Below are 46,803 nucleotides of genomic sequence, written 5' to 3' on the forward strand. Positions count from 1 at the left end.
CAGACATTATCTAGGATAACCGAGGCTTGGCCTTCATTTCGTGTCATTGTATGTTCCTTAATCTATTACTGCTCAGGAGCAGAAATTTGTACAGCTATTCATTAGCGTGGAGTCAATCAAATTCTAACCCTTTTGCAGCTAATAAACAGCCTTTTCGATGAAAACATTTTAAGCATTTCAGTTATTTGGTCATCTATTCACAAATTGTAGATATAAATGGCCTTTACAGGCCATTTAGGAGCAAAATTATTCACATTATTTTTTCTGGTCAGTCCAGAGAAGGCTACCAATCGCCGGTAATAACAACACTGCACCCAACATATTTACTAAAAACATGAAGGTTAGCAATATACCCATATCAACTTGGAATTTAAGATCTGAGAATATCCACGTACTCACACCAATAGCTAATGTAATCCCCGTAAACAATACAGCACTACCACGCTCAACAAGTGCATTACGATAAGCAATACTCAGTGGTACGTTTTGCTTAAGCTGCCCCATCATCGACGACAGTATATAAATGCCGTAATCGACCCCAATACCAACACCTAGCGCAATTACAGGTAGTGTAGACACCGTTAAGCCTATTTCTAGTTGAACCATAAGCGCTTGTGCAAGTGTTGATACAATATAAAGCGGCAATACTACGGCTATTGTTGCTTTTACGCTTCTAAAGCTCATTAGGCATAAAATAATAACGGCACCATAAACGTAAAGCATCATTGGTATTTGCGCCTCTGCAACTGACTCATTAGTCGCTGCCATTACACCAACAGGCCCAGACGCTAATTTAAATGCTAATTCATCAGTGCCCTCTTCTTTAGCAAATTGCTTAACACTTTTAATCACAGTATCGATAGTTTGTGCTTTGTGATCATCTAAAAATATTATCACAGGCATAACGGAGCAGTTACCGTTAAGTAAACCTGTACTTGTTTCAACTCGAGATGTTGATTGTACTAAGCTCGCTGAATTTCGTGGCAAACTCTGCCATTTCAGATTGCCTTCGTTGTACCCTGCGTTAACCGATTGAGCTACAGAGCTCAAACTAACAGCAGACTGCACACCGGTCACATTTTCTACTTTATATTGAAAACGGCTTATGCGCTCCATAACATCATGTTCAGTACATGCTGCAGGATATGCCTCTACTATTACTTTTAAGATATCTGACGAAATAGTGTACTTGTCTGATATTAAAAATGTATCTTGGTTATAACGCGCATCTTGATGCAGAGACGGTGCGCCTGCGTGTAAGTCGCCTATACGCATTTTATCTGCTTGCCAGTAACCTAGAGCAAATAAAACAAGGGTAAAACCAATAATCATTTTAGCTACTTTAGGGTCTGTTGCTTTTACAAGTAAGTCGCGGATTTTATCAAGCATGTTAGGCTTTGTAGCGTCACCAGATTGAATATGTACACTGTTTTCAAAATTCATGTACGAAGCCCAGACCGGCAATAATATTAAATTAGTAAATATAATGACGGCTACACCTAAACTCGCTGTAATAGCAAGTTCACGGATAATACCAATATCAATGGTAAGTAATGTTAAAAAGCCAACGGTGTCTGAAAGTAGTGCAATACCACCGGGTATTAATAGAGCCCTAAAACTTGACTGACAACAGATACGGGTACTTTTTCCTTCACCTACTTTTTTACCAATCGCATTGATCATCTGCACACCATGACTTACACCAATAGCAAATACTAAAAACGGCACCAAAATAGACATCGGATCAAGACCAAATCCTAAACTTGAAAGCAGGCCTAATTGCCAAATAACAGCAATAATAGAACAGGCAATAGGTAAAATGGTTAACTTCAAACTGCCACAAAATAGCCAAACCATAACGAAAGTAAAGGCGATAGCAATGGCAAAAAATACGACCACACCTTTTGCACCTTCAGCTATATCGCCTGCCATTTTTGCAAAACCAATAATATGAATACTTACTTTATCTGTACTCAAAGGTTCTCTTAAATCACTTTCTAGCTTTTGTGCAAAAGCTAATGTGTCTAACTTTTGTTGTGTTTGTGGATCTGTTTCTAAAAGCTGGGCCGTTACCATTGCACACGAGTAATCGCTGGCAATCATACGTCCTACCACTTTTGCTTTTTCGATGTTTTCTTTTACAACACCTAAACCACGCGTATCCGCTTTAAAGTTAGCAGGAATAATTGGACCGCCTGCAAAGCCATCCTCGACTACTTCAACAAAACGAGCACTTGGTGAAAATATAGAGTTAACTAATGGACGATTTACGCCAGGAATAAAATAAAGCTGATCGTGAACCGCTTTTAATTGAGTGAAAAACTCTGGATTAAATATATTGCCGCTGTCATCACACACTGAAATTAAAATACTATTTGCACCACCAAATTGTTTTTCGTGCTTGGTGTATACTTTCATATAGTCGTGATTTAACGGAATGTTTTTATTAAACGATGCATCTAATTGAATTTGAGTTGCTTTGAATACGAGTAAACAGGTTATAAGCGCAAAACTTATAAGCATAATTAAGCGATGTCTAAAAATCGCCTTTTCTATAAAATCGAGTAACTTATGCATTAAGGGGTTAACTCCTTCACTTTAATGCCATCTTCTGTCGCCATGATTAGTTTGTTATTTAAAATCACGCCATCCAAAATTGCTTTACCATCGGCTAACTGCTCATGGGTAAGTAATCCATCTTGAATGTGAAAAATAACACCACTATTGGCGAGCATGAGCCATTGCTTATCATTGTAATTAATGATGTTGTTAATTGTCGCTGTTTTAATATTTTCAAAATGTAGCCACTCTTGCTCATTATTTTTCTTTGCAAACACGTTACCGCGAAGCCCTGCTACAATTTCTTGCGTACTATCTGATGCAACTGCAAAGAATGAACCTGGGTAAATCTCCTCAATCCTTTGCCAAGTTTGACCATCATCAATGCTTCTGGCCATTAAACCCATCTCACCAACGAGCATTAATCCGTTATCTGTTTTTTCGATTCGATTAAAGTGCGGTAAAATTGAAGCTGTTTCTGCTTCGTACCCTTCGGGATCATTTTCTTTTAAATCGTTTAAGTAATCTCTGTCATCACTAAACAGTAACGAATCTAAAAAGCGCTTTTGCCAATGTTTACCACCGTCGGTGGTTTGATAAAACATGCCATAGGCCCCCACTGCAAAACCTTTTAAATCATCTTCAAATAGGATATCAAGGCAGGGTTTATCTAGTTCTGGTTTAACTTGTTGTAACTGCCAATTAATACCACCATCGGTAGTATTGATAATGGTGGCATCGTGTCCACATGCCCAGCCATTATTTTCATCGCTAAAGTCAACAGCTGTTAATAGCACTTGAGTTGGTACAAGTTCAGCTTGTTGCCATTTATTACCAGTGTCACTTTTAATAACGGTACCATGCTTGCCTACTGCAATTAGCCCGTTACCTGTGTTTGTTATATCAGTAAGTAGGGTTTTATCTGCTTTAATTGCACTGATTGCACTGATTGCACTGATTGCACTGATTGCATTTTCAGGGACATCCTGAGCAACACTCGCACCACTTATGATCAGGCTGGCATATACTAAATACTTCATAAATTTTAATCGCCTTGAACGAGAGAATTGTTTGTCTTTATATACTGAGGAAAGCGTTGCGCGATTTGGTATAAGACAAACGCGATGTGAAAGGAAAAGGCACTTAACATGCGTTAAGTGCCTAACTTCTAACTATCTACCTGCGCGACGTAATGCGCTTGACGTAAACTCGTTATCGTTAAACGATTGTGAAAAATCGTACATTTTTTCTTGGTTATCTAAACCAATTGCTAAATAACGACGAGAATTCAAATCATGGTAAACCTCAAGCGTACTCCATTGTGTAGGTACCTCGTAGTAGTTAAGGCCATAAGCCATTGCTACACGATAAAGCTGGTCGCGGTTATCATAAATATCCGTAACCTGTACTTGCCAGCTATCTTCGTCAATGTAAAACACACGTTTTTTATAGATATGGCGTGTATCATCTTTTAAGTTAGCTTCAACAACCCAAACACGGTGTTTTTCGTAACGTGTATGCTCTGGGTTTATGTGGCCAGGCATTAAAATGTCATCGTATTCTAACTTATCACTATGAAGCTTATAGCTGTTATAAGGAATGTATAACTCTTGCTTACCTTTCAACGTCCAGTTGTAACGATTAGGTGAGCCATTGAACATGTCAAAATCATCAGTAGTACGTAAGCTATCCGCTGCTGTTCCTGGTGCATCATATGCAACATTAGGTGCACGACGAACGCGGCGTTGTCCCGAATTGTAAGTCCATGCTTGGCGTGGCGTTAATATTTGGTCCATCGTTTCATGAACAAGCAGTGCTGTACCTGCTAAGCGTGCAGGCTCTGTAACACTTTGTTTAAACTTAAACAAAATGTTTGAGTCTTGCAGCTCTGCGGGTGTTGCACTCGGATCTGAATATTTAACCAATAACTGCTCATCAAAGCCAACATAGTTATAAGAACCCGATGCTGTTGGCGCTGCTTGACCGGCAAAACGCTCAATAGACTGTCCACGGTAACGTAACAAATGATTCCAAATAGCTTCTAAACCCGTTTTAGGAATAGGGAAAGGAATACCAATTGCCGTATTTTTGATCCCATTCCCGTCTTCAACTAGTTCAGCTGTTGGTGCAAACTTTTTAGTTGCGTCGTACACAAACTGTGGATAAGACGCAGAGCGACGTGTTTCATACACTGGCATTTTAAATGTATCTGGATATGCTTCAAATAAAGCAATTTGACCCGGACTTAAATTTGCTTTGTACTTTTCAATATTATTTTTATCAATAGTGAATAGCACTTTATCAGTTGAAAATGGGTCAAGGTGATGCATACCCGGTTCATAGCCTGCTGGAGCAGATATAATGCCATTATTCCATGCTGGAATAGAGCCATCAGCATTCGCCGCTTTTTCTGCGCCTAATGGCGTTAAGTTTTGACCTAATTGAGCTACCTCAACTGCGCTCATTTTTGCCAAAGCAGCACTGCTTGCAAATAAGCTACAAAAAGCAGTAGCAATGAGGGTAGGTTTTTTAATCATAGTAATGTTACCCCTAAATAGAATATTTTAAGTTAAAAGAAACGTAATCGCGATCTGAGAAAGTATTAATATCGCCGCCGCCCCAAAACGAGTTGTAGCTCACGTCAAGTGACCACGCATTTTGGTAGTTAAAGTTCATGGTCGCACCTAAAGATTTACGGTCTTCAATAAATAAGAACATAGGGTCTGGTGTATTACCATTTACGTCATGAGAAAATACAAAACGAGGAGAGAAATTAATACCATCGTAAAGGTCATAATAATCACCTTTAGCAATTAAGCGATATCCCCAAGAAGATGCAGTAGCAAATGATTTTTGCTCTGCACCATTTGAAAGACCAAGTTGCAATGTAGTGTAATCAGTTGTGCCAGGCCCAGTAATAACGCCACTTCGCCCAGTACCCGATACGTTTAAACGCATCTCGTCGTATTCAGGCATGTTATGAATTTTTACAGCACCCACTTCACCAACAACAGCCCAACTATCAGCCCCTAATGAAGGGCCAAATAAATGTGTTGCAGTAAACTGTAATTGTGATGTATTACGTTCAATATACCCTTGAGCAACTTGACCAGGTCCTACAACACTGATGTCGTCGCCTAAACTCATTTGTGAAATACCCGCAAAATCAGGGCGGATACCAGCAACCGCTAATTGCTCAGGCATCGCTGCATACAAAAGCTCAACATCATCAATTTGCAGAGGCTCGTCTTGACGAAAAGCAAATTCACCCGCAAAAGCTGTTTCACCAATAGTGGTGTTAAAGCTCAAACCGTATAGTTTAATATCTTCTGGGTAGTCGTTTTCAGCTTTAGAAAAGGCAGTTAAATCAGCAACATTATCAGAGGTAATTTCTGTCGTCATAATCATCGCTAAATCTTGCGCAATTGCTTCGTTTGAAAAGTTTGATACGCGACCAGAGATAAGCGGACGACGACTGTGGTAGTTCACATGGTATAACGCAATTTCAGTATCATTAAACTCAGGTAAAAACACCCCTAAACGAAGACCGTACTGACCGCCATCTTCAGGTTCTGTTTTACCATTATCCCCTTTGCCTTTTAATGCAACCTTAGTTGGGTAAGCAAGATACATTTGGGCTAGTAAAGCGCTTCCTTCAGCACTTAAAGGATCAATACCTTGAGCAGCTGCTGCTAATGCAAAATCAGATGTTAGGTTATTTAAACTATCCGTTAAAAAAGCAACATCAATATCAGGATTAGACGTAAAGCCTAACTGAACATTTTGTTGGTAACCATTTTCTGCAGCAAAGTCATTAGTAGAAAAATACGTGCCAGCTGCTGGTAGACGCGTTTCTTGCCATTGATATTGGTAGAAACCTTCAAGCGTAATATTTTCAGTAATACCAAGCGATGCCCAAAGCATACCTACAGGTATAAATGCTTCTTTAAGCTCAGCGCCTGGTGCTTTCAATCGGTCAATATCAACTGGGTTTACGTTAATACCATGAGATATAAGCGTACTTTCACCCCAGTTAACTACTTGCTGACCTAAGCGAATTGATAATGGGTTATTCCCGTCGTTTAAATCAAAATTAGCCCAAACGTATGCATCTAGTAAACGGATATCTGCACAGCTTTGCTCTTTTGTATCTTTATCGTCACACGGGTCAACACCTTCACCAGAAGTTGGGTTTGAATAAGCGCGATCGCCATCCATCAACGCAAAATCATAAAAGTACATAAAACGTGTAAACAAACCATAATTATCTTTATTTATTGAAAGGTCGTGTGTTCCCTTCAATAGTTTTGAGAATGAGTCACCACTGTCAAAATTTAAATTACCCGCATCACCATTGTTTGAGTAAGAGCCGGGTTGTGCCCATACATCTTGTGATGAGTAAATAGTGTTACTTAGTGCAGGGTTGTAACCTGTCCAGTCAAAAGCTGGATTATTACTTTTACCAATTAAGTTAAAGTCCCTGTCTTCTACACGGACGCTTTGCCCATATGAAAAGGTTGAGTCGAAGGTAATATCAAAACCCCCAGCTTCAAATGTTACAGCTTGAGTACTGGCTGCAGATAAACCTAAACTAGCGGCTGCTAAACCTATAGCGATTTTATTTTTAACAAAAAGCGATCTTCTTATCATTTTGGTTCCCCCCTGTCGCGGGTCATTTTGTGTGATCAAGTTATTGTTTTTAGTGTCATCGTAACGATAGAAGCGAATCAGTAAAATTACAAATAGTCGCATTCAATCTGTCATATATTTCTTATTCTGGTTGACGCTTACGTATTGGTAAGACGTCGTACCAGATAATTTATACACGTTATTTTACAATAGGACAAATTGAAATTAACAAAAAGACAATATTTTTATGCTTTTATAACATGAAAACAGGGAGCTAAGCCACGCGCTCAATACGAATGAATTTATTTTCGGGGGTTAATAATATTCTAAAACGCCCTCTTATACCTAGGCTGGTAATAAAAGGTCTTAAATGATTAGCAGAAAAACGTACCGTTTTCCCGCCATCTTCTACAACTTGTAAAGAGCTAAAACGGCCATGGTAGTAATCCATGCACTCGTTATAGCTCAATCTTAAGGTAAAATAATACTCAATCATTTATACGAGCGCTTTTTCAACCTTTTCATACAAATCAGCACTTAGCCCATCTAGATTAGCTAAGCGTTGTAATTGCAGTTTCATTGCTTGAGAGCGAACATCATCGTAACGTTTCCATGACATGAACGGTGTTAACATACGAGACGCATTTTGTGGATTAATTGCATTAAGTTTTATTAATAAGTCACCTAACAACGTATAACCTTGGGCGTCTGAACGATGAAATTGTGCTGTATTAAAGTGACTAAAGCTTCCTACAAGTGCACGTACACGATTCGGGTTTGAAAAATCAAAACACGGATGTTCGTAAAGTGCCTTAATATTGTCTATAGCATTATTGCCTGATTGCATAGCTTGCAGTGCAAACCACTTATCCATCACTAAAACATCATGGCGCCATTGACTATCAAAATGACTCAAAAGCTCTTCTTGTAAAGGGTGGGATGCTTTTACCACTGCGCTTAGTGCACCAAGTACATTGGTCATATTAGTAGAACTTGCGGCTTCTTTAATAAAGCTTACAGCCTCTGGCTTTTGAGTTTTAGCCAAATAATGCAAGCATATTTGTTTTAAAGCGCGCTTAGCAACGGAGCTTGCACTTATACTGCCATCATCTTCAAGAGATTCGTAACAACTAAGCAGTTCATCAGCAAGTTCGTCAGCAATTTGTTGCTCGAACTTTTCTGTTATTTCAATAATCTCATCAACAAGTATTACTTCAAATTCAGCGGCTAATGTATCAAAACTTGGCAGTTTAAACAGCTCTGCAATTAAGGCTAAATCGCCCTCTTTTGTGTTTATAAGTACACGTAGCGCATTTATAATTTCGCTGCTTAACTCGCTATTAGTCGTATCGGTAATCTGAGATTTAATCGCTTTAATAAATAGCTGCTGTTGTGCATCCCAACGTGAAAAATCACTGCGTGCAAAACGCATAATATGCAATAGTTCGGGCTCTGTTGTTTGCTGATTTAAAATACAAGGCGCAGAAAAATCTTCCAGTAAAACCGCAACGGGCTTCTCTAAAATATTATCAAAGCTAAATGTTTGAGTCGTACTTGTTACATCAAGTACATGATCTAGCTTTTTACCTTTATATTGCAGAGCTATACTTTCCCCATTCGCATCAAGTAATTCAATAGCAAATGGAATATGAAGCGGTTTATTATCTGGCTGATTATCCGGTGCTGCTTGTTCTATTGTTAATGTATACGTATTTGAACTGCTATCAAAATGTTGTATTGCATTTAAGCGCGGGGTACCCGATTGACTATACCACAGCTTAAATTGCTCTAAATTTACACCTGATGCATCGCTCATTGCACTGACAAAGTCATCACATGTTACTGCTTGCCCATCGTGGCGCTCAAAGTAAAGTGTCATCCCTTTTTGAAAATTAGTTTCACCTAGTAACGTGTGCATCATACGGATAACTTCAGCACCTTTATCGTATACTGTTACAGTATAAAAGTTATTCATTTCAATAACTTTTTCAGGACGAATTGGATGCGCCATAGGGCCTGCATCTTCGCTAAACTGATGCGTACGCATTACTTTAACAGCATCAATTCGGTTAAGTGCACGAGAACCTAAATCACTACTAAACTCTTGGTCTCTAAATACGGTTAACCCTTCTTTTAGCGATAACTGAAACCAATCTCGGCACGTTACACGATTGCCCGTCCAGTTATGAAAATATTCGTGCCCTACAATAGATTCAATCGTATGGTAGTCTTTATCTGTGGCTGTTTCTTGATTAGCTAATACGCATTTACTGTTAAAAACGTTTAGCCCTTTATTTTCCATCGCGCCCATGTTGAAAAAATCGACAGCTACAATCATATAAATATCAAGGTCATACTCTAAATTAAAGCGTTCTTCATCCCACTGCATTGCCTTTTTGAGTGAGGCAATAGCATGGGGTGTTTTAGATAAATTACCTTTATCAACAAACAATGCTAATTCTACATCTCTGCCGCTTTTAGTCGTGTACGTATCTTTTAAAACATCAAAATCGCCCGCTACAAGTGCAAATAAATAGCTCGGCTTTTTAAATGGGTCTTGCCATTTCACAAAATGACGACCATCTTGTGTTTCACCACTATCTACTTGATTACCATTAGAAAGAAGTTGTAGATACTTTTTATCGGCAATAATAGTTACATCAAACGTGGCAAGTACATCAGGGCGATCCATGTAATAGGTGATCTTTCTAAAACCCTGCGCTTCACACTGTGTACAATACGCACCGCCAGATAAATACAAACCCTCTAAAGAAGTATTCGTCTCAGGCGATATCTCGGTCACAATACTTAATTGGCAACTATCCGGTAGGTTATTAATTATTAGCTGCTCGCCAATAATTTCATAATCAGTTATATCAACCGTATCAATAGATAAAGACAGTAAGCTTAAATCAATACCATCAAGCACTAAAGGTGCTTTTTTATCACCAACACGAGTAAGCGTTAGCAAAGAGCTTACTTTGGTTGATAATGGCTGTAAGTCAAAGGTTAGCTCTGTGTGGTCAATTAAAAAATCAGGAGCTTTATAGTCTTTAAGATATTGTGCTTGAGGTTTACTTGATTCAGTCATAGATACTCCAAAACAGCTCCTTTTAAGTTAAAAGGAGCTGTTTAAAATTAGGCGGATTGTTTTGGCTTAATACGTAAAATTTTAATGCCCAAGTAGGCATAAACCACCGCTAAAACAGGGTTAATTAAGTTAAAGAAAGCGTAGAGTGCATAATCAAAAGGATTTATTAGTAAAACGCTTTGCATATATGCGCCACACGTGTTCCATGGAATTAGTGGGCTGGTAATTGTACCGCCATCTTCCAATGTACGAGATAAGTTAACAGGCTTCAAACCACGTTTTTCATATTCATTTTTAAACATACGACCAGGTACAACAATTGCAATATATTGATCGGCCGCTATCACGTTAGTACCAATACACGTTGCTATTGTTGCCGCAATTAACGATCCCGTACTTTTAGCTATTTTAAGTATGCTTTTAACAAAAATATCCAAAAGGCCTGTTTTTTCCATAATGGCACCAAACATCAGTGCAGTCATAATAAGCCATGTGGTTGTAAGCATTCCGGACATACCGCCACCACTGAGTAGGGAGTCCATTTTGTCATCGCCTGTACTTATGCTAAAACCATCAAAAAACGTCGTCCAAACAAGCTTAAAATAGCCAACTAGCTGCCCTTGAGAAACATCAATTTGGCTAGCAATTAAATCAGATTGAAACAACATGGCCCAAACAGCGCCCACAACAGCACCGATAGAGATAGCAGGAAAAGCAGGCATTTTTTTAATCGCTAAAACTAAAAGTACAATTAGCGGGATTAGCATTTCAAAACCAATATTAAAGTTTTGCTGTAAAATAGCCGTTATTTCATCAATACGCCCCGCTTCGCTTGAAGCAGTTGCGTTAAAGCCCATGAATATAAATATAATCAGTGCAATTACAAAACTTGGTACTGTCGTCCACAGCATATGTTGAATATGCTCAAATAAATCAGCGCCTACAACTGCTGGCGCTAGATTTGTTGTTTCTGACAGCGGGCTTAACTTATCACCAAAGTACGCGCCAGATATAACAGCGCCTGCTGTAACTGTTTGTTCAAGTCCAAGACCCGTTGCAACGCCTAATAAAGCAACACCTATCGTAGCGGCAGTAGTCCAAGAACTACCTATACTCATAGCTACAATGCCACAAATTAAACAACTCGCTGCATAAAACCAACTTGGGTTTATAACTTGCAAGCCATAATAAATTAAAGTTGGTACAGTTCCAGAAAGTAGCCAAGTGCCAATTAACGCACCTACCATAAGTAAAATTAGGATAGCGCCAAGTGAAAGCGTTATACCTTCGATCATAGCTTGTTCTAATTTTTTCCATGTATAACCGTTTTTAAGCCCAATTAAAGCTGCTGCAAAAGTAGCAAATAAAAGTGCAATTTGGTTAGGGCCTGATGAAGAGTTATCACCAAATAAGTAAACTGCAGCACCAAGTAAACAAATTAATACAGAGATAGGAATTAATGCATCAAAAAACGAGGCGGGCTTGATTGGTTTGTCATCCAATAGCTTCAAAGTAGAGACTCCTAGACACACTTACTGTGTGTTTAATTATTATTTTTAGCACGTAAAGCGCATTAATTGAGCATGATTGATCTAGCTCAACTTTATGTAATCAAGGATTATAACAATTTAGTAAATTTTAGGTAGTAAAAAAGGCGCCAATGCGCCTTTTTTACAGAGGTAAAACCAGTTATTACTTCTTAGCTATACGACCATAATTTATATAATCTTGAGTAATTAATGCAGCCTCTTCCAAAAATGGGTCAAGCTCTTCAATTACTTCTGGTATATCGTCTAAGTTTTCTACCGGATCTTTACCTAAACGCTTAAGACGTTCGTTAGTACGTACAAGTGCACGTGCTTCACCTTCATCTTTTTCTTTAATACGGTCTGCTTCAACTAAAGAGATAGTTTTACGGTCTTTCTCTTCGTTGTATAAGGTAATGTCATTAAATACATAACCAAATTCTGGCTCTGATTTAATTCGTACTTCGTGTTGTTTTTCAAGGTACGTAATAATAGGGGTTAAATTACCTAGTTTTTTATATTTCGCTTTAACAATGCTGTCCCAAGGAAGTGCATTATCTTGCTTACTTTCGCCCCACTGTGCAGGATCAATTGCTGATGGAAATGAAATATCAGGGATTACACCTTTATGTTGCGTGCTACCACCGTTAATACGATAAAACTTAGCAATAGTATACTGTACACTACCTAACGCATTATCGTATAGGTCATAAGCACGGCCTAAGCCTTTGTGCTGCTGTACAGTACCCTTACCAAATGTTTGCTCACCAATAATTACAGCGCGACCGTAATCTTGCATTGCTGCTGCGAATATTTCAGAAGCAGAAGCACTGTAACGATCAACTAACACAGTTAAAGGGCCGTCATAGTAAGTTATACCATCACGATCTTTTTGCTCTTCTATACGGTTATTTAAGGTATGAATTTGAACAACTGGGCCCTGGTCAAAAAATAAACCTGACAATTGTGTTGCTTCATATAATGAACCACCACCATTTTGGCGCAAGTCAATAATAATACCATCAACCTTTTCTTCTTTAAGCTTAGCAAGTTCTACTTTTACATCTTTCGAAAGATTATTGTAAAAGCCAGGAATTTCAATCACCCCAATTTTACTTGTTAAATCAGAATATTTTGCTTCAAATACTTCTGATTTAGCCGCTCTATCTTCAAGTCTGATTTTATCGCGAGTGATTTCTACAACTTTCGGAGCGCCGTGAGCATCAACACCTTTTAAATACTGTAAACGTACTTTAGTCCCTTTAGGACCTTTAATTAAATCAACTACGTCATCTAAACGCCAGCCAATTACATCTACAAACTCTTCGCCATCTTGAGCAACACCAATAATGCGATCATCAGCTTTAATTTGATCTGTTTTATCTGCAGGGCCTCCCGGCACTAAGCTGCGAATAACAGTGTAATCTTCATCAGGGCTTAATACGGCACCAATGCCCTCAAGCTCTAAGTCCATATCCATTTTGAATTGCTCTGCACGACGTGGCGATAAATAAGACGTATGCGCCTCAATACTGCGTGCTAGCGAATTCATAACAATTTGAAAAGCATCTTCTGAATTTGATTGTACTAAACGTTTTTCTGCATTTTTGTAGCGTTTGGTCAGCACCTCTTTAATGCCTTCCCAATCTTTACCCGTCATTTTTAAACGCAGTGCGTCGTACTTTACACGCTCACGCCAAATTTCATCAAGCTCAGCTTGTGACGCAGGCCATGCTGAATCTTCACGGTCAAAAAAGTATTCATCTTCTTTATCAAACGTCATCTCTTTTTCAAGCAGAGTAAGTGAATACTCGTAACGTTCAAAACGGCGTTTAAGACTTAAGTTAAAAATATCAAACGTAAAGTCTAATTTACCGGTAGTAATAGCGTTATCAAAGTCATCACGATATTGCTCAAATGAGGCGATATCGCTGGCTAAGAAAACGCTTTTATTAAAATCAAGGGATTCGATATAACGATCGTACACTTTACTAGAAAGCTCATCGTTAAATCGAACCGGTGTATAGTGTGAACGAGCAAATAAGCTAGCCACTCGTTTGCTAGCAGTACCATGTTGACTCTCTTGCTTGAGCTGGGGTAAATCGTTAATAGTAACGGCTTCTACAGCAGCAAATAATGAACCTGAAAACAGGGCAGCAACTAACGGAATGAGCGTAAACTTTTTACTCATACACAACTCCTTAATTTATTTACAACTTAAACAATGTATAAGCTGTCAGCTTTGGTTTTAACTTGCATACCTGTTACTAACTCAACATGAACATCATCTTTGTTCACTTCAGTTATTACTGCATTTACAAGTGCTTGGCCAAGTTTAACCTTAACCTTATTATTAACCTTGACCTCAGTTGCTGGCAAAGGTTCAATTTTTCCTGAACGCTTAGCCGGCGCTGCTTTAGCAGGTTTGTTAGCTGCAGGAGCGTTTTTATCGCCTGGTTTGCTAGCATGAGCTGGTTTTTTCTTGAAAGATTTAGAATCTGAATCTTGGCGAGGACGCTGTTGTTTTTTGCGTTTAGCCATTTTAGCGCGGCTTTCTTCCAATGCTTTTTGTGCATGGTCGATATGCTCTTGCTCAACTTTTTCACCTTGATTACCATCAAGATCAATACGAAACTCTGACTTGGTCACAGCTTCTAAATAACGCCAGTTAGACGTGTATTTTCTAAGCGCTTGACGAACTTGAGTCTTACTTACTTTTTCAGACCCTTCAATACGCTCAGCAATATCTTTAAAAATACCTACTTTAAGCGGCTTGATGCCATCTTTTTGTTTAAAACATTGTGGGAATTCTTGATATAAAAATTCCAACACTTCATTAATATCTTTTAGCTTGTTTGTGGTTTCCATTTTAGAACCTATTTTTCACATCTTTTCATCAAGGGACGAATCGACGTAGTGTGTTACCCAGTCGACCAACTCTTCGAAATCGGCTTCTATAACAGCCATATCACCTCGAAGGTGTTCCCAAATACCATTAATTGTTTCATCAATAAATTCACATTCTGAATCATCTGGAAGACGATCCCATGCAATATGAATCAAATCATTGAGCGTTTCCGCTACATGTTCTTCTTCGCCTTCCCAGTCGCCAACATCTTGTACAGCAAATAGGTAGTCTTGAACATTTAGCAAATCTTTCATTACAAGCTCGCCTCTAAGCATTTTACTAATGCTTCTAGACCGGCTTTATCGTCAGCATCAAATCGACCAATACTCGGACTATCAATGTCTAGTACAGCAAATACTTTACCATGTTTCATGATAGGTACAACCACTTCAGAATTAGACGCTGCATCACAGGCTATGTGGCCGTCAAAAGCGTGAACATCTTCAATTAATTGTGTTTCTACGGTTGCCGCAGCAGTTCCGCATACACCTTTTCCTACTGGAATACGAATGCATGCAGGGTTACCTTGAAACGGACCAAGTACTAATTCAGTAGGAGAATCCATAAAGTAAAAGCCCGCCCAATTTACATCCTCTAAAGAGGTAAATAACAGCGCGCTTATGTTTGCCATATTGGCAATTACATTGGATTCACCAGCTATCAGCGATTCAGTTTGCTTAACTAATGACTGGTAAAAATCGTGCTTTTGCATACCAAACTACTTCTTATTAAACATACAGTAGCTAAAGGTACTCTTTGTCGTGAAAAATTGGAACCTTTTGGAGGTAAAAAAAAGGAAATCACACCGTTTATCAGTGCGCTTGGTTAATAATGCTGCGATTATTTTTTTGCCGTTTTACGAAGACCAAACAAAAACAGCCCAGCAGCGAATGCTGACATTACACTATTGATCAAAAATATCTCCCCTGTTGTGGCACTTAATAAGTAACTAAATATCGCTCCGCCTAGTAGTCCAAGAGTTAATACCCCTGAATAATTAACTTTAGAATACTTAAACATGAGTAAATACCCAGGCACAACAAAAGCAGCCATTGTTAAGCCTACTATGTGTGCATTTGATATAGCAGTCATTAATAAGGTAAGAAATATTGATACAAACTCGCCTTCAAGCGTAAGTGAGTAATAAACACCAAGTAAACTGCCTACAATAACAGGCGATAATAACGAAAGCCCTACGCTTTTTGCTAGCTGATGTTTCATTTAAAATCCTTAATACACAAATCTAAATTCTATGTATAAAGCATGCACCAAGATCTAAAGGTTAGAAACAGAGACTATGGTCGTAATTTATGATTAAAAATAAACCTTATTGCAGTATGAGCCTATTACTTTATTAATAGGCTCATAAGTTTGGGTCACACTTATCAAAATGCTTATAACTTAGCTATTTTATTTGATAACTCAAAATGGCTAGATGTTACTATTTCCTCAAGCACTGCCACCCTTTTGCTCAACATCGCTGTTTGTTCCTCTAATTTTGTTATCTTGTTATTATTTAGTCCTTTAAATTTTGCGTGCGCTGCCATTATTGTAGTTTTATAGGTGAAATAACGTTTAGTAATAGTAAGAATCAAAAAGGGTGAGCTAAATATAATTATTACAATAAATAATTCTAGCATGGTCGTTTCCCAATCAATTTAAGTTAGCTTGTTGCGTGTAAAGGCCATTTTTAGTGCATTGAAATAATTTTGATAATGTAACTTCGCGCTGCTTTCCTCGTCGAATTAGCATCTCAACATACACAATACTTAACACAATGGCTGTTGCTTTAAATAAGTTACCTTGTAGATCACCTACTGCGCCACCCGACATACCAAATATTCCGTAAGCTGCATTCATAAAAATATGCATCCACATAGGAAACCAAATACGATAACCACATTCACAATATAGCCACGCAAACCATGTACCTGCTACAGTAGTGATTGCAACCGCCATCAATGCAGAAATCGCATCATTGCCTTGATAAATATGGCCCAGACCAAATATTACTGAACTAATTAATGCCGCAGGCACAAAGCCCCATCTACAATATTTAAATAAAACACCAAACAATGCAGCCCTAAAAATTAGCTCTTCAAAAAACCCCGCATAAACTGAGCCAGTTATTATTGCTAGTATTGATAGGTTAAGTTCATCACTCAAAAATCCATAACCTATTGCCATAGGAGTACAACAAATAATTGCTGCGAGTGCATAGTTAATAAAACCAGAGGAATTAAACCCTATAGATTCAAAAGGCTTACTTTGTTTAAACAAAATAATAGCCGCAATAACTAACGGTCCATATAAAAAAATATATTTAGCGGGGGTAAATAAAATGCCAGTTAGATTATCAAGTTCAGACAACCAGCTAGACCAACCTTCTCCCCTAAACTGCCTCATTACATAGTGGCAAAATACAAATATAGAAATTATTGCAAGTGCCTTGATAGCGTATTTCATATCTACTTTTCTCGTTAAGTTGTAAATTTCAACTTAATCTTGGCAATAGTAAAAATACAAAGCGACCTATTAGGTATCAATTACAAGATGAGGTATAAAGCCCATGTTTTAGGGGGGATTAACATGATTTTGGGATTAATGACAAAGCATCTTTGATTACTTTTACATAAGAACGAGACACAGGAATTTTAATATCAATTGTATGTAGCGATAATTGCAACCCTCCAGCATTACCACTGTAGTGTTGAATGTTTTGCAGGTTAACCGCATAAGAACGGTGGCATCGTAATATAATTGTTTTTTCTGGAAGCTGCTTTAATAAACCGCTAAGAGATACACGTAATAGTTTACGTGAAGTTGAAGCTCCTTCTTGTATTGTTATTTCACAATAGTTGTCTGAAGATTTAATAAATAAAATATGGTGAGGAGCCGCATTAATTTCGTCGTTTTTGTTATCACCTTTGAGAGTAATTGTCTTTAATTCAACTTCTCTCAACTGCTCTTGAGCAACGCTAACTTTACTTGGCTTAGTTAAATCTATTACATGCCTATTTACCACAAGTAAAAAAATAAGAGGAAATACACCAATACAAAAAATATACCCTACAAAAAGTAATTGATTCTGCCAATGCTAAGATCCAAGTACAGCAACCACAAAATACCCATGATTGAATATCGCAGTAATTAAAATATATGTGATAGGAATAATAATTAAACGGTTTAATTTACTTAGCTTAAACTTAAGTAACACTATTTCTATGAAACCTGACAATAGCAAAGCACAAAAGGTTACTAACCCATAGCCAAAAAGTCGCAGAAACTTGTAAGACTCGGTATCGCTTGAAGTGCCAAAAGGTTGAAATACAAAAAGTACAAAAAGCGTTATAAACGAAAACATGGCGGCACGATATACAACTAACTTTCTCGAATCTAGATCATCTTTGAGCCACAACATCCTATTTTTCATACCTTTAATCCACCAATGTTTAAAAATAGCACACATTAATATGTGCATTCCAACTCATTTAAAATTTTTTGTGATGGTAGTTTTATTAAAAACAAAAAAAGGAAGAGAGCATCAACGTTATTTAACATCAGAAGATGATGTGTCAGCAATTCTATCTGCTTTTAAGATTTTACTAATGAGAGATAAAACATGTAATACCAATTCGCTTAATTAAGTGATCTATTTTGAGGGTGGAAAAACGTGTTGATAGCTAGGCAATAAATTCGCTATTTAGTTGTTCAAAATGAGAATTTTTTAACGCATGGAGCGACACGTTTAGCCCCGCAAAATGATTAAGTATTATTGCGGGTTTGTATAAGTGTACTAATTGTGTTCCAAACACAAAAAAGCCCGCTAAATTAGCGGGCTATTCTGTTATATGGTGGAGAGATAGGGATTTGAACCCTAGATGGGCTATAAACCCATGCCGGTTTTCAAGACCGGTGCATTCGACCACTCTGCCATCTCTCCGATACTGCTAAGTTAAAAGTAAGAGTGTACTAATAACTATTTAAATGAATGATATTTTAATTACCACACACTTATTAAATAAGTGGTGGAGAGATAGGGATTTGAACCCTAGATGGGCTATAAACCCATGCCGGTTTTCAAGACCGGTGCATTCGACCACTCTGCCATCTCTCCGCACGGCCTGCATAATAGGGAAACCCATCCCTTTTGTGAAGCTTTTTTTTAAATTAATTGTTTAAGTGCTTAAAAAACAATTAATTTGTTTAAAGATAAAACAAAGTGTTTTTAATTTAGCCGTCAATATACTTTTATTTAAATATTTAACTCTATTGATCTACAAAGGTTTGCCCAAACATATAAGAGTTGGTAATCTAATTTTAGTTAAATTATCGAAACACACACGTTTCACTTAAAGGAGCTCTACAATGGCGTTTAATCAATCGTACAATACCGCGAAACCGGTAATGTCTACCATTGAAACAAACAAGGTACTTAAAAACACCTACTTTTTACTAGCTATGACACTTGCATTTAGTGCAGTTACAGCCGGTATTTCAATGGCACTACAATTACCTTACTTTATGGGAATTGTGTTTACACTCGTTTCGTTCGGTTTATTATTTGTTGTAAATAAAAAAGCAGATACAGCATCTGGTGTATTTTGGGTGTTTGCTTTCACAGGTTTAATGGGGGCAGGCTTAGGTCCATTGCTTAACCATTATGCTGCATTACCTAATGGCCCAATGCTTATTATGCAAGCCTTAGGTTCTACAGCGCTTATCTTTTTTGGTTTATCTGCTTATGCACTAAATACTAAAAAAGACTTCTCATTTATGGGTGGCTTTTTAACTGTTGGCTTAATCGTTGTGATTGTAGCAAGCATCGTTAATATTTTTATTGGCAGTTCATTGATGTTTATGGTGCTTAATGCAGCAGTTGTACTGATTATGTCTGGTTTGATTTTATTTGATACAAGCCGAATCATAAACGGTGGTGAAACTAACTACATTCGCGCAACAGTGTCTTTATACCTAAGCGTATATAACTTATTTACTTCTTTACTTGCTCTACTTGGCGCAAGTGATGACTAATTAAATAGTTCTGTTAAAATAGCCCCTTTATTGGGGCTTTTTTATTGGAATTGTTTTGGCACGCTTTGTTCTTTCATTACATACACCACCATCCGATCACGATACCACGCAACGCATAGTTAAATTTGCGAATGCATGTTTAGCCCAAGGGCACACCATTGATGCTATTTTTTTATACCAGCAAGGTATTTATCATGCATCTACCCACTTTGATTTATCCTCAGACGAGCTTCAAATTTCAGCACTTTGGCAGCAACTCGCTGATCAAAAACTAAATTTAATGCTGTGTGTTACCGCCGCGCAAAAGCGCGGGTTAGATATTAAAAACACAGGTGTATTTAAAGTCGCAGGATTAGCTGAATTTGCAATGCTTGCAAGCGACGCAGATAAATGGGTGCAATTTAAATGATAAACGTATTAGTAATGAGTCAGTGCAGCCCATTTGACGATTTAAATATTCGTGATGCACTTGATATGACATTGATATTTGCTGCTGTTGACCAAAATGTAAGTTGGTTGTTTAGCGGCCCCGCCGTTTTAGCTTTAAAAAAGCATCAACAACCAAACAATATTGGCTTAAAAGACTTTTTTAAAAATATTAAAACACTCGAAATATATGATGTTGAAAACATTTTCGTGTGTGAAAAATCATTGCTTGATTATGGTTTAAATAAACATGATTTACTCATAGAAGCAAAAGCTCTTAACTTTAGTCAACAACAAACACTAATTAAAGCGCAGCAACATGTGGTGAACCTATGAGTACGTTACATATATTTTCAAAGCCGCTTAACTATTACTCGGCAAATCAGCTAGAGAACTTAATTTTATCAGGCGATAAGGTACTACTTGTTGGTGATGCCTGCTTTGCAAAAAAACAATTTAGACAATTTGCAGATACACTGTTAATACTTGAACAAGACGCGCAAGTACGTGCAATAAAATTAGCAGATAACGATAAAGCAATTAGCTATGAAGACTTTGTGGCACTCACTTTATCAACTAATCAATCAATTACGTGGTAACTCATGCTTGAATTTAACAACCAACAGATTGAAACCGACAAACAAGGCTACTTGATCGACCATACTTTATGGTCAAAGGAGCTGGCGCCTGTAATTGCTACTCAAGAAAACATCACACTTAGTGAGCAACACTGGGAAGTCATTAATTTTGTTCGTGATTTTTACATTGAATATAACACCAGCCCAGCAATTAGAATGCTTGTAAAAGCAATGGCTAAAGCACTCGGTGAAGATAAAGGTAATAGCCTTTATTTATATAAATTATTTCCTAAAGGCCCAGCCAAGCAAGCAACAAAAATTGCCGGATTACCAAAACCAGCTAGGTGCATATAATGAGAGCTAAATCAGACAATAATCAAGCAACACAAGCCAAGCCAAAAAGAAGTACTGGGCGTACTTATTCACGCAGTGCACTTAACAAAACGCCATCTGGTAAAAGAGAAATAAAGCCGCAAATAGCATCTAAAGACAGAAAAATTGTGTTATTCAACAAGCCGTTTGATGTGCTATGCCAATTTACAGATGACGCAGACAGAAAAACGCTTGCTGAATTTATCCCTATTAAAGAAGTTTACGCAGCAGGAAGGTTAGACAGAGACAGTGAAGGTTTATTGCTTTTAACAAACTGTGGAAAATTACAAAACACCTTAACTGCTCCTGATAAAAAAACGAATAAAACCTACTGGGCACAAGTTGAGGGTGAACCAACGAGTGAATCAATTAATGATTTATGTAATGGCGTAGAACTTAAAGACGGGCTTACACTCCCCGCTAACGTTAAAATAATTGATGAGCCAACAATTTGGGCGCGTACCCCGCCTGTACGCGAGCGAAAAGCAATCCCTACCACTTGGCTAAGTATTACTATTAATGAAGGTAGAAACAGACAAGTTCGTCGAATGACCGCGCATATTGGACACCCTACACTTCGCCTCATCCGCTATAGCATTGGCAACTATACGTTGGATGATATTAATTGTGGTGAATACAAAGTAATTAAGGGCGTAGTTGATGCATAAACCGCATGTCACGGTTGCAGCAATAGTAAAAAAGCAAAACGAGTTTTTACTTGTAAAAGAGCGAGATAAATTTACAAAGCAAATTTGTTACAATCAACCTGCGGGTCATTTAGAGCAAAATGAGACACTTGCACAAGCTGCAAGCAGAGAGCTACTAGAAGAAACAGGCTTAACGCTCGAGCCTATTGGGTTTTTAGGTGTTTATAATTTGCATGCCGATAACGCAGTGCACTATTTGCGATTCTGCTTTTTATTTGAAGCGCCTAATAATATAAAAGCACCAACACCAATGGATTCCGACATCATCAGCGCTAGCTGGTATACATTAGAGCAAATAAAATCATTACCTCTTAGAAGCCCTTTAGTGCTCAAGTGCATTAACGACAGCTTGAATCGACCACCGTTAAGCTTAGAAACTATTTATAATTGATTTACTCTGAGCTTAGCGCTATACAATTACGTCCTTGTTTTTTAGCATAATAAAGGGCGTTATCAGCGGCTTTAACAAAGCTGACTTCATTACTATTTGTATAGTTGCTAATGGTATTAATGCCCATACTTATTGATAAAAATCCGGTAAAGCTATCTTGGTGAGCAATAGCTAAGCTTTCTACAGCCTTTTGTATTTGCTCTGCTATAAACAGCGCTCCTTGCCTATCTGTTTGTGGAAGTAAAACAACAAATTCCTCTCCACCATAGCGCGCCACAAAATCTTCTGGGCGACTAACCGTTGAAGCAATTTTTTGAGCCACGTCATATAAGCACGTATCGCCCGCTACATGCCCATACCGATCATTAAATTGTTTAAAATGATCAATATCGATAATAATCATCGATAGCATGCCTTCGCATTCTTTTGCTCGTTCATACTCATGCGTTAGTTTTTCATCAAACCGACGCCTATTTGCAATTTTGGTTAATGCATCCAAAAAGGCCATATCCCTAAGTATATCCTCTGCTTCTAAACGCTCTGTTGCATCATTAAAAACAGCTAAAAACTCTTCACCTATATCAATCCCTGAAATTTCCATCATCACTTGCGAGCCATCACGACAAGAAACTCGATAGTTATTTGCGGGTATGTCGTTATTGTTATTTAGTGCCTTTTCAAGAGAGTCTTGCCACAGCTCTTTTGCAAGTGCTCTGTATTGGGGATCTGGATACGCTTTTTCCCACCATGATTTAAGATTTGGCACATCTTCTACTGTATAACCAAAAACATCTACAAAACGTTGATTAACTTTTAAAATATCACCCGTCTTGGCACATACATTACATACTGGCATTGGCAAAACGGTAAATAACCTAGCGTAGTGACTTATCTCATGTTTGCGCATAGGGTTTAGTGTACTTTGAGGTAAGTAACTCATTGGCATATCATTTTTTTCTATACTAAGCTTTTCTTCCATTTCTAAAGCGAAATACCACTCAAGCCACCAGTGCTCTACATGCTCAAGCACCTTTAAATCAACGTTCTTTTTAACTGTTGAACCTTTTATTAAGCTAAATAACTCATGTACATGGTTTGGCTCTTGGTAAATATGAGGGTTTTTGGGTTTTATTAACTCATAAAAAAGATTATAGGCTGATTTTTTAAACTCTGTCGTCTTGCTAGAAAGTAATTCGCTATCCAAAAAATCCGGTTTTTGTGTGTAATGCTCGACTAAAGAATTTATCTTGTTTATTTGATAGGCATAATTCATATATTCATTCCATTGACTATATTTCAAGCGGCTTTAAAATGGTTTACAACCATATACTCACCACTATTTTATTTTTATTAAGTGTATATTTACCCTAGTAGTTTTGAAAGAAAATACTATTAATAAAACTCAATAACTACATGAATTATTCTATACTCTTAATTTATTAGTAAAGATCACTTTAATATTGCTAAAGTTACAGCCTGATAATGCGTTTAAGTCTAGTTTGCTATTTGTTATACAAATAAAATAGTGACAAATTATGTCCTTTGCCGCCCTACGCTCTTTAAGCACAAACAAAATACATGCTATAATCGCGGCCTTTCCAAGTTAACAGCAATCTGTATAAGCGAAATTATTCATGAGCGAAAATAGTCACATTAAAGTCATTGTTGGCATGTCCGGCGGTGTTGATTCTTCTGTATCTGCATATTTATTACAACAACAGGGCTACCAAGTAGAAGGCCTGTTTATGAAGAACTGGGAAGAAGACGACAATGATGAATACTGTGCCGCCGCTGATGACTTAAAAGATGCACAAGCCGTGTGCGACAAATTAGGTATTGAGCTTCACACAGTAAACTTTGCTGCTGAATACTGGGATAATGTATTCGAATACTTTTTAGCAGAGTACAAAGCCGGCCGTACACCAAACCCAGATATAATGTGTAATAAAGAAATTAAATTTAAAGCCTTTTTAGAATTTGCGGCTCAAGCACTCGGTGCTGACTTTATTGCAACCGGACACTACGTTCGCCGTGAACTTCGCGATGACAAATACGTAATGTGTCGCGGACTTGATAATAATAAAGATCAAAGCTACTTCTTATATACCCTAAGCCATGAACATATTGGCCAAACGTTATTCCCTGTAGGTGATATCGAAAAACCAGAAGTACGCCGCATAGCAGAAGAACAAGACCTAATCACGCACGATAAAAAAGACAGCACCGGAATTTGCTTTATCGGTGAGCGTAAATTTAAAGATTTTCTACAAAAGTTTTTACCAGCGCAACCTGGCGTTATCGAAGACACTGACGGTAACAACGTAGGCGAGCACGAAGGCTTAATGTACCACACACTTGGACAACGCAAAGGCTTGTTAATTGGTGGTATGAAGGAAGGTTCTGGCGAACCATGGTACGTAGTTGATAAAGATTTAGAACGTAACGTACTTGTTGTTGGTCAAGGTAAAGATCACCCTCGCCTATACAGTAATGGTCTTAATGCAAACCAATTACATTGGGTAGACCGCGTTGGCCCTAAAGGCACCACTCGCTGCACAGTAAAAACACGTTACCGTCAAGAAGACTTAAGCTGTACCCTACTTGTAGGTGAAGACGGCATGGCTCGTGTATTATTCGACGAACCACAAAAAGCAGTTACGCCAGGTCAATCTGCCGTATTTTATGCAGAAGATGTGTGTTTAGGTGGTGGTATTATTGACTCGGTGATTAAGTAATGAATGAATACCAAGTCATGGCGCTTGCCGCCATGTGCCAGGTTGCTAAACAAGTTCAAAAAATTGCCCAATACGGCAGCAACAACAAACACGATTTAGAAATCTTACTTTCAAGTATTATTCAAACATCTCCTGAATCTCCAGAGGACGTTTATCAAGGTACAGATAACCTGCGTGATGGCTATAAAACATTAATGGCGCAGCTTACTGCAGGCGCTCAAAAAGATGTTGAAATAGTAAAGTACGTAGGTGGTTTAATGCAGCTTGAGCGTGCACTAAATGCAAACGACAAGAGCTTAAACGAATTAGGCAAACGAATTGATGATATTCATCGTCGTTTAGATCATTTTGCTATTACCGACGAGAGCGTTGTTGCCGGTTTAGCAGATATATACTCGTCGGTGCTGAGCCCCCTTGGGCACCGAATACAGGTTTATGGTAAACCCGAGTTATTAAAACAGCAGCTCACTCAAAATAAAATCCGTGCCCTATTACTAGCCGGTGTTAGAAGTGCAGTATTATGGCGACAAATGGGCGGTAAACGCCGTCACTTTTTCTTTTCAAAAAGAAAAATACTCGCCATTGCTAAAACAAAAATTTAACTATCGTTCAAACTAAAATTTAGGAGTTATTATGGAGCTTTCAGCGTTAACGGCTATCTCTCCGGTGGATGGTCGCTACGGCAGCAAAACCACTGAACTACGCAGTATTTTCAGCGAATTTGGCTTAATTAAATACCGCGTAATTGTTGAAGTGCGTTGGTTGCAAGCGTTAGCTGCAGCAAGCGATATAAAAGAAGTACCTGCATTTAGCGAACAAGCAAATGCACTACTTAACGCTATTGTAGATAACTTCAGTGAAGCTGATGCACAGCGCGTTAAAGATATTGAACGCACTACAAACCACGATGTTAAAGCGGTTGAATACTTATTAAAAGAAAAAGTAGCCGATAACAGTGAGCTTCATGCAATCAATGAATTTATTCACTTCGCTTGTACTTCAGAAGATATTAACAATCTATCTCATGGTTTAATGCTTAGCGAAGCACGTAACAAGGTTTTACTCCCTTATTGCGATGAACTTTTAAGCGCAATTAAAGAAAAAGCGATTGAGTACAAAGCAATCCCAATGATGACTCGTACGCACGGGCAACCAGCTACACCATCAACGATGGGTAAAGAGTTTGCTAACGTATACATGCGTTTAAAGCGTCAACGCGACCAAATTGCACAAGTAGAAATGCTTGGTAAAGTTAACGGTGCTGTTGGTAACTACAACGCTCACCTTAGCGCATACCCAGATTACGACTGGCATACTCACGCAGATAAATTTGTATCAAGCTTAGGTTTAACACTTAACCCATTTACCACACAAATTGAACCGCATGACTATATTGCAGAGTTGTTTGACGCAATTGCACGCTTTAACACTATTTTGCTCGATTTTGACCGTGACATGTGGGGTTACATCGCACTTAATCACTTTAAGCAAAAAACAATTGCGGGCGAAATTGGCTCATCTACAATGCCGCATAAAGTTAACCCAATTGATTTTGAAAACTCAGAAGGTAACTTAGGTTTAGCAAACGCTATTTTTGCTCACCTTGCACAAAAATTACCAGTTTCTCGCTGGCAGCGTGACCTTACCGATTCAACGGTATTACGTAACTTAGGTGTAGGTATGGGCTATGCGATCATTGCATACCAATCAACACTTAAAGGTGTGAGCAAGCTTGAAGTAAACGAGCAACGTTTAGCAGACGAGCTTGATCAAAACTGGGAATTACTAGCCGAGCCGATTCAAACAGTTATGCGTAAATATGGTATTGAAAAGCCATACGAAAAACTTAAAGATTTAACACGCGGTAAACGTGTAAATCAAGAAATAATGGCTGACTTTATCGATGGTCTTGACCTTCCAGAGCACGCTAAAGTAGAAATGAAAAAACTAACACCTGCTAATTACATTGGTCGTGCTGTTGAGTTTATTGATGACTTAGTTTAAAAACTAAATTACTCTTTTAAAAAGCGAAAGGCTCATCCTTTCGCTTTTTTTGTTTTAACCCCATTGCACAAACTAGTAGGCATAATGTATGTATCAATTAAAAATAAATAATTTGTCTGAGCAAGAGTTTTTAAGCCATTTTTGGCAAAAAAAACCGCTTTTAATCAAACAAGGTTTTGCTGATTTTCAAGACCCGCTTGATGCTAATGAACTTGCCGGTCTCGCAATGGAAGAAAGCATAGAGTCACGTATTATCACCAATCATAAAAATGATTGGCAAACGCACCAAGGTCCATTTGAAGACTTTGAGCAGTTAACAGACGATCATTCTACATTACTCGTGCAAGCAGTTGATCACTGGCATAGCGAAGCTGCACAACTACTAGAGCCATTTAGGTTTATTCCAAACTGGCGCATAGATGATTTAATGATCAGCTATTCAACGCCTAATGGTGGTGTTGGCCCACATTTAGACCAATATGACGTATTTATTATTCAAGGCGAAGGTAAACGTCATTGGCGCGTAGGCCTGCCCGATCCAACACTTAAGCAGTTTGCTCAAAACAAAAAATTACTGCAAGTAGAAGCATTTGAAGCCGTAATCGATTGCATATTAGAGCCTGGCGATATTTTATATATTCCACCAGGGTGCCCTCACGAAGGTTACGCTGTAGAAAACGCACTAAATTATTCAGTTGGTTTTAGAGCGCCAAATCAACAAGATTTATTGTCGAGCTTTGCCGATCATATTATTGATACCGAAAGCGGCCAAAAACGTTATACCGATCACAACATCACGCTCAGAAAATCAAAAGGTGAACTTACAAACCTTGAAGTTGATAAAGTTAAAACACTGATGGCAGCACTTTTAGAAAATGACGATTTATTTAAACAATGGCTAGGCTCAACGCTTAGTCAGCCCAAACATGAAATGGATTTAGCGCCAGTAGAGCCTCCATTTACGTCAGAGCAAATAAGCGATGATTTAAGTGATGAAGAAACAGTGTTTGAACGCTTAGGTGGCACACGCGCTATTTATCAGCAACTCGATACAGAAGTTTTACTAAGTGTTAATGGCGAAAATTACGCCATGCCGTTAACCGACTTAGCGGCGGTAAAACTACTTACCGATCATACTGAGTTTGAAAGTTCAGCATTAAATTTAACAAAGCCAAGTTTAGTTTTTACTCAAACTTTTACTACACTTGTTAATGAGGGGCTTTGGTTTAATATAGACCACGAGTAATAATACCAATTATATTAATAATGATGAGCATTTTACAGCGCAAGATACTATGTATACAGGTCAGTTAAAATTTTTAATTTTCATCTGATATTGGCTTAAATAACTTTGCTGTGATTGCTTACTCATTTTAATTTGGTATCAATAGGAGTTTGCAATGGGCTATCTGGTTGATAAGGTTGAATGGGATATAAAAAAAGATTTGCTACAAAAAATTCGAGAGCGAGTTTTTGTTTACGAGTTACATATCCCCAAGCATATCGAATTTGATAGCCTAGATAAAATTGCATTACATGTACTTGTTACAGACGATGCAAACTGCCCAATAGCAACGGGTAGATTATGTAAAGATGGCTTAATCGGCAGAATAGCTGTATTACCTGAGCACCGTAATCGCAAAGTATATACATCGCTTCTAAACTTTATTGTAGAATTAGCTTCAAACCAAGGTATTGAAGAAGTAAGCATTAATTGTATTTTAAATGAAGTAGAGCGTTTTAAGCGCAATGGCTTTATTCAGCAAGGAAATGTATTTATGGAGGCGGGAATTCCTAGGCAACGTATGCAATGCTCTGTTTCGGCGTTTAATACAACCCCCTTCACACTTGTCCATTAGATAAAGCAAAGGGCAATAAATAAGCTATCACCCTCTACATTGTTACTTAACCCAAACTGTAGCTACTTTGACTCATTTGCCCACAGCGGTTCATTATCATACATTTCATACAAGCCATGTGCTCTATTTATAAGTAAGTTAGCAAAATCTACCTGCGTTTTATCACGCGCGCCTGTACTCATAATTTGATCCGCTTTTAATTGCCACTGCAAAGAAAAATAACGCATTGCATCGCGTGCATCTGTTGCCGCACTAACCTCAGCATGATCTGTAGGTAACCGCCCTGTTATTACCCAATATGTTTTACCGTTCTGTGCTTTAAATTTCCACATTGCACAAAGTGGTGCTAAAAATCGACTGTCTTTATCAACTACTGATTTTGGCATAATGCCCTTTTCGGCTAAATGCTTTTGCGCTGTTTGAAAACATTCGCGTTGCCACTGCATTCTTTGCTCATCAGTTATAACTTGTTCTTTTGCTGTTAACGGCTTTTTTTCTTGTTGTTGCATTTTTAATAACCTTTTACTTCTTTTTTAACACTCTAAGGGCTTAGTAAATAAGGTGCAAGTATAAAACGGTCATTTGCACCTTAAAGCGCTCTGTTTGCTGTGTTTTTAGCCAAACTATTATTTTATATTGTGATCAAACGAACCCACATCACCCGGAAAAACTACTGGAGACTCAATACCGTCTTTACTAACAGAGGCTACACCAAAGTAATAATTATCAATCACTACGTTTTTAAGTGTGTACTGTGAAACCTTACCAACGTATTTACTAAACTGCCATTGCGGCTCGCTCGTGTAACGCCAATAAATTTTATAGCCAGCAATATTTTCATCACTGCTTTCTTGCCATGAAAACGACGTATCAGCTGTAACAGCGCCCTTTATTTTAACTTCTTTTGGCGGTGCGGGTGCCCACGCCATAGATGCCATAGTAACCGCATTAAGTGAAGTTAACTTAGCCGTATAATCAAAATCAACGCCATCAATTGTATCGCCATACTCAACACCATTTTCAGTGCGTAAATCTTGATGCTGACGATCGTAGTGCTCGTTAGTTTCCATAATACGCACCGCTGCAAAACCTGCATCATTAAATGGACGATGATGCCCACCACGGCCAAATCTATCTAATCGATATACAAGCATTGTATCTAAATTAGGAATGTATCTGTCAGCAATAGTATCTATGTAGCGAGCTAAATTGCGACTCGCAGAATCGACTTCACCACCTGTAAAGCGGCGAGTATTAGCTTGCTCTTTTGTTTCTACAACACGGGTACCTTCTGAAAATATACGCGCAGTTGTATTATCAGTTACCCCATTAATACCGGTAATATTGCCAATCATATCGTTGTTTAAAACGCCATGAACTTGCCAGTCATGCTTTTGCGCATAAGCCGTTAATATTTTTCCGCCAAACAAACCCTGCTCTTCGCCCGAAAGCGCCGCGTAAACTACCGAACCATTAAATTTGTATTTACTTAAAACACGAGCTGCTTCTATTACTCCTGCCACGCCCGATGCATTATCGTTAGCACCCGGTGAATCACTCGTAAAGTCCATAACATCACTTACACGTGAATCTATATCACCCGACATAATCACCATGCGATTCGGCTCGTTCGACCCACGTTGAATAGCCACTATGTTAACCACTTCAACAGGATTAGGAATGCGTTTTTCGCCCGATATAGTGTCCTTTACTTCAATAATTTCCAGACAACCACCACACTGCACAGATATTTTTTCAAGTTCTTTTTTTATCCAACGCCTAGCCGCACCAATGCCTCGAGTATCCGATTTAGTTTCTGAAAGCGTATGGCGAGTACCAAAATCCACCAGCGTTTGAATGTCACTACCAATACGTTCGGGTGATACTTGAGCTGCTATATCATGTAATTTTTGCTGTTCTGTGTATTGAAGTTGTGTTTTCCCATGTGCTGATAATGCAAGTGTGCAGGCGCCTGCAATTGCAGTAAATTTAAGTAACGTTGTTGTGATTTTCAAAGGTGTTTTAAGCATCTATTAGCTCCTAATTATTATAGTGTAACCATTACTTAACTAAGATTTTATGGCAATACATTTGAGGTAGATGTAGAAAGGAGCACGCTAAGCGCATTTACAAGAGGTTACTAGGATAGTAAAAAGCCCACTACCTTTAATGGGTACTGGGCCAAAATTTATTATGCATACTTTTAATGAGTGGTTTTAATATCAAATTCTTTCAAAAAGGCCTCATGCCCTCCTAAGCTTGCAAGCACACCAGCAGAAAACATAAATATTAATACAAATGCTAAACAGCTCAAAAACTCCGAACTATTTTCAGGATTAATATAATAGTTAAGTAAAAAACCACTCAATACACCTATAAAAGCAATTTTGCTAAATAAAAAATAACTTGGGATCTCAAATGCCCAAACAGAGGTATTGTTTGCAAACTGCCTATATCCATACGTCATAAAAGCCAACAGACCAATAATACCAATTGCAAAAGTAGTCACTATGGTCAGTGCGCCCATATTTTTATAAATAAGCACATACCCTAATCGTAAAGAATAGATAAATACTGGAAACCATGCCAAAACAGCAGGCCCTAAAATTAATCCCATTTTCAATCCTTGAATAACTTCTAACTAATTAATAGCTAATACAATATTATATTTAGAGGTTAAATTACAAACCTTGTTACACAATAATCTATTTAAAAATGTGTTTTTCGTGGCACACTGTCATTGTGTATACATTAATAGTTTAAGTTATGCGTCAGCTAAAAGAAGATACAATTAAAAGTAACCTTATTGAGTCGCAGCAAAGTGCATACGGCCCTGTATGCGTGTATCAAAATAAAGAATACCGATGGTTAACGCTTGCACAAAAAACCAATGAAGACATAACAATTCAAGGCGTTATGAACCTTATACACCCTGAGCAAGTAATAGTACCTGTAAACCAGTGTATGATGTTATTTTTACTTAAACCGGTAGATACACTAAATATATTAAATTTAGGCTTGGGCACTGCAGGGTTTGAGCGAATTATGTATCACTTACAAAGTAATACGCCTTACATAAACACCATCAATACATTTAACACGGTAGAAATAAACCCAAGCATTGCCTTAATTGCTGCCCAGCACTTTAAGTTACCAATTAAGCACAGCAGCTATTTACAATGCGCCGAGCAATATATTACCCAATGCTCTGATCACTTTAACGTAATCACTATCGATATTTTTAGTGGTGAATATCATCAGCCTTTTTTAACCAGCGATAGCTTTTGGCAAAATATAAATCGCTGCAGTGAGCAAAATACGCAAGTAATCATTAATTTAAACCCACAAACAGGCCAAGAGCTGCAAATGCTTTTAGTACTTTTAAGGCAACATTTTAAGTGCTTAGGGATAATAGAGTTTAACGAATACAAAAATATAGTGATCATACTAAGCCAGCAAACATTAATGCATATAAACGTTGATGAAATACAAAACTCACCGGTGTTTATAAACTTTGCGCCAGACCTTTATAAAAGTATTAACAGCATTTACCACATTGAATAAAACGCGTTACCGACCAGGTTCATGTTTTTCATAGCACGGTAAGCTTGTTTCTAACTTCTCCCAGTTAGCTTTAGACGTAACAAAATTATGCGATAAAACCTGCTCAGTAATATCGCTATCAAATATTCCTAAACGAATTCGTATTCTGCTTTTGTCATCATTATTGCTACTATAAACCGGCGAGCCACAACATTTACAAAAGTAACGAGTACGCCCTACTTTAAAACTATACTCGCTAAGTAGTGCCTGCCCTTTGCTTATTGTAAAGTCATCTGTATTTACAAAGCCATTGGTTGCAAATGCAGTCCCGCTGTTTTTTCTGCACAGTGAACAATGACAATGGATAATAGTAGGGCGTGTTGTTCTTTGGTGGTTGAATTTGCAGCAGTGTGTTTGGTATTTAGGCAAGGCAGAGCCTATGATATGTGGTTGTTCCCCATACATAGGCGATAACGTAGCATAAAGACCAAACATGCGCTGCCCTTTGGGTTCTTGCTAGGGACGATTGACTCTTTGTTGCTCGGTTTTTACTTAGCCCACTAGGTTACAAACCTTGCGCCGCGATTAAATCGCCCCTAGATTGAACAAATTTCAATCCATAAAGATCAACACGCCCTAGTTATACTGCCCGACACTTCAACGTTTACTTCACCACACAAACACGAACCCGTATACATATAACATCCTAACTATTAAATTATTTTAAACTCAGCTGAAATTTGCTGAGTTGATTTAATGGATAAGTTTACTGGTTAATTTTCTGAATGGAATAATAATTTTTATATCTTCGCAGTTCCCACGCCATTACGTATTGCTTTAATGATTGACATAAAAACATTAAATTGGTTACATAACCTTTACTTTAAAGTTATAGCCAAAACAATAATTGGTTAACCAAAAAACCTAAACTTACTGAGAGCCAATTATGCATTGTAAACACATGTCACTTTTATGTTTGTTAAGCGCGTTAGCGTCGTGTTCAACCATTTCTAAAAACACGTCAAGCGATTGGCTACTTATTGATGACTTTGAAAATTCACTTAGCAAGTGGCAAAGTGTCGATACGCAAAATGAAACTAAGCCACAGGTTAAAAACCCACAAATAACAGTTATACAATCAGAACAAGCAAACTCATCAACAAATCATTATTTACTAAAAAAGCCTGCGGCTGAGAGCATTGTAGGAAATCGTAAAGCGCTTTCTTATACAAAACTTCCACAAGCGGTTGAAGTTGGCGACACCTACACATTTTATATGCGTATAAACGTGGCTGCTTTTCCTAATAACCATGCTTTTGGATTAAGCAACCTTACGCCAGAGCTAATTAATAAACATGCGTACGATGCGTTTGAGCCTACACTTCGCGTAACCGATAAAACAGAATCAAACGGGCTTGTAAACGATGGCGCATTAATGGTTAAAACCGACAGCGGGTATAGCAACATTCAAAACTACACTACCAAACAGTCAGCTAAACCTCTGCAAACAAATACCTGGTACGACGTATGGTATGTTGTTAATAACGCAGCAGTCTCAGAGCAAGGTCAGCAATATGATGTTTACGTAAAAGGCGGTGAATTTAGCAAGCAAACACTGGTGTATAAAAATGCACAATTTAGAATGAAGCGCGAACAACCTCTTATATATTTTTTAGCAAACTGTAATACAGGCCCAATTAAAAAGCCTTACGGAAATGGTGGCCTCAGATATGACGATTTATACATGAGCAAAGGTACAAACCTAAATAACCCAATGCTATAAAAGTAAGTGAAGTGTTTTTAGGTGTTCTTTTATACATAAGTTTATATTAATAACGCTCTAGCATATTCACAATTAATACCTTACAAACCTGCATTTAAAAATACTTAAATGGTATAATAGCGACCATTATTTGCCATTTAAGTTTTTAAAATGTATCGATTATTTGAAAAAATGACAAAAGCATTTCCTGAGGATCAACCTACTCAGCCGCCTTCGACTTTATTTGCCTTTTGTCGCCACTACACCAAAGGAATGGAACTGTCGTTGCTGCTTATGTCAATCAGTGCCGCCATGCTCGCTATTTTAGAGGTTTCTTTATTTAGCTATATGGGGCAGCTTGTTGATTGGTTAACAGCCTACACGCCCGAAACCTTGTTTGTAGAGCAAAAGTCAGAGCTTATTAAAATGGCTGTCATGCTGCTATTAGTATTGCCCGTAGTCGTATTTTTTCATTCTGCTATTTTGCACCAAGCATTGCTTGGCAATTACCCTATGTCGATTCGCTGGTTAGCGCATCGTTATTTACTGCGCCAAAGTGTTAGCTTTTATCAAAATGAATTTGCAGGAAGAATAGCCACCAAAGTACTGCAAACTTCTTTAGCTGTTCGCGAAACAGTGACCAAACTACTTGATGTATTAATGTATATAGTGGTTTATTTTGGCTCAATGGTATTTTTAGTTGCCGAAGCCGATTGGCGCTTAATGATCCCTTTATTAGTTTGGTTGGTTTTATACATTTGCGTGCAACTTTACTTTGTACCGCGCCTTAAAAAAATTGCCAGCTCACAAGCCGATGCGCGCTCAGAAATGACCGGCCGTATTGTTGATAGTTACACTAACATTTCAACTATTAAATTGTTTTCGTATACCCAGCGTGAAGAGCAATACGCAAAACAAAGCATGGATGTATTTTTACAGCCTGTGTACAAGCAAATGCGCTTAGTAACCAGCTTAAACTTTGTTATTCAAAGCTTAAATTACCTATTAGTATTTTCGGTTGCCGCTGTATCACTTTATTTATGGTCACTTAGTGCAATTAGCGCCGGCGCCATTGCAGTTGCTGTTAGCCTAGCGCTCAGATTAAACGGTATGGCGCAGTGGATCATGTGGGAAATAAGCAGCTTGTTCGAAAACATTGGCACCGTAGCCGATGGTATGAAAACACTTTCTAACCCTATTGAAGTTGCCGATAAACCAAATGCTGATACGCTTAACGTAAGCCAAGGTGCTATTGAGTTTAACAACGTACACTTTAACTACGGCAAAGCTGCAAACGAGACTAATCGAAGCCCAGTAATGAACGGTTTAAACTTAAACATTAAGCCTGGCGAAAAAATTGGTTTAGTCGGTCGCTCTGGCGCGGGTAAATCAACACTTGTTAACTTATTACTGCGTTTTTATGATACCGACTCTGGAACAATAAAAATTGATGGGCAAAACATCACGGACGTAAGCCAAGAAAGCCTACGCAGATATATAGCCATGGTAACGCAAGATACTTCCCTGCTTCATCGCTCAGTAAAAGACAATATTTTGTACGGTCGCCCCGATGCAACACAAGACGAGATGATCAACGCGACCAAACAAGCTAAGGCGCTTGAGTTTATAAACGACTTGGTCGACAGCAAAGGTAATAAAGGCTTTGATGCACAAGTGGGCGAACGCGGTGTTACGCTTTCGGGCGGTCAACGTCAACGTATTGCTATTGCACGTGTACTACTTAAAAATGCACCCATACTTATACTCGACGAAGCCACCAGCGCACTCGACTCAGAAGTAGAAGCCGCAATTCAGGCAAGCCTTGATGATTTAATGACTGGTAAAACAGTTATTGCCATAGCGCACAGGCTCTCAACCATTGCACAAATGGATAGATTAATTGTACTTGATGACGGCGGCGTAGTTGAGCAAGGCACTCATGAAGAATTAATCGCTAAGGGTGGAATATACGCAGCACTATGGACACACCAAACAGGCGGGTTTATAGGCGTCGATTAACCATTAATATTACCTTACGGTAGAGGTAGTTTTATTCTGCTTCTACTTTAAACAAAAAAGCGAAGATGCCTTAAAGGCTCTTCGCTTTTTTTATCGTTATAAATAAATTTTATAACTTTTTTTATAAATTAAGAGATTAGTCTTAACCCTATCATTATCAGCATAACCACATTAGCAAGTACGCCGATTAAAAAAAAGTAACTACGTGGGCTTGGGTTTTTCTCCGTTGCTATAGCGTAGTACAGCGCCATGTGAATTAAACGCGCAATTAAATACACCCAAATACACATTGCAAAAATCGGGCTTTGATAATTAATTACAAACGCAAATAACACCGTACCTATAAATAATGCGCTGTTTTCAAGCGTATTATGAAACGTACGATGCGCTCTAAATATAAAGCTGTCGTGCGATAAATCCTCGTCAATTTTACCTGGTACAGCATTTGGTTCTTTAGCTTTGCTAAACGTAGCCACAGCCCACTGTACAAGCAACATAATTAAATAGAGGTAAAATGCCAAATAGGCCGAAAGTGCAACTTCAGTCATTATTAAATCCTTTGTTTTGTTTTTAACTTAGTATTGATTGCAATTTTAAAGCCTAAGTTAATACACTGATATTCAAAGGGTTAATTTAATAAGCCTAATTACATATGTAAGTAACACACAGCATTGTATAAAATTTACTTGTTATAATTTTAAAAAATTACATCAAAACTAAACTGTATACTGCTGAGTTTACTCCGATCTAAAAAGTTTAAACTCTTCAAGTGAAGCATCCCATAACGCTACCTGATTACGCCCCAAGGACTTAGCCTCATAAAGAGCTAAATCAGCCTGTTCAATCAACTCAGAAGGTGTTCTTGCTTTAAATTTAATAGACGTAACCCCAAAGCTACACGTAACAGGAATATCATCAAATGTCGCTTTTTCAACTTTAATACGAATAGCCTCAGCTATACGTATTGCTTGCTCTTGAGTTGTGTTGGGCAAAATAATACAAAATTCTTCGCCACCAAAACGGGCCACGCTATCACTTTTACGTATATTAGCTTGTAAAAGTTCGGCTACGCCACAAAGTACTGTGTCGCCAACGCTATGCCCATAGGTGTCGTTAACGCTTTTAAAATGATCAATATCGACCATTAAAATACAGTACTCTTCAATCTGAGGTAAATCCAAAAAGTCGCGATTCATAACCTCAAATAAAATACGACGGTTATAACAATTGGTTAAAGGGTCTCTTGCTGCCAAATAGTCTAACTCTTCATTACGTTTTTTAGAGGCAATAAAACTTCTATAAACCAGTAATACAATAGCTAAACAAGCGGCTAATAAAAATGCGAGCGCAATACTGGCGTATTTATTCTTTGAAAGCTCTAGCTCTGATATAACTCTAGCTTGGGCGGCGATTTCAATTTGATTATTTTTCTTTTCAAGCTCAAGCTGATGGCGTTTTTCTTTTTCTCTTAACGTCTCAAGCTCTATTTCCATTTTGTACGAATGCAAATGTGCTTTTTCAAGCGCCAACTTATCTTCACTTCTTTCATTTTGAATAATATCGGTTAGGGCTATTTCTTCTTCTGCATAACGAAGTGACTCTTCTATACGACCACGCAATTTTTCTGCTATTCGAATTTCACGATAGGCATATAGCATATGTAACTTATCATCTATTTCGGTTGATAAAGCGAGTGACCTTTTTAGTAAAGAAATCGCCTCATTTGTATCAATACCAATTAAAATGCCCGCAAGCGCAGTAAGCGACTTTATCTCATAAAGTTTACCACCTGCTTCTCTGGCGAACGACAACGACTCTTTGTAATACTCTATAGCCTTGTTTTTATTCCCTTGGGCACGATAAATATTAGCAATAATACGCGCCGTTATAGAAATGTAGGATGTAAGATTTTTGGTTTTATAAGTTACGTAAGCTTTCTGAGCAAATCTCATCGCTGATTCTAAGTCGCCAGACTCATAGTTAATAACAGCCATTTCTCTTAAAGCTGAAGCGAGCGTTTTTTCCTCGACCATACCTTTTGGCAAATCGATAGTTATTTGATAGAAAAATTCGGCCTGATCAAACTGTCTTAATCGTGTATATACCAGTCCCATTTGATTTGATGTTTTAGCAATCCCAAGCATGTTATTTACTTTTTTATAATATAAATATGCCTCATTTATATGTTCAAGTGATTTTTCATAAAGATTAATATGACGATAAATAATACCCGCCCCTAGTAATGCCTTAGCAAAGCCAACAGGGTCGTCAATGTCTTTATGTCTTTATGTATTTCTAATGCGCGAGTGGAGTAAGAGCTAAAACTAAGTTATCTAAATAACGGTGTGCTTCTGCTAGTGTATTTAAAGTACGCGCCATTAGCTTTAAATCACCTAAATTAGAATATACCTCTAAAGCTTTTGTATAAAAGTGAGCCGTTTGCTCTCTATTTTTGAGGCGTTTGTACGACTGAGCTAATTTTTTATACGTTTCATCTAACTGTCTTTGTATTAATTCGTCTTCATCAACAAGGTATTTTAAAGCAGATGTGTATTGCGCGTTCGCGTTATTGTACTTTTTTTGTTCATAAAACGAATCCCCCTTAGTAAGGAGCACCTGCGCTATAAAAAAGTCATCGCCATACACAAGGGTTGTTGGTAATAAAGTTTCAATGCGGGTAGTAAGTTCGTCATAACGTTTTTCTTCTAATAATATATTTATATAATTAATAGACGCCTTTATTTGGTTTCGTGAATCATTTAATTTGCTGTAGTAAACAGAGGATTGTAAAAAGTGCTCGAGCGATTCATTAATATTGTTATTTTTTTTATTCGCCCTACCTAGCAAGTTATGTAGCTTTGCGCTGAGTAACGTGTCATCAGCACTTTGCGCTTGTGACAACAACGCCTTACTTAGTTCAATACTTGTTATAACGTCAGTATCTATAAGTAATTCAGCTCTTTTTAGCAGCCCTGCATTAGATTCATTAGTTAAATTGTATGAGGTGGTTTCTTGTGCGTAAGCGCTGTTTAAGCTAACAAAGCTTTCACTAAAAATGTAAAATTATAAATTCGCTTTACAATGAAACTATGTATTTGCGAAGGTAAATCCATATTTCGCTTATGATTCAAGTAGGTATAAAATTCCATATTTACCATTTTAGTAATTTATTATTAATACAATTCAAAAGGCTGATGATAAAATATACAAACCGGCGCAATACATCAAGTATTGCTGCTATATGAATACTTTTAATTTATAATTTTAGCATAATTATGCATAGAGCAAGCCTAGCTTCTTAGTTTTAGTGTAACTAACACAATACCATGATCGGTACTTAAATCATCGCGCTCAAATTCGGGATTAATTAAGTGACGATCATAAGTATTATACTCAATCACCTCAAAAAAACTGCCAAGGTAGCTGGCATCAAACTCACAAGATAATAAAATATAATCAAGCACGGAGCTGCTCGCGCCATAATAATGTGTTGGTGCTCTTAAAGGCATAAGCTTAGTTGCATTAACATTTTTTGCTTCGTTTTCATCAGCTAAATCAAAAATGCTATTGCTTTCACTATCGCTTATTTCATCGCTAGTCATTGCCTCACAATTAGACAGTTCATCTTCGCTTAGCTGCGACTTAACAAACAAATCCCATGAATCATTTAAACAATATTTAGCGAGGTAGGTTTTAGCATCAAATGCAGGCGCAAAGCGTAGCGTACTTGTCAGTAAATGGCTTAATACGCCATCCGCTAGTTCATTATTAAAGTCCCCCATTAATAGCATGGGTTGTTGCATAGCTTCGCGACGAGCAATCATTTGTATCATTAGTAATGTAGCTTCACTGCCACGCTGAATAGTTGAGCCCCACCCACCCGCTACATTCGCTTTTAAAATTTCAATTATGTTTTGCTCGGGTGTAAGCTCTTTATTATGCTCATCGACATTAATCATTGGGCGCTTAGATTTAAAATGCACCACGTAACAATCAGTATTGCCTATATGCGGCAGCGTTATAGTTGCTCTTAGTACTTTGCGACTAAAAGTAAACTCACTATTAAGGCCAAGCGCAATTGCAAGCTCACTATCGTGCTCAACCGCTGCTACTTCAACTATGGGGTATTTAGAGGCGATTGCCACTACGGGGCGTTTATAAATAAAGTCATCAATCACCTCTGGCGTATCAACTACAGCAAAGTAATTATAACCTTGCTCGCCTACTAGCTCTTTTAATGAGTCAATGCTAAACACTTCCTGAAAACCAATCACATCAGGGGCATGTTCTGTTAAGTAATCAACAACCCAACGCTGCTTTTTAGCCCACTGCTGCGCAGTATAAATTTTCTCAAACTCATAGTATGCATTGGGCGGCTTAAGATAGTTAAACAGATTAAATGTGGCTATTTTTAGTTGGGTGTTAATAATTCCAGATTCATCACTGTTTAAACCTGTATCTAACTGTTTAAGATCTTGATTGCTGATGGGGTTCGCCTAAGTAAAGTTGAAAGTGTTGCTGGCTTATAAACTATCATTTTATTACATGTTTACGTAATAAATCAGCCAGCTTAATTGTAATTTTATACACTCTTTTATTTTAGTCTTTATTATATCCCTCAATAAATAGCATTAACGTGCTTAACCATATAAAATTCGCGGCAATTAAATATGAGCGAAGCGACATTGTAATGAGTAGAAAGATTGAACTATTAGCCCCAGGCGGTGATGTTAACGCGGTAAAAGCAGCCATTGTAGCCGGTGCTAATGCGGTTTATTGTGGATTAGATACCTTTAATGCACGTAACCGAGCGTCTAATCTTTCGTTTGATGAGCTTAACGGCGCACTTCGCCTAGCCCATGAATACGGCTGTGAGATTTTTTTAACGCTAAATGTAGTTATATTAGAGCACGAAATGGGTGCGCTATTTAAGCTATTAAATCAGCTAGTAAATACCACGCTCGACGGCATTATTGTGCAAGACCTAGGGTTATTCAATATAGTTAAAAAGCACTTTCCTACTTTGCATATTCACGCATCAACGCAGTTAACTACGCATAACGAATCACAAGTTGAGTTTTTAGCCCGCATTGGCGCTACACGTGTAAATTTATCGCGCGAGCTTAACTTAACTGAAATCAAAATACTGACTGACGTAGCGCATAAATGCGACGTATTAACCGAAGTGTTTGTGCACGGCGCCTTATGTATTGCGTTTTCAGGGCAATGCTATTCAAGCTCAGTAAGTGTGGGTAACTCGGGCAATCGTGGTCGCTGCTCGCAAGCGTGTCGTGATGAATACGAGCCAACGGCGATGGGTAACAAACACCCATTAAACTTAAAAGATAATTCAGCTTATTTTGACCTACCAGAGCTGGTAGCCGCAGGTGTTGACTCGTTAAAAGTAGAAGGTCGTATTAAAGGCGCTAACTACGTACATACGGTTATTGATAGCTGGCGTAAACAGATAGACACGTTTGTGCAAACCGGTAATTTAATTGAAGACGATTCAAGCTTATACAAAGTATTTAACCGTAATTTTACTAATAAGTTTTTGCAAGGTGACATGACAAAAAACATGTTTACCGACAACCCGCGCGACCATAGCTTTGATCACGCTAACGAAAAGAATAACGCAATTTCGGTTGTGCAAATTTACGATGCACAGCAAGAGCTCGCCGCAGAAAAAAATGATATTGATACGTTAGTTAAAAAGAAGATTGAGTTTTTAGATATTTCAAAACGAGAACTACGCTTTGAGTTTGGCGGTCAATTAAACCAGCCATTTACAGTAACACTGACAATAAACGATAAACACGACAACACCCTAGCAGAGCAAAGCGCCCTTCAACCTCTACGCTTTGAAGTTCAATCGCAAATGCCTATGCAAACCGCTGATAAATCAGTTGTTGATATTGCAGCTATTGATAAACGCTTTAAAACCTTTAGTAATGCCAATTTTGAAATTAAAAATATGGATTACTCAAACTTAGGCAACAACTTAAGCATTCCGTTTAAAGAGCTTGCCCGTATTAAAAAGCAAGTCGCGTTTTTATTAAACGAAGGTAAAGACGTACTCGCCCCTGTTGAACTGCCAAAACTAGTAAACCACCCTAAAGCCGATAACAAAACAACACTCTCTATTTTAATATCGGACATAAAAGACGTTCACCTATGTGATTTAACAGGTGGCGATGTTTACTTTAAATTACCAGAGAGCTTTAGAACCGATAACGATAAATACATTAATGTATTTTTAGAGCACCCACAGTTAATTCCGTGGTTTCCAGCCGTGTTAATTGGTAAAGATTTTGAAGAAGCGGTACGTTTGCTCGAGGTTGTAAAACCTAAGCTTATTATTAGTAACAACACAGGCGTTGCATTTAAAGCAGTACAAATGGGTATTGACTGGATTGCAGGCCCGTTGTTAAACACCACAAACTCTTATGCGTTACTAACACTACAAGAAGATTTAAACGCAAAAGGCGCGTTTATTTCAAACGAAATAAACAAACCACAAATGCGTAATATTAAACGCCCTAACAACTTTAAAATGATGTACAGCATTTATCATCCAATACTAATGATGACCAGCCGACAGTGTTTTTTCCAGCAAACAGTAGGATGTAAAAAACCACGCATTGACGCAAGCTGTATGCTGAGCTGTAAAAAAGAAACCACCGTTACCAATGTCAAAGGCATTAGCTTTGCTATTGATAAACAAAAAGGCGGCTACCCAAGTATTTATAACCATGAGCAATTTTTAAACATGGATATTGTGAGTGACTTTGCCGACAAATTTGACGAGTTCATGATTGATTTAACCGACATTGGCTCAGGCGATAAAGAAAAACTAGATAAAGCCGTGTTACTCGCCCATTTCCAAGATTTAATTAGCGGGCAAACACAAGCAGCTGATCAATTAAATCACATGGTAAAAGTAAAAACACGTCAGCAATATGTTGAAGGCTTAAACAGCTAAGGTAAGTAATAAAATGACATTGCCATTATTATATTCATTACAACACTGCCCATATGCAATGCGAGCACGAATGGGTATTTTAATGGCAGAGCAACAAGTGCTTCTACGTGCTATAAAAACTAAAAATAAGCCGCCGCATCTTTTGCAAATATCGCCAAAAGGCACGGTGCCAGTTTTATTGTTGCCGAATAATCAAGTTATAGATGAAAGCCTAGATATTATGCTGTGGGCTTTAAAGCAAAACGATTCGCATAATTTACTGCATACTCAAGACCCATTAGCACTTGAGCGCATGCTTGAATTAATTAAGCTAAACGACACACAATTTAAGCCTGTGCTCGAAAAGTATAAGTTTTATGCTCGCACAAAAGACATGGCACAAATTTATTATCAAAAAGCCTGCGAAGAGTTTATTAAGCAATTTGAAGCAAAACTAACCACGCATAAATACTTAATGGGCGATGAAAAAAGCCTAGCCGACTATGCTCTGCTGCCATTTATTAGACAGTTTGCCCGCGTAGATAAACACTGGTACTTACAAAGTGAATACACGCATTTACGCGCATGGTTAAACGAGTTTTTACACGCCCCTATGTTTACCAAAGTTATGGCCAAATTTGATTTGTATATGGACTGCGGCAAAGAGTTTTTATACGGCGTTAAAAAACCTTAACTTAGCCTTTGTTTTATAAGAAGTTACATTACTATAGCTAGCTGCAAACCTCAGCATTGAATTATTCTCATCATCGAATTTAAACCATTTATTTACGCTATACTGCCCTCCCCATTACTAACAAACGCTATGCATTATGAACTACTCAAACTTTGGCACTAAATTTACACAACCCAACGGCATTACCCAATTAATGGAAGACTTAGGCGGGGCTAAAAACAGTAACAATCCTAATATTGTTATGCTGGGTGGCGGTAATCCCGCATTAGTACCACAAGTAAATGAGGTTTTTTTAAGTGAATTACAAAAACTCGTTGCCAGTAACAAGGTATCGCAAGTATTTGGGCTCTACGATGGCCCAACCGGTAACGACGAGTTTAGAGCAGCATTAGCTGGCCAGCTAAGTAAAGAGTACGCATGGGATATTAGTGCCGATAATGTAGCACTTGGCAATGGCAGCCAAGCTAACTTTTTTGTGTTGTTTAATATGTTGGCAGGCGAAATGCCGGATGGCAGCCATAAAAAGATTTTATTTCCCCTTGCGCCAGAGTACATAGGTTATGCCGATCAAGGTTTATCGGCTGATATGTTTGTTGCCATAAAGCCTGATATCGAAATTTTGAATACAGGCAGCACATCAAAACAGTTTAAATACGTCATTGATTTTAAAGCAGTTGAAAAAACACTAGCAAACGACAGCAGCATAAGCGCGCTGTGCGTATCACGCCCTACTAACCCAACAGGTAATGTAATTACTGATGATGAAGTAAAACACCTTGATTTGCTCGCTAAGCAATATGGTATTCCACTCATTATTGATAACGCATATGGCGACCCGTTTCCAGGTTGTATTTACACCGATGCAAACCTAACGTGGAACTCAAACATTATTTTATGTATGTCACTTTCAAAACTGGGCCTACCGGGTTTACGCAGCGGTATTGTGGTTGCCAATAATGAGATTATTAAAGCAATTGGCCGCGTAAACGGCAGCATGGTGTTATCGCCAAATAGTATTGGTCCAAGCTTAGTGACACGCTTAATTAACGACAACGAACTACTGCCACTGTGCCGCAACGTGGTACTGCCTTTTTATCGTAATAAAGCACAAATCGCGATTGAATTATTTGATGAAGTATTTGCCGAACTACCTGTTTATTTGCACAAAGTTGAAGGTGCATTTTTTATGTGGCTGTGGTTTAAAGATGCAAAAATAACAAGCGAGGTATTGTATCAACAACTCAAAGAACAAGACGTGTATGTGATCCCAGGTCACAACTTTTTTATCGGCATTGACGATGATTGGGCGCACAAGCACGAGTGTATTCGTATTAACTATGCTACCGATGCAGATACCCTAAAAAAAGGCTTAGAAGCGATTAAAAACCTAATAAAGTAAATATACTGATGCCGATATTAATATCGGCATCAGTCATTTAACTCGCTTATATATACGTTTAAAATTCATGCAAACGCACTGTATCCCCTTTAAATTTATATACAAGTTGGTATCCTACGCGCCCTTTTTTAACATATGCTTATAAAAAAGAAATCGTCAAGGAGCGAATACTGCTGCAAGGCACTTAGTTTAAGTGGCAGCAATAACACAACAGGCATCGCGTATAATTATTGATTTTAAACGTAAGATGTAACTTTAAATAGCAACATGCATTAGCACTATTAAGGTCAATTATGCGATTAGGACCAGGACTACTCGTCACTGCAGCCTTCATTGGGCCAGGAACAATTACTACCGCCAGCGTGGCAGGTGCAAACTTTGGTTTTGCACTTATATGGACATTACTGTTTTCAGTTGTTGCCACTATATTATTACAATCTATGGCGGCGCGCCTTGGCGTTGCCACCGGGCAAGATTTAGCTCAAGCGCTCAGAGCACATATTCAAACGCCTTTATTTAAATCTTTAGCTATATTTTTAGTCATCAGCGCCATTGGTGTGGGCAGTGCAGCTTATGAAGCGGGTAACTTAAGTGGCGCTAGCATGGGATTAATTGAAATATTCCCTCAAGTTAGCTCCCAACTATGGACACCACTTATTGCTTTTTTTAGTGCAGCTTTACTGTATAGCAGCAAACATAAAGTGGTTGAAAACGCGCTAATTTTACTCGTTATTTTAATGAGCTTAGTGTTTATCTCAACACTTGTAATGGCAGCGCCTTCACTGGGTGATGTATTTGCTGGCTTTATTCCTAGTATGCCTGAAGGCTCTATTACAACCATACTAGCTTTAGTTGGTACTACCATTGTGCCGTATAACTTATTTTTGCACTCCGGCGTACTCGCTGCTAGACACGACAGTAACAGCGACATGCAAAAAGTGATTAAACAAACAAATGTTGATACAGGCCTATCAATCACTTTAGGCGGTGTGATCACTTTAGCTATTTTATCTACAGCTTCAGTTGCATTTTATGGCACCGATGCGGGGAAAATTAGTGCGGCTAACATGGCTGTGCAGCTAGAGCCATTGCTTGGCGACGCCGCTCATTACTTTTTTGCTATTGGTTTATTTGCTGCAGGTTTAACAAGTGCTATTACAGCGCCGCTTGCCGGTGCTTACGCCGTGTGTGGCATGTTAGGATGGTCTAACGATATGAGTAACACGCGCTTTAAAGGCGTCGCTATTGTTATTTTATTGTTTGGTGCTGCTGTGGCGTCACTCGGTTTAGACCCTGTCGCGGTAATTATATTCGCGCAAGCGGCTAACGGGTTATTACTCCCTATTGTTAGCACCTACCTTGTATGGCTGGTTAATCAAAAAGGGGTTATGGGAAACTACACTAACTCTTTGATGTTAAACCTGGTAACCCTACCCGTTTTAATCCTAATTTTTGGGCTAAGTAGCTACAAACTAATTAGTTTAATTTTGTAACTATTCAGCCTCATCTGAAATGAATATATCAGGCAGCTGATTTTTGAATAATAACTCAAGGGCTAGGCTTGCAGATACATATTGTTTTCTGCAAGTCGATAAATAGCTTCTCA

The 46,803-nt window shown here is 38.1% G+C and carries 44 protein-coding genes and 2 tRNA genes (1 of these 46 cut by a window edge); 19 read left to right on the forward strand and 27 right to left on the reverse strand.

What is annotated here, in order from left to right; genetic code table 11:
• From I6F10_RS08995 to I6F10_RS09080, 18 genes are all read right to left on the reverse strand, one after another.
• Positions 1–47 carry the beginning of an NAD-glutamate dehydrogenase gene (locus tag I6F10_RS08995; RefSeq protein WP_165743189.1) on the reverse strand. It extends 4,795 nt beyond the left edge of the window, so 47 of the gene's 4,842 nt are visible here — the first part of the coding sequence; it begins with the start codon at positions 45–47; the stop codon falls past the left edge of the window.
• Positions 48–255: 208 nt separating this feature from the next.
• Entirely contained in the window at positions 256–2,577 is a 2,322-nt protein-coding gene (locus tag I6F10_RS09000; RefSeq protein WP_165743187.1) for an efflux RND transporter permease subunit, read from the reverse strand.
• Positions 2,577–3,599 carry a WD40/YVTN/BNR-like repeat-containing protein gene (locus tag I6F10_RS09005; RefSeq protein ID WP_165743184.1) on the reverse strand — a complete coding sequence of 341 codons (1,023 nt, stop codon included), beginning with the start codon at positions 3,597–3,599 and terminating at the stop codon, positions 2,577–2,579. Before I6F10_RS09005 ends, I6F10_RS09000 begins: the two co-directional genes overlap by 1 nt.
• 132 nt (positions 3,600–3,731) lie before the next feature.
• Positions 3,732–5,096, reverse strand: a complete 1,365-nt coding sequence (locus tag I6F10_RS09010; RefSeq protein ID WP_165743183.1) for a DUF1329 domain-containing protein — start codon at positions 5,094–5,096, stop codon at positions 3,732–3,734.
• 13 nt (positions 5,097–5,109) lie between these two features.
• On the reverse strand, positions 5,110–7,209 hold the full coding sequence (locus tag I6F10_RS09015; RefSeq protein WP_165743181.1) for a DUF1302 domain-containing protein: 2,100 nt from the start codon (positions 7,207–7,209) through the stop codon (positions 5,110–5,112).
• Between the two features lie 253 nt (positions 7,210–7,462).
• On the reverse strand, positions 7,463–7,684 hold the full coding sequence (locus I6F10_RS09020; protein WP_033011738.1) for a DUF2835 family protein: 222 nt from the start codon (positions 7,682–7,684) through the stop codon (positions 7,463–7,465).
• Positions 7,685–10,279 (reverse strand): aminopeptidase N, encoded by a 2,595-nt coding sequence (gene pepN / locus I6F10_RS09025; RefSeq protein WP_165743179.1) that lies wholly within the window; start codon positions 10,277–10,279, stop codon positions 7,685–7,687. It abuts the gene before it with no gap.
• 47 nt (positions 10,280–10,326) lie between these two features.
• Positions 10,327–11,790 carry a Na+/H+ antiporter NhaC gene (gene nhaC / locus I6F10_RS09030; protein WP_197098738.1) on the reverse strand — a complete coding sequence of 488 codons (1,464 nt, stop codon included), beginning with the start codon at positions 11,788–11,790 and terminating at the stop codon, positions 10,327–10,329.
• Positions 11,791–11,971: 181 nt separating this feature from the next.
• A complete protein-coding gene (gene prc, locus I6F10_RS09035; protein WP_165743176.1) occupies positions 11,972–13,996 on the reverse strand; it encodes a carboxy terminal-processing peptidase in 2,025 nt (674 codons plus the stop codon).
• A gap of 26 nt (positions 13,997–14,022) precedes the next feature.
• Complete coding sequence (gene proQ, locus I6F10_RS09040; RefSeq protein WP_002961909.1) at positions 14,023–14,673, reverse strand: RNA chaperone ProQ; 651 nt, start codon at positions 14,671–14,673, stop codon at positions 14,023–14,025.
• A 15-nt stretch (positions 14,674–14,688) separates the two neighbouring features.
• Positions 14,689–14,967 carry a hypothetical protein gene (locus tag I6F10_RS09045; protein ID WP_002961910.1) on the reverse strand — a complete coding sequence of 93 codons (279 nt, stop codon included), beginning with the start codon at positions 14,965–14,967 and terminating at the stop codon, positions 14,689–14,691.
• Positions 14,967–15,425 (reverse strand): GAF domain-containing protein, encoded by a 459-nt coding sequence (locus I6F10_RS09050; protein WP_002961911.1) that lies wholly within the window; start codon positions 15,423–15,425, stop codon positions 14,967–14,969. Before I6F10_RS09050 ends, I6F10_RS09045 begins: the two co-directional genes overlap by 1 nt.
• 128 nt (positions 15,426–15,553) lie before the next feature.
• Positions 15,554–15,934 carry a hypothetical protein gene (locus tag I6F10_RS09055; protein ID WP_002961912.1) on the reverse strand — a complete coding sequence of 127 codons (381 nt, stop codon included), beginning with the start codon at positions 15,932–15,934 and terminating at the stop codon, positions 15,554–15,556.
• A gap of 173 nt (positions 15,935–16,107) precedes the next feature.
• The gene (locus tag I6F10_RS09060; protein WP_024594562.1) at positions 16,108–16,353 is read right to left on the reverse strand and encodes a hypothetical protein; all 246 of its coding nucleotides are present in this window, start codon (positions 16,351–16,353) and stop codon (positions 16,108–16,110) included.
• 13 nt (positions 16,354–16,366) lie between these two features.
• The gene (locus I6F10_RS09065) at positions 16,367–17,179 is read right to left on the reverse strand and encodes a CPBP family intramembrane glutamic endopeptidase (protein ID WP_165743175.1); all 813 of its coding nucleotides are present in this window, start codon (positions 17,177–17,179) and stop codon (positions 16,367–16,369) included.
• Between the two features lie 118 nt (positions 17,180–17,297).
• Complete coding sequence (locus I6F10_RS20200; protein ID WP_231619909.1) at positions 17,298–17,675, reverse strand: LytR/AlgR family response regulator transcription factor; 378 nt, start codon at positions 17,673–17,675, stop codon at positions 17,298–17,300.
• Between the two features lie 890 nt (positions 17,676–18,565).
• Positions 18,566–18,656, reverse strand: a tRNA-Ser gene (locus tag I6F10_RS09075).
• An 83-nt stretch (positions 18,657–18,739) separates the two neighbouring features.
• Positions 18,740–18,830: transfer RNA gene (locus I6F10_RS09080), tRNA-Ser, on the reverse strand.
• A gap of 251 nt (positions 18,831–19,081) precedes the next feature.
• Between I6F10_RS09080 and I6F10_RS09085 the strand changes: the two genes are divergently transcribed.
• Genes I6F10_RS09085 through I6F10_RS09115 form a run of 7 tightly spaced genes read left to right on the forward strand, consistent with a single transcriptional unit; the run spans position 19,082 to position 22,221 of the window.
• Positions 19,082–19,747 (forward strand): Bax inhibitor-1/YccA family protein, encoded by a 666-nt coding sequence (locus tag I6F10_RS09085; RefSeq protein ID WP_008133668.1) that lies wholly within the window; start codon positions 19,082–19,084, stop codon positions 19,745–19,747.
• A 55-nt stretch (positions 19,748–19,802) separates the two neighbouring features.
• On the forward strand, positions 19,803–20,156 hold the full coding sequence (gene tusD / locus I6F10_RS09090; RefSeq protein WP_024596911.1) for a sulfurtransferase complex subunit TusD: 354 nt from the start codon (positions 19,803–19,805) through the stop codon (positions 20,154–20,156).
• Positions 20,153–20,509: a sulfurtransferase complex subunit TusC gene (tusC, locus tag I6F10_RS09095; protein WP_002962696.1), complete on the forward strand. Its 357-nt coding sequence runs from the start codon at positions 20,153–20,155 to the stop codon at positions 20,507–20,509. Before tusD ends, tusC begins: the two co-directional genes overlap by 4 nt.
• The gene (locus I6F10_RS09100; protein ID WP_008133664.1) at positions 20,506–20,772 is read left to right on the forward strand and encodes a DsrH/TusB family sulfur metabolism protein; all 267 of its coding nucleotides are present in this window, start codon (positions 20,506–20,508) and stop codon (positions 20,770–20,772) included. The genes tusC and I6F10_RS09100 overlap by 4 nt, the downstream gene beginning before the upstream one ends.
• A 3-nt stretch (positions 20,773–20,775) precedes the next feature.
• Entirely contained in the window at positions 20,776–21,105 is a 330-nt protein-coding gene (locus I6F10_RS09105) for a TusE/DsrC/DsvC family sulfur relay protein (RefSeq protein ID WP_165743173.1), read from the forward strand.
• On the forward strand, positions 21,105–21,791 hold the full coding sequence (locus I6F10_RS09110) for a pseudouridine synthase (RefSeq protein ID WP_024604803.1): 687 nt from the start codon (positions 21,105–21,107) through the stop codon (positions 21,789–21,791). Before I6F10_RS09105 ends, I6F10_RS09110 begins: the two co-directional genes overlap by 1 nt.
• Positions 21,784–22,221 (forward strand): NUDIX hydrolase, encoded by a 438-nt coding sequence (locus tag I6F10_RS09115; RefSeq protein WP_024600509.1) that lies wholly within the window; start codon positions 21,784–21,786, stop codon positions 22,219–22,221. The genes I6F10_RS09110 and I6F10_RS09115 overlap by 8 nt, the downstream gene beginning before the upstream one ends.
• A 1-nt stretch (position 22,222) precedes the next feature.
• On the opposite strand, the gene I6F10_RS09120 is transcribed toward I6F10_RS09115, so the two are convergent.
• Positions 22,223–23,494 (reverse strand): sensor domain-containing diguanylate cyclase, encoded by a 1,272-nt coding sequence (locus I6F10_RS09120; RefSeq protein WP_165743171.1) that lies wholly within the window; start codon positions 23,492–23,494, stop codon positions 22,223–22,225.
• Between the two features lie 361 nt (positions 23,495–23,855).
• Between I6F10_RS09120 and mnmA the strand changes: the two genes are divergently transcribed.
• The 5 genes from mnmA to I6F10_RS09145 all read left to right on the forward strand — a co-directional run bounded on the left by mnmA (position 23,856) and on the right by I6F10_RS09145 (position 28,819).
• Complete coding sequence (mnmA, locus tag I6F10_RS09125) at positions 23,856–24,956, forward strand: tRNA 2-thiouridine(34) synthase MnmA (RefSeq protein WP_002962705.1); 1,101 nt, start codon at positions 23,856–23,858, stop codon at positions 24,954–24,956.
• A complete protein-coding gene (gene hflD / locus I6F10_RS09130) occupies positions 24,956–25,558 on the forward strand; it encodes a high frequency lysogenization protein HflD (protein ID WP_165743169.1) in 603 nt (200 codons plus the stop codon). Before mnmA ends, hflD begins: the two co-directional genes overlap by 1 nt.
• Positions 25,559–25,589: 31 nt before the next feature.
• Complete coding sequence (gene purB / locus I6F10_RS09135) at positions 25,590–26,960, forward strand: adenylosuccinate lyase (protein WP_002962710.1); 1,371 nt, start codon at positions 25,590–25,592, stop codon at positions 26,958–26,960.
• An 88-nt stretch (positions 26,961–27,048) separates the two neighbouring features.
• On the forward strand, positions 27,049–28,206 hold the full coding sequence (locus I6F10_RS09140; protein ID WP_165743167.1) for a ribosomal protein uL16 3-hydroxylase: 1,158 nt from the start codon (positions 27,049–27,051) through the stop codon (positions 28,204–28,206).
• Between the two features lie 154 nt (positions 28,207–28,360).
• Positions 28,361–28,819 carry a GNAT family N-acetyltransferase gene (locus I6F10_RS09145; RefSeq protein WP_165743165.1) on the forward strand — a complete coding sequence of 153 codons (459 nt, stop codon included), beginning with the start codon at positions 28,361–28,363 and terminating at the stop codon, positions 28,817–28,819.
• 62 nt (positions 28,820–28,881) lie between these two features.
• Here I6F10_RS09145 and I6F10_RS09150 read toward each other — a convergent pair whose 3' ends face one another.
• The 3 genes from I6F10_RS09150 to I6F10_RS09160 all read right to left on the reverse strand — a co-directional run bounded on the left by I6F10_RS09150 (position 28,882) and on the right by I6F10_RS09160 (position 31,436).
• Positions 28,882–29,328: a DUF4826 family protein gene (locus I6F10_RS09150; protein WP_165743163.1), complete on the reverse strand. Its 447-nt coding sequence runs from the start codon at positions 29,326–29,328 to the stop codon at positions 28,882–28,884.
• Positions 29,329–29,445: 117 nt separating this feature from the next.
• A complete protein-coding gene (locus I6F10_RS09155) occupies positions 29,446–30,849 on the reverse strand; it encodes a M28 family peptidase (RefSeq protein WP_165743161.1) in 1,404 nt (467 codons plus the stop codon).
• Positions 30,850–31,022: 173 nt separating this feature from the next.
• Positions 31,023–31,436 (reverse strand): hypothetical protein, encoded by a 414-nt coding sequence (locus I6F10_RS09160; RefSeq protein ID WP_165743158.1) that lies wholly within the window; start codon positions 31,434–31,436, stop codon positions 31,023–31,025.
• Positions 31,437–31,585: 149 nt separating this feature from the next.
• On the opposite strand from I6F10_RS09160, the gene I6F10_RS09165 reads away from it, so the two are divergent.
• A complete protein-coding gene (locus I6F10_RS09165; RefSeq protein ID WP_165743156.1) occupies positions 31,586–32,383 on the forward strand; it encodes a hypothetical protein in 798 nt (265 codons plus the stop codon).
• Positions 32,384–32,389: 6 nt separating this feature from the next.
• On the opposite strand, the gene I6F10_RS09170 is transcribed toward I6F10_RS09165, so the two are convergent.
• A complete protein-coding gene (locus I6F10_RS09170) occupies positions 32,390–32,857 on the reverse strand; it encodes a GFA family protein (RefSeq protein WP_231619910.1) in 468 nt (155 codons plus the stop codon).
• A gap of 451 nt (positions 32,858–33,308) precedes the next feature.
• Between I6F10_RS09170 and I6F10_RS09175 the strand changes: the two genes are divergently transcribed.
• Together I6F10_RS09175 and I6F10_RS09180 are read left to right on the forward strand one after the other, a co-directional pair.
• The gene (locus I6F10_RS09175) at positions 33,309–34,145 is read left to right on the forward strand and encodes a hypothetical protein (protein WP_165743154.1); all 837 of its coding nucleotides are present in this window, start codon (positions 33,309–33,311) and stop codon (positions 34,143–34,145) included.
• 150 nt (positions 34,146–34,295) lie between these two features.
• Positions 34,296–36,143, forward strand: a complete 1,848-nt coding sequence (locus tag I6F10_RS09180) for an ABC transporter ATP-binding protein (RefSeq protein WP_165743152.1) — start codon at positions 34,296–34,298, stop codon at positions 36,141–36,143.
• Between the two features lie 128 nt (positions 36,144–36,271).
• Here the strand turns inward: I6F10_RS09180 and I6F10_RS09185 are convergent, their stop codons facing one another.
• The 4 genes from I6F10_RS09185 to I6F10_RS09195 all read right to left on the reverse strand — a co-directional run bounded on the left by I6F10_RS09185 (position 36,272) and on the right by I6F10_RS09195 (position 40,537).
• Entirely contained in the window at positions 36,272–36,691 is a 420-nt protein-coding gene (locus tag I6F10_RS09185; protein WP_002963227.1) for an MAPEG family protein, read from the reverse strand.
• A 189-nt stretch (positions 36,692–36,880) separates the two neighbouring features.
• On the reverse strand, positions 36,881–38,287 hold the full coding sequence (locus I6F10_RS20205; protein WP_231619911.1) for a tetratricopeptide repeat-containing diguanylate cyclase: 1,407 nt from the start codon (positions 38,285–38,287) through the stop codon (positions 36,881–36,883).
• Between the two features lie 151 nt (positions 38,288–38,438).
• Positions 38,439–39,044, reverse strand: a complete 606-nt coding sequence (locus I6F10_RS20210) for a tetratricopeptide repeat protein (protein WP_231619912.1) — start codon at positions 39,042–39,044, stop codon at positions 38,439–38,441.
• Between the two features lie 389 nt (positions 39,045–39,433).
• Positions 39,434–40,537, reverse strand: coding sequence for an endonuclease/exonuclease/phosphatase family protein (locus tag I6F10_RS09195; RefSeq protein WP_165743222.1), 1,104 nt, complete (start codon positions 40,535–40,537; stop codon positions 39,434–39,436).
• Positions 40,538–40,833: 296 nt separating this feature from the next.
• On the opposite strand from I6F10_RS09195, the gene I6F10_RS09200 reads away from it, so the two are divergent.
• The 4 genes from I6F10_RS09200 to I6F10_RS09215 all read left to right on the forward strand — a co-directional run bounded on the left by I6F10_RS09200 (position 40,834) and on the right by I6F10_RS09215 (position 46,690).
• Complete coding sequence (locus I6F10_RS09200; RefSeq protein ID WP_165743150.1) at positions 40,834–43,125, forward strand: peptidase U32 family protein; 2,292 nt, start codon at positions 40,834–40,836, stop codon at positions 43,123–43,125.
• Positions 43,126–43,138: 13 nt separating this feature from the next.
• Entirely contained in the window at positions 43,139–43,798 is a 660-nt protein-coding gene (locus I6F10_RS09205; protein ID WP_165743148.1) for a glutathione S-transferase, read from the forward strand.
• Positions 43,799–43,934: 136 nt separating this feature from the next.
• Positions 43,935–45,197 (forward strand): valine--pyruvate transaminase, encoded by a 1,263-nt coding sequence (locus I6F10_RS09210; protein ID WP_165743147.1) that lies wholly within the window; start codon positions 43,935–43,937, stop codon positions 45,195–45,197.
• Between the two features lie 293 nt (positions 45,198–45,490).
• Positions 45,491–46,690 carry an Nramp family divalent metal transporter gene (locus I6F10_RS09215; protein ID WP_165743146.1) on the forward strand — a complete coding sequence of 400 codons (1,200 nt, stop codon included), beginning with the start codon at positions 45,491–45,493 and terminating at the stop codon, positions 46,688–46,690.
• The last annotated feature ends 113 nt before the right edge of the window (positions 46,691–46,803 follow it).

It is taken from the genome of Pseudoalteromonas sp. SWYJZ98 (assembly GCF_015864495.1).
Classification (GTDB): Bacteria; Pseudomonadota; Gammaproteobacteria; order Enterobacterales; family Alteromonadaceae; genus Pseudoalteromonas; species Pseudoalteromonas distincta.

What these genes read in the sequence shown, in the direction of transcription:
- I6F10_RS09000 (WP_165743187.1), bottom strand. Translation starts at nt 2,577, where the DNA reads ATGCATAAGTTACTCGATTTTATAGAAAAGGCGATTTTTAGACATCGC.
- I6F10_RS09005 (WP_165743184.1), bottom strand. Translation starts at nt 3,599, where the DNA reads ATGAAGTATTTAGTATATGCCAGCCTGATCATAAGTGGTGCGAGTGTT.
- I6F10_RS09010 (WP_165743183.1), bottom strand. Translation starts at nt 5,096, where the DNA reads ATGATTAAAAAACCTACCCTCATTGCTACTGCTTTTTGTAGCTTATTT.
- I6F10_RS09015 (WP_165743181.1), bottom strand. Translation starts at nt 7,209, where the DNA reads ATGATAAGAAGATCGCTTTTTGTTAAAAATAAAATCGCTATAGGTTTA.
- I6F10_RS09020 (WP_033011738.1), bottom strand. Translation starts at nt 7,684, where the DNA reads ATGATTGAGTATTATTTTACCTTAAGATTGAGCTATAACGAGTGCATG.
- pepN (WP_165743179.1), bottom strand. Translation starts at nt 10,279, where the DNA reads ATGACTGAATCAAGTAAACCTCAAGCACAATATCTTAAAGACTATAAA.
- prc (WP_165743176.1), bottom strand. Translation starts at nt 13,996, where the DNA reads ATGAGTAAAAAGTTTACGCTCATTCCGTTAGTTGCTGCCCTGTTTTCA.
- proQ (WP_002961909.1), bottom strand. Translation starts at nt 14,673, where the DNA reads ATGGAAACCACAAACAAGCTAAAAGATATTAATGAAGTGTTGGAATTT.
- I6F10_RS09045 (WP_002961910.1), bottom strand. Translation starts at nt 14,967, where the DNA reads ATGAAAGATTTGCTAAATGTTCAAGACTACCTATTTGCTGTACAAGAT.
- I6F10_RS09050 (WP_002961911.1), bottom strand. Translation starts at nt 15,425, where the DNA reads ATGCAAAAGCACGATTTTTACCAGTCATTAGTTAAGCAAACTGAATCG.
- I6F10_RS09055 (WP_002961912.1), bottom strand. Translation starts at nt 15,934, where the DNA reads ATGAAACATCAGCTAGCAAAAAGCGTAGGGCTTTCGTTATTATCGCCT.
- I6F10_RS09060 (WP_024594562.1), bottom strand. Translation starts at nt 16,353, where the DNA reads ATGCTAGAATTATTTATTGTAATAATTATATTTAGCTCACCCTTTTTG.
- I6F10_RS09065 (WP_165743175.1), bottom strand. Translation starts at nt 17,179, where the DNA reads ATGAAATACGCTATCAAGGCACTTGCAATAATTTCTATATTTGTATTT.
- I6F10_RS09085 (WP_008133668.1), top strand. Translation starts at nt 19,082, where the DNA reads ATGGCGTTTAATCAATCGTACAATACCGCGAAACCGGTAATGTCTACC.
- tusC (WP_002962696.1), top strand. Translation starts at nt 20,153, where the DNA reads ATGATAAACGTATTAGTAATGAGTCAGTGCAGCCCATTTGACGATTTA.
- I6F10_RS09100 (WP_008133664.1), top strand. Translation starts at nt 20,506, where the DNA reads ATGAGTACGTTACATATATTTTCAAAGCCGCTTAACTATTACTCGGCA.
- I6F10_RS09105 (WP_165743173.1), top strand. Translation starts at nt 20,776, where the DNA reads ATGCTTGAATTTAACAACCAACAGATTGAAACCGACAAACAAGGCTAC.
- I6F10_RS09110 (WP_024604803.1), top strand. Translation starts at nt 21,105, where the DNA reads ATGAGAGCTAAATCAGACAATAATCAAGCAACACAAGCCAAGCCAAAA.
- I6F10_RS09115 (WP_024600509.1), top strand. Translation starts at nt 21,784, where the DNA reads ATGCATAAACCGCATGTCACGGTTGCAGCAATAGTAAAAAAGCAAAAC.
- I6F10_RS09120 (WP_165743171.1), bottom strand. Translation starts at nt 23,494, where the DNA reads ATGAATTATGCCTATCAAATAAACAAGATAAATTCTTTAGTCGAGCAT.
- mnmA (WP_002962705.1), top strand. Translation starts at nt 23,856, where the DNA reads ATGAGCGAAAATAGTCACATTAAAGTCATTGTTGGCATGTCCGGCGGT.
- hflD (WP_165743169.1), top strand. Translation starts at nt 24,956, where the DNA reads ATGAATGAATACCAAGTCATGGCGCTTGCCGCCATGTGCCAGGTTGCT.
- purB (WP_002962710.1), top strand. Translation starts at nt 25,590, where the DNA reads ATGGAGCTTTCAGCGTTAACGGCTATCTCTCCGGTGGATGGTCGCTAC.
- I6F10_RS09140 (WP_165743167.1), top strand. Translation starts at nt 27,049, where the DNA reads ATGTATCAATTAAAAATAAATAATTTGTCTGAGCAAGAGTTTTTAAGC.
- I6F10_RS09145 (WP_165743165.1), top strand. Translation starts at nt 28,361, where the DNA reads ATGGGCTATCTGGTTGATAAGGTTGAATGGGATATAAAAAAAGATTTG.
- I6F10_RS09150 (WP_165743163.1), bottom strand. Translation starts at nt 29,328, where the DNA reads ATGCAACAACAAGAAAAAAAGCCGTTAACAGCAAAAGAACAAGTTATA.
- I6F10_RS09155 (WP_165743161.1), bottom strand. Translation starts at nt 30,849, where the DNA reads ATGCTTAAAACACCTTTGAAAATCACAACAACGTTACTTAAATTTACT.
- I6F10_RS09160 (WP_165743158.1), bottom strand. Translation starts at nt 31,436, where the DNA reads ATGGGATTAATTTTAGGGCCTGCTGTTTTGGCATGGTTTCCAGTATTT.
- I6F10_RS09165 (WP_165743156.1), top strand. Translation starts at nt 31,586, where the DNA reads ATGCGTCAGCTAAAAGAAGATACAATTAAAAGTAACCTTATTGAGTCG.
- I6F10_RS09170 (WP_231619910.1), bottom strand. Translation starts at nt 32,857, where the DNA reads ATGTTTGGTCTTTATGCTACGTTATCGCCTATGTATGGGGAACAACCA.
- I6F10_RS09175 (WP_165743154.1), top strand. Translation starts at nt 33,309, where the DNA reads ATGCATTGTAAACACATGTCACTTTTATGTTTGTTAAGCGCGTTAGCG.
- I6F10_RS09180 (WP_165743152.1), top strand. Translation starts at nt 34,296, where the DNA reads ATGTATCGATTATTTGAAAAAATGACAAAAGCATTTCCTGAGGATCAA.
- I6F10_RS09185 (WP_002963227.1), bottom strand. Translation starts at nt 36,691, where the DNA reads ATGACTGAAGTTGCACTTTCGGCCTATTTGGCATTTTACCTCTATTTA.
- I6F10_RS20205 (WP_231619911.1), bottom strand. Translation starts at nt 38,287, where the DNA reads ATGCTTGGGATTGCTAAAACATCAAATCAAATGGGACTGGTATATACA.
- I6F10_RS09200 (WP_165743150.1), top strand. Translation starts at nt 40,834, where the DNA reads ATGAGTAGAAAGATTGAACTATTAGCCCCAGGCGGTGATGTTAACGCG.
- I6F10_RS09205 (WP_165743148.1), top strand. Translation starts at nt 43,139, where the DNA reads ATGACATTGCCATTATTATATTCATTACAACACTGCCCATATGCAATG.
- I6F10_RS09210 (WP_165743147.1), top strand. Translation starts at nt 43,935, where the DNA reads ATGAACTACTCAAACTTTGGCACTAAATTTACACAACCCAACGGCATT.
- I6F10_RS09215 (WP_165743146.1), top strand. Translation starts at nt 45,491, where the DNA reads ATGCGATTAGGACCAGGACTACTCGTCACTGCAGCCTTCATTGGGCCA.